Annotated in this window: 63 protein-coding genes, 1 tRNA gene and 2 pseudogenes (1 of these 66 running past the window's edge); 39 read left to right on the top strand and 27 right to left on the bottom strand. The window is 62.2% G+C overall.

The annotated features are described in order from the left end of the window. The 3 genes from OQF71_RS00695 to OQF71_RS00685 all read right to left on the bottom strand — a co-directional run. A protein-coding gene (locus tag OQF71_RS00695) for a MarR family transcriptional regulator (protein ID WP_280585134.1) crosses the window boundary here: on the bottom strand, positions 1-246 show its 5' portion. 558 nt of this gene lie to the left of the window's left edge; only the first 246 of its 804 coding nucleotides appear in the window; it begins with the start codon at positions 244-246; its stop codon lies off the left edge, out of view. Between the two features lie 155 nt (positions 247-401). Further along, positions 402-599: a DUF5800 family protein gene (locus OQF71_RS00690; protein ID WP_144798661.1), complete on the bottom strand. Its 198-nt coding sequence runs from the start codon at positions 597-599 to the stop codon at positions 402-404. Positions 600-707: 108 nt separating this feature from the next. Further along, on the bottom strand, positions 708-890 hold the full coding sequence (locus OQF71_RS00685; RefSeq protein WP_123112021.1) for a DUF5786 family protein: 183 nt from the start codon (positions 888-890) through the stop codon (positions 708-710). A 170-nt stretch (positions 891-1,060) separates the two neighbouring features. Here OQF71_RS00685 and OQF71_RS00680 point away from each other — a divergent pair, with 170 nt between their 5' ends. Continuing rightward, positions 1,061-2,059, top strand: coding sequence for a polymer-forming cytoskeletal protein (locus tag OQF71_RS00680; RefSeq protein ID WP_280585127.1), 999 nt, complete (start codon positions 1,061-1,063; stop codon positions 2,057-2,059). A gap of 30 nt (positions 2,060-2,089) precedes the next feature. On the opposite strand, the gene OQF71_RS00675 is transcribed toward OQF71_RS00680, so the two are convergent. Beyond that, complete coding sequence (locus OQF71_RS00675) at positions 2,090-2,851, bottom strand: ribonuclease H-like domain-containing protein (RefSeq protein WP_280585126.1); 762 nt, start codon at positions 2,849-2,851, stop codon at positions 2,090-2,092. 105 nt (positions 2,852-2,956) lie between these two features. On the opposite strand from OQF71_RS00675, the gene OQF71_RS00670 reads away from it, so the two are divergent. Beyond that, a complete protein-coding gene (locus OQF71_RS00670; protein WP_280585123.1) occupies positions 2,957-3,691 on the top strand; it encodes an SOS response-associated peptidase in 735 nt (244 codons plus the stop codon). A gap of 79 nt (positions 3,692-3,770) precedes the next feature. On the opposite strand, the gene OQF71_RS00665 is transcribed toward OQF71_RS00670, so the two are convergent. From OQF71_RS00665 to OQF71_RS00650, 4 genes are all read right to left on the bottom strand, one after another. Further along, positions 3,771-4,625: a ZIP family metal transporter gene (locus OQF71_RS00665; RefSeq protein WP_280585122.1), complete on the bottom strand. Its 855-nt coding sequence runs from the start codon at positions 4,623-4,625 to the stop codon at positions 3,771-3,773. Positions 4,626-4,807: 182 nt separating this feature from the next. Beyond that, on the bottom strand, positions 4,808-6,268 hold the full coding sequence (locus tag OQF71_RS00660; RefSeq protein ID WP_280585121.1) for a methyltransferase domain-containing protein: 1,461 nt from the start codon (positions 6,266-6,268) through the stop codon (positions 4,808-4,810). Positions 6,269-6,293: 25 nt separating this feature from the next. Continuing rightward, on the bottom strand, positions 6,294-7,067 hold the full coding sequence (locus OQF71_RS00655; protein WP_280585119.1) for a prephenate dehydrogenase: 774 nt from the start codon (positions 7,065-7,067) through the stop codon (positions 6,294-6,296). 52 nt (positions 7,068-7,119) lie between these two features. Then, a complete protein-coding gene (locus tag OQF71_RS00650) occupies positions 7,120-8,370 on the bottom strand; it encodes an MFS transporter (RefSeq protein WP_280585117.1) in 1,251 nt (416 codons plus the stop codon). A 312-nt stretch (positions 8,371-8,682) separates the two neighbouring features. Between OQF71_RS00650 and OQF71_RS00645 the strand changes: the two genes are divergently transcribed. Continuing rightward, positions 8,683-9,912 (top strand): glycosyltransferase family 2 protein, encoded by a 1,230-nt coding sequence (locus tag OQF71_RS00645; protein WP_280585115.1) that lies wholly within the window; start codon positions 8,683-8,685, stop codon positions 9,910-9,912. Between the two features lie 8 nt (positions 9,913-9,920). Here the strand turns inward: OQF71_RS00645 and OQF71_RS00640 are convergent, their stop codons facing one another. Together OQF71_RS00640 and OQF71_RS00635 are read right to left on the bottom strand one after the other, a co-directional pair. After that, on the bottom strand, positions 9,921-10,184 hold the full coding sequence (locus OQF71_RS00640) for a DUF2892 domain-containing protein (RefSeq protein ID WP_280585114.1): 264 nt from the start codon (positions 10,182-10,184) through the stop codon (positions 9,921-9,923). Positions 10,185-10,318: 134 nt separating this feature from the next. After that, the gene (locus OQF71_RS00635; protein ID WP_280585113.1) at positions 10,319-11,017 is read right to left on the bottom strand and encodes a thioredoxin domain-containing protein; all 699 of its coding nucleotides are present in this window, start codon (positions 11,015-11,017) and stop codon (positions 10,319-10,321) included. A gap of 115 nt (positions 11,018-11,132) precedes the next feature. On the opposite strand from OQF71_RS00635, the pseudogene OQF71_RS00630 reads away from it, so the two are divergent. Both OQF71_RS00630 and OQF71_RS00625 read left to right on the top strand, forming a co-directional pair. After that, positions 11,133-11,426, top strand: a pseudogene (locus OQF71_RS00630) (DUF5779 family protein); the annotation flags it as partial. 80 nt (positions 11,427-11,506) lie between these two features. Further along, positions 11,507-12,481 carry an NDP-sugar synthase gene (locus tag OQF71_RS00625; protein WP_280585111.1) on the top strand — a complete coding sequence of 325 codons (975 nt, stop codon included), beginning with the start codon at positions 11,507-11,509 and terminating at the stop codon, positions 12,479-12,481. A gap of 57 nt (positions 12,482-12,538) precedes the next feature. Here the strand turns inward: OQF71_RS00625 and OQF71_RS00620 are convergent, their stop codons facing one another. From OQF71_RS00620 to OQF71_RS00600, 5 genes are all read right to left on the bottom strand, one after another. Beyond that, positions 12,539-12,751: a hypothetical protein gene (locus OQF71_RS00620; protein WP_280585110.1), complete on the bottom strand. Its 213-nt coding sequence runs from the start codon at positions 12,749-12,751 to the stop codon at positions 12,539-12,541. A gap of 110 nt (positions 12,752-12,861) precedes the next feature. Continuing rightward, a complete protein-coding gene (locus OQF71_RS00615; protein WP_280585109.1) occupies positions 12,862-14,325 on the bottom strand; it encodes a DHH family phosphoesterase in 1,464 nt (487 codons plus the stop codon). 101 nt (positions 14,326-14,426) lie between these two features. Continuing rightward, positions 14,427-17,126: a TRAP transporter fused permease subunit gene (locus OQF71_RS00610; RefSeq protein ID WP_280585107.1), complete on the bottom strand. Its 2,700-nt coding sequence runs from the start codon at positions 17,124-17,126 to the stop codon at positions 14,427-14,429. Positions 17,127-17,222: 96 nt separating this feature from the next. Beyond that, entirely contained in the window at positions 17,223-17,723 is a 501-nt protein-coding gene (locus tag OQF71_RS00605; RefSeq protein ID WP_280585105.1) for a DUF1850 domain-containing protein, read from the bottom strand. Positions 17,724-17,730: 7 nt separating this feature from the next. Next, positions 17,731-18,750 carry a TAXI family TRAP transporter solute-binding subunit gene (locus OQF71_RS00600; protein ID WP_280585103.1) on the bottom strand — a complete coding sequence of 340 codons (1,020 nt, stop codon included), beginning with the start codon at positions 18,748-18,750 and terminating at the stop codon, positions 17,731-17,733. A gap of 133 nt (positions 18,751-18,883) precedes the next feature. Here OQF71_RS00600 and OQF71_RS00595 point away from each other — a divergent pair. The 14 genes from OQF71_RS00595 (at position 18,884) to OQF71_RS00530 (ending at position 25,938) form a co-directional block, all read left to right on the top strand. Beyond that, a tRNA-Lys gene (locus OQF71_RS00595) sits at positions 18,884-18,957 on the top strand. A gap of 73 nt (positions 18,958-19,030) precedes the next feature. Further along, positions 19,031-19,372, top strand: coding sequence for a hypothetical protein (locus OQF71_RS00590; protein ID WP_280585101.1), 342 nt, complete (start codon positions 19,031-19,033; stop codon positions 19,370-19,372). Further along, a complete protein-coding gene (locus OQF71_RS00585) occupies positions 19,369-19,833 on the top strand; it encodes a hypothetical protein (protein WP_280585099.1) in 465 nt (154 codons plus the stop codon). The genes OQF71_RS00590 and OQF71_RS00585 overlap by 4 nt, the downstream gene beginning before the upstream one ends. Positions 19,834-20,101: 268 nt before the next feature. Continuing rightward, the gene (locus OQF71_RS00580) at positions 20,102-20,614 is read left to right on the top strand and encodes a hypothetical protein (RefSeq protein WP_280585097.1); all 513 of its coding nucleotides are present in this window, start codon (positions 20,102-20,104) and stop codon (positions 20,612-20,614) included. Next, positions 20,607-20,831 carry a hypothetical protein gene (locus tag OQF71_RS00575; RefSeq protein WP_280585095.1) on the top strand — a complete coding sequence of 75 codons (225 nt, stop codon included), beginning with the start codon at positions 20,607-20,609 and terminating at the stop codon, positions 20,829-20,831. The genes OQF71_RS00580 and OQF71_RS00575 overlap by 8 nt, the downstream gene beginning before the upstream one ends. A gap of 211 nt (positions 20,832-21,042) precedes the next feature. Then, positions 21,043-21,306, top strand: coding sequence for a hypothetical protein (locus OQF71_RS00570; RefSeq protein WP_280585094.1), 264 nt, complete (start codon positions 21,043-21,045; stop codon positions 21,304-21,306). Between the two features lie 35 nt (positions 21,307-21,341). Then, positions 21,342-21,596 (top strand): hypothetical protein, encoded by a 255-nt coding sequence (locus OQF71_RS00565; RefSeq protein WP_280585093.1) that lies wholly within the window; start codon positions 21,342-21,344, stop codon positions 21,594-21,596. Beyond that, entirely contained in the window at positions 21,596-22,441 is an 846-nt protein-coding gene (locus OQF71_RS00560; protein ID WP_280585091.1) for a hypothetical protein, read from the top strand. The genes OQF71_RS00565 and OQF71_RS00560 overlap by 1 nt, the downstream gene beginning before the upstream one ends. Before the next feature lie 7 nt (positions 22,442-22,448). Beyond that, entirely contained in the window at positions 22,449-22,970 is a 522-nt protein-coding gene (locus OQF71_RS00555) for an HNH endonuclease (RefSeq protein WP_280585089.1), read from the top strand. 12 nt (positions 22,971-22,982) lie between these two features. Further along, positions 22,983-23,231: a hypothetical protein gene (locus OQF71_RS00550; RefSeq protein ID WP_280585088.1), complete on the top strand. Its 249-nt coding sequence runs from the start codon at positions 22,983-22,985 to the stop codon at positions 23,229-23,231. Between the two features lie 306 nt (positions 23,232-23,537). Continuing rightward, positions 23,538-24,557, top strand: a complete 1,020-nt coding sequence (locus OQF71_RS00545) for a hypothetical protein (RefSeq protein WP_280585087.1) — start codon at positions 23,538-23,540, stop codon at positions 24,555-24,557. Further along, the gene (locus tag OQF71_RS00540; protein WP_280585085.1) at positions 24,547-24,828 is read left to right on the top strand and encodes a hypothetical protein; all 282 of its coding nucleotides are present in this window, start codon (positions 24,547-24,549) and stop codon (positions 24,826-24,828) included. The genes OQF71_RS00545 and OQF71_RS00540 overlap by 11 nt, the downstream gene beginning before the upstream one ends. 149 nt (positions 24,829-24,977) lie before the next feature. Further along, complete coding sequence (locus OQF71_RS00535; RefSeq protein WP_280585084.1) at positions 24,978-25,199, top strand: hypothetical protein; 222 nt, start codon at positions 24,978-24,980, stop codon at positions 25,197-25,199. Positions 25,200-25,326: 127 nt separating this feature from the next. Beyond that, positions 25,327-25,938 carry a tyrosine-type recombinase/integrase gene (locus OQF71_RS00530; protein ID WP_280585083.1) on the top strand — a complete coding sequence of 204 codons (612 nt, stop codon included), beginning with the start codon at positions 25,327-25,329 and terminating at the stop codon, positions 25,936-25,938. A 215-nt stretch (positions 25,939-26,153) separates the two neighbouring features. Here OQF71_RS00530 and OQF71_RS00525 read toward each other — a convergent pair whose 3' ends face one another. Together OQF71_RS00525 and OQF71_RS00520 are read right to left on the bottom strand one after the other, a co-directional pair. Next, positions 26,154-26,402, bottom strand: a complete 249-nt coding sequence (locus OQF71_RS00525) for a hypothetical protein (protein WP_280585082.1) — start codon at positions 26,400-26,402, stop codon at positions 26,154-26,156. Positions 26,403-26,566: 164 nt separating this feature from the next. Beyond that, on the bottom strand, positions 26,567-27,130 hold the full coding sequence (locus tag OQF71_RS00520) for a hypothetical protein (protein WP_280585081.1): 564 nt from the start codon (positions 27,128-27,130) through the stop codon (positions 26,567-26,569). A 354-nt stretch (positions 27,131-27,484) separates the two neighbouring features. On the opposite strand from OQF71_RS00520, the gene OQF71_RS00515 reads away from it, so the two are divergent. The 11 genes and pseudogenes from OQF71_RS00515 (at position 27,485) to OQF71_RS00465 (ending at position 39,202) form a co-directional block, all read left to right on the top strand. Continuing rightward, a complete protein-coding gene (locus OQF71_RS00515; RefSeq protein ID WP_280585079.1) occupies positions 27,485-28,351 on the top strand; it encodes a GIY-YIG nuclease family protein in 867 nt (288 codons plus the stop codon). A 147-nt stretch (positions 28,352-28,498) separates the two neighbouring features. Beyond that, complete coding sequence (locus OQF71_RS00510) at positions 28,499-30,982, top strand: DUF499 domain-containing protein (protein WP_280585078.1); 2,484 nt, start codon at positions 28,499-28,501, stop codon at positions 30,980-30,982. Next, the gene (locus tag OQF71_RS00505) at positions 30,972-31,862 is read left to right on the top strand and encodes an alkaline phosphatase (RefSeq protein WP_280585077.1); all 891 of its coding nucleotides are present in this window, start codon (positions 30,972-30,974) and stop codon (positions 31,860-31,862) included. Before OQF71_RS00510 ends, OQF71_RS00505 begins: the two co-directional genes overlap by 11 nt. A gap of 47 nt (positions 31,863-31,909) precedes the next feature. Further along, positions 31,910-32,356 carry a hypothetical protein gene (locus OQF71_RS00500; RefSeq protein ID WP_280585076.1) on the top strand — a complete coding sequence of 149 codons (447 nt, stop codon included), beginning with the start codon at positions 31,910-31,912 and terminating at the stop codon, positions 32,354-32,356. A 69-nt stretch (positions 32,357-32,425) separates the two neighbouring features. Next, on the top strand, positions 32,426-35,086 hold the full coding sequence (locus OQF71_RS00495; protein ID WP_280585075.1) for a DNA methyltransferase: 2,661 nt from the start codon (positions 32,426-32,428) through the stop codon (positions 35,084-35,086). A gap of 70 nt (positions 35,087-35,156) precedes the next feature. After that, positions 35,157-35,552 (top strand): hypothetical protein, encoded by a 396-nt coding sequence (locus OQF71_RS00490; protein ID WP_280585074.1) that lies wholly within the window; start codon positions 35,157-35,159, stop codon positions 35,550-35,552. 65 nt (positions 35,553-35,617) lie between these two features. Further along, positions 35,618-35,890 (top strand): annotated as a pseudogene (locus OQF71_RS14595) (restriction endonuclease); the annotation flags it as partial. A 168-nt stretch (positions 35,891-36,058) separates the two neighbouring features. Then, on the top strand, positions 36,059-36,550 hold the full coding sequence (locus OQF71_RS00480; RefSeq protein ID WP_280585072.1) for a hypothetical protein: 492 nt from the start codon (positions 36,059-36,061) through the stop codon (positions 36,548-36,550). Between the two features lie 65 nt (positions 36,551-36,615). Then, positions 36,616-36,786, top strand: a complete 171-nt coding sequence (locus tag OQF71_RS00475; protein ID WP_280585071.1) for a restriction endonuclease — start codon at positions 36,616-36,618, stop codon at positions 36,784-36,786. Positions 36,787-36,870: 84 nt separating this feature from the next. Beyond that, positions 36,871-38,208 (top strand): phospholipase D-like domain-containing protein, encoded by a 1,338-nt coding sequence (locus OQF71_RS00470; RefSeq protein ID WP_280585070.1) that lies wholly within the window; start codon positions 36,871-36,873, stop codon positions 38,206-38,208. 262 nt (positions 38,209-38,470) lie between these two features. Then, positions 38,471-39,202, top strand: coding sequence for a hypothetical protein (locus tag OQF71_RS00465; RefSeq protein ID WP_280585069.1), 732 nt, complete (start codon positions 38,471-38,473; stop codon positions 39,200-39,202). Here the strand turns inward: OQF71_RS00465 and OQF71_RS00460 are convergent. From OQF71_RS00460 to OQF71_RS00450, 3 genes are read right to left on the bottom strand one after another with little or no spacing between them, the layout of a single operon-like run. After that, on the bottom strand, positions 39,189-39,476 hold the full coding sequence (locus tag OQF71_RS00460) for a hypothetical protein (protein ID WP_280585068.1): 288 nt from the start codon (positions 39,474-39,476) through the stop codon (positions 39,189-39,191). The two genes, OQF71_RS00465 and OQF71_RS00460, sit on opposite strands and share 14 nt — an antisense overlap. A 2-nt stretch (positions 39,477-39,478) precedes the next feature. Beyond that, positions 39,479-39,814, bottom strand: a complete 336-nt coding sequence (locus tag OQF71_RS00455; protein ID WP_280585067.1) for a repressor phrH2 — start codon at positions 39,812-39,814, stop codon at positions 39,479-39,481. Beyond that, the gene (locus OQF71_RS00450) at positions 39,815-40,144 is read right to left on the bottom strand and encodes a MarR family transcriptional regulator (RefSeq protein WP_280585066.1); all 330 of its coding nucleotides are present in this window, start codon (positions 40,142-40,144) and stop codon (positions 39,815-39,817) included. Between the two features lie 201 nt (positions 40,145-40,345). Between OQF71_RS00450 and OQF71_RS00445 the strand changes: the two genes are divergently transcribed. From OQF71_RS00445 to OQF71_RS00415, 7 genes are all read left to right on the top strand, one after another. Next, entirely contained in the window at positions 40,346-40,540 is a 195-nt protein-coding gene (locus tag OQF71_RS00445; RefSeq protein WP_280585065.1) for a hypothetical protein, read from the top strand. Beyond that, a complete protein-coding gene (locus tag OQF71_RS00440) occupies positions 40,533-40,856 on the top strand; it encodes a helix-turn-helix transcriptional regulator (protein WP_280585064.1) in 324 nt (107 codons plus the stop codon). Before OQF71_RS00445 ends, OQF71_RS00440 begins: the two co-directional genes overlap by 8 nt. Then, a complete protein-coding gene (locus tag OQF71_RS00435; RefSeq protein ID WP_280585062.1) occupies positions 40,853-41,134 on the top strand; it encodes a hypothetical protein in 282 nt (93 codons plus the stop codon). The genes OQF71_RS00440 and OQF71_RS00435 overlap by 4 nt, the downstream gene beginning before the upstream one ends. Next, a complete protein-coding gene (locus OQF71_RS00430; RefSeq protein ID WP_280585061.1) occupies positions 41,131-41,292 on the top strand; it encodes a hypothetical protein in 162 nt (53 codons plus the stop codon). Before OQF71_RS00435 ends, OQF71_RS00430 begins: the two co-directional genes overlap by 4 nt. Beyond that, positions 41,289-41,411 (top strand): hypothetical protein, encoded by a 123-nt coding sequence (locus tag OQF71_RS00425; protein WP_280585060.1) that lies wholly within the window; start codon positions 41,289-41,291, stop codon positions 41,409-41,411. Before OQF71_RS00430 ends, OQF71_RS00425 begins: the two co-directional genes overlap by 4 nt. Continuing rightward, positions 41,408-42,475, top strand: coding sequence for a site-specific integrase (locus tag OQF71_RS00420; RefSeq protein WP_280585059.1), 1,068 nt, complete (start codon positions 41,408-41,410; stop codon positions 42,473-42,475). The genes OQF71_RS00425 and OQF71_RS00420 overlap by 4 nt, the downstream gene beginning before the upstream one ends. Positions 42,476-44,176: 1,701 nt before the next feature. Then, the gene (locus OQF71_RS00415) at positions 44,177-46,012 is read left to right on the top strand and encodes an NAD(P)/FAD-dependent oxidoreductase (RefSeq protein ID WP_280585058.1); all 1,836 of its coding nucleotides are present in this window, start codon (positions 44,177-44,179) and stop codon (positions 46,010-46,012) included. Positions 46,013-46,708: 696 nt separating this feature from the next. On the opposite strand, the gene OQF71_RS00410 is transcribed toward OQF71_RS00415, so the two are convergent. The 4 genes from OQF71_RS00410 to dctP form a co-directional block, all read right to left on the bottom strand. Continuing rightward, positions 46,709-47,065, bottom strand: coding sequence for a DsrE family protein (locus tag OQF71_RS00410; protein ID WP_280585057.1), 357 nt, complete (start codon positions 47,063-47,065; stop codon positions 46,709-46,711). Positions 47,066-47,133: 68 nt separating this feature from the next. Further along, complete coding sequence (locus tag OQF71_RS00405; RefSeq protein WP_280585056.1) at positions 47,134-48,444, bottom strand: TRAP transporter large permease; 1,311 nt, start codon at positions 48,442-48,444, stop codon at positions 47,134-47,136. Next, a complete protein-coding gene (locus OQF71_RS00400; RefSeq protein ID WP_280585054.1) occupies positions 48,441-49,016 on the bottom strand; it encodes a TRAP transporter small permease subunit in 576 nt (191 codons plus the stop codon). Before OQF71_RS00400 ends, OQF71_RS00405 begins: the two co-directional genes overlap by 4 nt. A 7-nt stretch (positions 49,017-49,023) precedes the next feature. Next, entirely contained in the window at positions 49,024-50,307 is a 1,284-nt protein-coding gene (dctP, locus tag OQF71_RS00395; RefSeq protein ID WP_280585051.1) for a TRAP transporter substrate-binding protein DctP, read from the bottom strand. Between the two features lie 591 nt (positions 50,308-50,898). On the opposite strand from dctP, the gene OQF71_RS00390 reads away from it, so the two are divergent. Continuing rightward, positions 50,899-51,246, top strand: a complete 348-nt coding sequence (locus OQF71_RS00390) for a hypothetical protein (protein WP_280585049.1) — start codon at positions 50,899-50,901, stop codon at positions 51,244-51,246. A gap of 103 nt (positions 51,247-51,349) precedes the next feature. On the opposite strand, the gene OQF71_RS00385 is transcribed toward OQF71_RS00390, so the two are convergent. The 3 genes from OQF71_RS00385 to OQF71_RS00375 form a co-directional block, all read right to left on the bottom strand. Beyond that, positions 51,350-52,000, bottom strand: coding sequence for a hypothetical protein (locus OQF71_RS00385; RefSeq protein ID WP_280585047.1), 651 nt, complete (start codon positions 51,998-52,000; stop codon positions 51,350-51,352). A 130-nt stretch (positions 52,001-52,130) separates the two neighbouring features. Further along, the gene (locus OQF71_RS00380; RefSeq protein ID WP_280585046.1) at positions 52,131-52,631 is read right to left on the bottom strand and encodes a hypothetical protein; all 501 of its coding nucleotides are present in this window, start codon (positions 52,629-52,631) and stop codon (positions 52,131-52,133) included. 306 nt (positions 52,632-52,937) lie between these two features. Continuing rightward, positions 52,938-53,573 (bottom strand): helix-turn-helix domain-containing protein, encoded by a 636-nt coding sequence (locus OQF71_RS00375; RefSeq protein WP_280585045.1) that lies wholly within the window; start codon positions 53,571-53,573, stop codon positions 52,938-52,940. A gap of 76 nt (positions 53,574-53,649) precedes the next feature. Here OQF71_RS00375 and OQF71_RS00370 point away from each other — a divergent pair, with 76 nt between their 5' ends. Then, positions 53,650-54,492 (top strand): hypothetical protein, encoded by an 843-nt coding sequence (locus OQF71_RS00370; protein ID WP_280585044.1) that lies wholly within the window; start codon positions 53,650-53,652, stop codon positions 54,490-54,492. Positions 54,493-54,605 lie beyond the last annotated feature (113 nt).

Genomic DNA, 54,605 nt, shown 5'->3' with positions numbered 1-54,605 from the left:
GAGCCAGTCGACGCCTTCCTTCGTCACTTCGTACCGACCGCGACCCCCCTTCTCGACGTAGCCCGTCTCGACGAGATCCCGGACGTAATCGCTGACCGCCTGCGAGGTGACGCCGATCGTGTCCGCGATCTCGCCCTGGCTCACGGCCGGCTGCCGGGCCGCGATCTCCACGAGCACCTGGTAGCGCGTCGCGCTCCGCTTGTTCTCGAGGACGTCCGGCGAGTCTGCCCCACCTGTCTCGGTCATTATCGGTCGTTCGGCGGCCGTAAATAAAGTGTTGTTGCGTACCGCACGAGGCATTCCCGTCAGCGGCCGTCGCTCCGCGATCCGTATAAATTAGAACGGTTCTAGCGCAATTGGAGTTGAGTTGGAGAGCAGTCAGCTTGTCCGATGGGAGCGGGCTACAGGACGTCGCCGATCCGCACGGGTTCGCCGTCCAGCTCGGGCTCCTCGGCGACGATCTGTAACACCTCGTGGTCGGTGACGTCGCGGAACCCCTTACCGGTCGCCTCCTCGATCAGGTCCTTCTCCAACTCGAACTCGGTCCCCTCGTAAACGACGTCGACGCCGTCGTCGGTGAACGTCAGGTCGGTGCTCATGAAGCGCCGTAGGCGGTGATCAGATAAAAGGGGCGTGACACGGCCGTGGTTCGGCGTCCGGAGGTGTCGCCGGCACCGGTCTCGCGTCGGCGATCCGGGAGCGACCGCCTACTCGTCGTCGCCGTCGTCTTTCATCTCCGAGAGGCGCCCGACCAGGTCGTCGGTCGAAGCGCCGCCCTCGATGGACACCTCGCCGTCGTGGTCGTTCTCGTGGACGTTGACGGCGTCGTCGTCGTCGGTGTCCACGTCTTGGTCCTTCTGCTCGCTCTCGTCGTACGATCCGAATCCCATACCTGACCCTTCGGTGCCGGACTCAAAAGGGCAGTGACATGGGGACGGTACGAGGACGAGACGCACGCGTCCACTCGGAGTCGCTCAGTCGTCCGCTGGCGGTCGCGCTGGCGTCCGCCGTGCGTCTGACTCCCCACACGGTTTATACGCGCGGAGGGAGTTCACTCGGTGTGTCGCTGCGAGGAGACGGTCCGATAGAGGAGCTCGCTGTCCCGTCCGGGACGACCGTCGAGGAGCACGATCTCGTCGTCGACGGCGACGTGCTCGTCGGCGGCCAGTCGACGGTGGAGTTCGGGCTCCGCGGGCGCAACGTCGCGATCGGCGAGCGCGTGCGCGTCGGGAGCGACATCGAGGCCGAGGGGGACTGCCGGCTCGACACGTGGTGTACCGTCGACGGCAACGTCCTCGTCGGCGAGGACGCGTACCTCGGCGAGCGCGTGACCGTCACGGGCCGGCTGATGGTCTCGGGCGACCTCGACATCGGCGACGACGTGTCGATCGAGGAGGGGTTCGAGGCGAACGGCTGGATCGTCATCCGGAACCCCGTCCCCACCATCGTCTTCTACTTCATCGTCCTCTCGCAGCTCCTGCGGGTCGGCGAGACCGACGCGGCCGACGAGCTCGCGGAGGCGCTCGCCGACGGCGACGACGTGCGCGACCCGCTTCTGGTCCCGCGCGGCGCCGAGATCTCCGACGACGCGTGGCGGGTCTCGACGCCCGCGACGGTCGGGGACGACTGCCGACTCCACGGCAACCTCCGGGCCGAGTCCGTCCGCGTCGGCGAGCGCAACGAGGTGTTCGGCTCCCTGCGGGCCCGCGAGGGAATCACGGTCGGCGCCGACACGGTCATCCACGGCGACGTCACCACCCGCGGCGGAACGGTCACCATCGAGGCCGGCGCACGTGTGCTCGGCGACGTCTCCGCCGGCGACCTCGTCGTCCACGACGGCGCCGAAATCGACGGCGCCCTCCGGGCTCGCGGCGAGATGAGGCTGGTGCAGGAGCTGCGTGACGACGCGACCGACGACGGCGCAATCGACGACAACGGGGCTGCCACCGAGAGAGACGAAGCGTCCGCCGAGGACGACGCGGCTTCCGACGAGAGCGAAGACGACTCGCAATCCGAGACGAGGGAGACGCCGGTCGACCCCGATCCGGAAGCGACGTAGCCGGCGCGGTGCGGGCGGTCTCGGTTCCTCTCAGCGCTCGGTCGCGTCGACGAACACCTCCTCGTGGAGCCGTTCGGAGACGACGTCCGCGAGCGTTCGGAGGTTCTCCGTGTCCTCGCGGTTGTACGAGACGAGAGTCTCCAGCGCGCCCTCGTCGCCGCGCTCGTACTCGCGCCAGAGGCGGACGGCGTCTCGCCCCGACAGATCCGGGCGGTCGCGGTCGATCCCGATCCGTTTCTCTATCGGCTTCAGCCCTCCGGAGAGCCCGATCCGCTTGCAGGGGTACATGAGATCGAGGTGGGGCGTTTCGATGTCGATCCCGAACGAACTCTCTAAGAACGGCACGTCGAATCGCGCGCCGTTGAACGTCGCGAGCAGGCCCGCGTCGGCGAACTCCTCGCGGAGGCGGTCGGCGGTGAGGTCCTCGCCGGCGACGAGCGTCGTCGTCTCCCCGTCCCGATGGAAGCTCACGGTCGTCACCCGGTCGCGGTGCTCGTCGAGTCCGGTCGTCTCGATGTCGAAGAAGCAGGTCTCCCCGCGGAAGTTCTCGTAGAGCCGCCACCGCTCCCCGCTCGGGAAGGTCCGGTCGAAGTAGGCCGCGTCGCCGTCGTCGAGGTGCGTCAGCGCCTCGGCGATGAACGACTCGATCCGGTCGGCGGTGGTCGAGCCGACGCCCGCGACGTCGACGGCGGGGTCGAACGCCTCCCACGTGGTGACGCCCTCGCGCCAGAGCCGGCGCTCCGTCGTCTCGCCGACCCCCTCGACCGGGATGAAGCTGTTCTCGATGCGCATACTCCCCCCCCGGCGGCGCGCGGGCAAAAACCCGACGGGAGCCGGCGGGAACGGGACGCCTCCCGACCGCTACTTAAGTATCGGCAGTTCCAACCGTCGGTATCAATGTGCGGTCGCTACACGCTTTTCGCTCCCGCCGAAGACCTCGAAGCTCGATTCGACGCCGACTTCGGCGGCGTCGAGCCGAGTTACAACTGCGCGCCCGGGCAGGAGCTCCCCGTAATCGCGGACGAGGTGCCGGACCGCGCGGCCCGGATGGAGTGGGGACTCACCCCGTCGTGGGCCGACGAGTCGTTCGGCCTCATCAACGCGCGCGGCGAGACGGTCCGCGAGAAGCGGAGCTTCGCCGACGCCTTCGAGCGCCGGCGGTGTCTCGTGCCCGCAGACGGCTTCTACGAGTGGGTCGACGGCGGCGGCCCCGACGGTGGAGGCGGGTCCGGGAAGACCCCCTACCGGGTCGCCTTCGAGGACGACCGTCCGTTCGCGATGGCGGGGCTCTACGAGCGGTGGCAGCCGCCCGAGCCCGAGACGACCCAGACGGGGCTCGGGGCGTTCGGCGGCGGGTCGGCCGAGGGTGCCGATACCGGCGACTCCGGCGGCCCGGTGGAGACGTTCACGATCGTGACGACCGAGCCGAACGACCTCGTTGCCGACCTCCACCACCGGATGGCGGTGATCTTGGACCCGGACGAGGAGGAGACGTGGCTCCGCGGCGACCCCGACGAGGCCGCCGCGCTGCTGGACCCGTACCCGGCCGACGAGCTGACCGCACACCCGGTGTCGCCGCGGGTGAACTCCCCAGCCGTCGACGCGCCCGAGTTGATCGAACGGCTCGGATGAACGTGCGGTAGCCGACGAAGTCGGCGCGGGGGCACGGAGGCTGAGTTCAGCGCGATCGGTCTCGGTTCGAAACGAGCGATCAACCCGCTAACGCGATGTCTAGGTACAGCATAATGATCACGCCCGCCATGAGTCCGAGCGTCGCCACGCGTTCGTGACCGCTCCTGTGCGTCTCGGGGATGATCTCGTCGGAAATGACGAACAACATCGCCCCCGCGGCGAACCCCATCGCGTACGGCAACAGCGGCTCGACCGTGGCGACGGCGACGGCGCCCAGCACCGCTAACGGGATCTCGACGACTCCGGCCCGGATCCCGGCGACGGCGGCGTACAGCCGACGGTCGAGCCCGGCGTTTATCGCGGCCACGGAGACGGCCAGTCCCTCGGGGACGTTCTGGAGGCCGATCGCGACCATCAGCGACAGCGCGCTCCCGAGCTGTGCCGGGTCCCCCGCGGCCGCACCGAACCCGACGCCGACGGCCAACCCCTCGGGCATGTTGTGCAGCGTGATGGCCAAAATGAAGAGGACGACTCCGGTCACCCGCTCGTCGGTGACCGGAAGCGTCTCGTTCGGTTTCGCCGCGTCCGTTCGACGGGAGCCGGTTAAGAGGTAGTGCGCGTGGGGAACCAGCGCGTCCGCCCGATCGAGAAACAGCGCGCCGATCCCCACACCGATGAGCGTCGGGACGGGGTTTCCGCCGGAGTACTCCTCGATTCCGGGGATTATGAGGCTGGTGAACGCCGCCGCGAGCATTACGCCGGCCGCGAATCCAAGCAGACCGTTGAGGGCCCGCTCAGATGGGTCCCGCCAGACCAGAATAAGCGACGCGCCGAAGAGATTCAGCAGGGAGATGACGAGGCCACCAGCGAGTGCCTGTATCACTGGGGACGTCCCGGCGACTCGGACGAACGCCTCGGTGAGTCCAAACGCCATTGCACGCCGTTTATCGATGGGACGCTTATACCTATGCACATCCTTCGGAGGAGATCGGTATCGAAGCCGACGGTGCGGACGGAGCCGGTCTCGGGGGTGACTCCGCGAACGGCGCGTTCGCCGGGAGACCGCGGTGACCTGGCCTGAGAGAGACGCGTTCCGCGATGGGGGCCGCGGCCGGTTCAGGGCGCCACGAGGTCGACGACCGTCTCGTCGTCGACGACGACGTTGTACGCGCCCTCGTCGTCGTTCCAGAGGACGAGCCCGTTCTCGACGAAGACGACCGCGCCGTAGTCGGCCCGCCGGAGGTCCTCGTTGAGCACGGTCTCGCGCGTGCAGACGAGGTAGTGGTCGACCGTCTGCGAGCCGTCGCCGACGCGGTAGAGGGCGTTGTCCCCGTCGCTGAGGTCGTGGCTGAGCTTCACCGCGAGCAGGTTCACGCGGTCGGTGACGTGATCCTCCGAGTCCGCCATCCGCCCGCAGCGGTCGTCGCTCGCCCGGACGTCGACGCGGCGCTTTCCGTCGGGTCGGACGATCGCGTACGCGAACTGAACGTCGACGTTGCGGAACTCGCCCGGCTCGTCGGTCGATCCGCGTTCGGCCGCCTCGTCGAGCCGCCGCTGAAACGGCGGCGTTTCGAGGTCGTCGGCGACGTCGAAGGACCACCCGCCGTCCGCGGGCGTCGCGTCCGGCCAGAGCCGGAGCGTGGGCGAGTACGTCTCCACGTCGCTCGTCGGCGTGACGATCTCCCGTTCGATCTCTCGGAGCCCCATCGCCGTGTTTCGGTCGGCGGGCGCGAAGGCGACGACGCTCCCGTCGTCGGCGAGGCGGTCGAGCGCGGCCTCGACGACCGCGACCGGATCCGAGAGCTCCGAGAGGACGTTCCCGAAGACGACCAGATCGAAGGGTCCAGCCGCCGCGTCCGCGTCGCCGGCGCCTGTCCCGGCCGAGCCGCCGTCGACGCCGAGGTACGACTCCGCCGTCGTCTCGTGGATCGCCGCCCGGAAGTTGCGGCCGGTCTCGCCGAGCAGCCGGCCGAGCACGCCGGCGGCGGCGCTCGGCTCGACGGCGTGGTAATCGACGACGGCGTCGTCGGGGAGGTAGTCGTGGAGGCCGAGCGCGGGCCCGCCGACGCCCGCGCCCACGTCGAGGACGCGAAGGGTCCGGTCGATGAGCCCGTTCTCGACGAGGTCGTCGAGGACGTAGCCGATCGTCGCGTAGTAGGCGGGGAGGTGGTAGATCGCGTAGCCGAGCGCCGCCACCCGGTCGTACTCCACCTCGTTCTCGTAGAGGTAGTCGGTCTTCAGCCGCCTGACCGCCTCGCGGAGCTCCGCGCCCGACTCGCCGCGGTGCCAGTTCGCGCCGAACTCGGCGACGAGGAGGTCCTCTAAGGCGAACGCGTAGGCCTCGGGGAACGCGGTCGGCGCCCATCCCGGGTCGGGTATCGGTCCCTCCGGGACGGGCTCGAAGCTCCCGTCGTCGCGCTCGCGCAGGCGGAGGCCGAACGCCTCCTCGCGGAGCGTCTCGCGGACGACCGCCGGGTGCGGCCTCCCTTCGATGTACTCCGCGATCTCCTCGGGGTCGATCGGTCTGACGTTGCGCAGGTAGTTGGCGTTGTTCCGGACCGCGTCTCTGTCTGTCATGAAATCACTGTCGTCATCGGTCGGCTCACTCGTGTCGCTCCCGTCCCTCGCGCTCGCCGCGGGCCGCCTCGTACAGGTCGGTGAATCCTTCCGCGTCGGCGTCGGCGATCTCGCGGGCCGCGACGGCCACGTCGTCGGCGCCGTCGAAGGCGCGCTGGATCTCGGCGTACACGCCCGGCGCGCCCTCGGTGACGGTGTCGGCGACCTCGTCGAGCGCTGCCGAGACGGGCGTGTGGAACTCCTCGCGCACGTCGTCGCCCGCGAGTCGCCACGCGAGGACGGCGGCGTGCGCGCCGGCCTGTACCGTCTCCATCGCCCGGTCGTGCTCGGCCGGGGTCGTCTCGAACACCTCGTTGCCGCCGGCCTCTATCGCGGCCGAGACGCCCTTGACGACCGGGCCGCCCTCATCGACGACGCAGGCGACGTTGCCCGGGACGCGCGGCGGCGCGAACAGCGGGTGGTAGCTCGCGCGTTCCAGGCCTCGGGCGTGCTCACGCATCGCCGCGACCGCGTCGGTCATCTCGCCGGAGACGTCCAGGATCGCCCGCTCCGCGCGGGGCGCGTACGCCTCGACGGCCGCGGGGACCGCCGACATCGGCACCGCGAGACACACCGCGTCGTGAGTCGTGTCGCCGTCGGTCGGGACCACCCTCGCGTCCCGGGAAGCGGCGGCGTCGCGGGCGACGTCCGAGTCGCGGTCGGCGAACGCCACCGTCGCGTCCACCGGCGACTCGTCGGCCGACACCGCGTCGGCGATCCACCGGCCGATCTCGCCCGCGCCCGCGACGAGTAGATCCATCGGTTGTCCGGACGGAGGGCGCGCGAGGCTTAAAAAGGCTCGACTCGGGGACCTACTTCGATGTCGACCGCTCGGCGCCGCCGCGGAGGCCGAGGAGGCCATCTCCGGGCGCGATCGCCCGCACCGCCGGGAGCAGCGCCAGCGCGATCGCGAGCTCCAGCCCGCCGACCGCGAGGAACGCCGGGGTGTACCCGAACGCCTCGGTGGCGCCCCCGCCGACGAGGAAGCCGGCGAGGAAGCCGAGCGAGCCGAACACGTTGAACAGCCCCATCGCCGCGCCACGGGCCTCGGGCTCGACGAGGTCGGTGACGAGCGCCATCGTCGCCGGCGCCATCAGCGCGCCGCAGACCCCGACGAGGGTCATCAAACCAGCTGCAACGGGGTATATCGGCGCGACGCCGACGCCGACCGTGACGACCCCGTACGCGATCGAGCCGACCACGACGGGGAGGAAGCGCCCAACACGGTCCGAGAGCGACCCGAACGGCGACTGGAGCAGCGCGAACGGGACGAAGAAGAGCGCGAGCGTCGCCCCCGCGCCGGCGGCCGAGAGCCCGAACGTGCCGGGGTCTTGGAAGTAGTAGACGCCCACTAAGGCGAAGAAGCCGGCCGTGAGTCGGTCGACGAACCCGAACGCCAGCGGGACGAGGAGCCCGCGGGTCGTCCGCGCCCGAGCGAGCACGTCGCGGAACCCGGCGTCGTCGCCGTCTTCCCCAGTTACCTTCGCGCGTCCCACCGCCCGGTCGTCGACCCTCGCCGCGAGCAGGCCCGCCCCAGCGAGCACCGCGGCGCCGGCGTACAACGGATAAAAGGGATCGAGGTCGGCGAGCGCGCCGCCGACCACGGCCCCGACCGCCGCGCCCAGCCCGATCGCGGTTCCGGCGGCGCCCATGTTACGGCCGTTGCCGCCGCGGAGGTCCATCAGCGACGTGATCGCGAGCGAGAACGCGCCGATCGTGAGCGCGCCGCCGACGACGCGGACGGCGAGCGCCGCCCGGAAGCCGAGGCCGAGTCCCGGGAGCGCCGCCAGCGCGACGTACGAGGCCGCGCCGCCGAGCGCCCCGGCGACGATCAGCGGGACCCGCTTGCCGAGCGCGTCGCTGGCGGCGCCCCAGACGACCGCGAAGGAGACGAACGCGCCGAACTCCGCGACGAGGAACCACATCCCGGCGTCGATGCCGGCGGGCGCACCGAGCGCGACCACGAGGGCCGGGACGCCGGGATACAGGAGCACCTGCGAGATCAGCACCGCGAGCACGACGGCGCCGAGCAGCCGTCGCTCCCCGCGGTCGTCGTCGCTCATTAGAGCATGAGACGGGTCGAAAGGGCAAAAGAACGACGCTCCGTGGGGAGAGCCACCCCCGCGACGAATCGATCGTTCCGGCGCCGTCGAAACGGTCGGTGGGAACGCCGACGCCCTCCCGCCGTGCCCCGGATATTTTAATCATCGGCGCGTAGTGGTCAGCAGGCCAACCGGCATCCGCCGGCGACCGACGGCCGCGGACGGCGAGATCTACCCACGCCGGACCCGACCGATATCGACGACCGAAGGAGACCAACGAATGAGATCGGAACGGACCGCAAGCGACGTAACGGTCGGAGTTGATCGCTGTCGATGATCGAACCGCTCGCCGCAACAGCCGTCGCCCTCGTGTTCTGGGGTACGCTCCTGTTGTATAGCTTCTCTTCGCTCTGGTGGCTGCTCGAAGTGACGGTCCTCGCGTACGGCTGGCAGGCCGACGACGAGAACGAGATCGACTTGGATAACATCCAAGTGCGTATTCTGACGTACAACTCGCCGTCGACCGTGCAGGTGACCGTGAACTCGGTACCCGACGGAGTAGCCGGGACGAAAGTGATAGCCGAGGCGGAGATGGATATCGACGGCGCCGACGTCCACGTCGTTCCCGACGAGTTCGAGAGTCAGGCCCAGAAGAAGGGCCGAGCCATCGAGTGGGCCCGCCGGTACGTCGGCTGCGATCAGGAGTACATCCTGTACCTCGACGAGGACAGCATCCTGGTCGACTTCGAGGGACTGCCGGCCGCCGACCTCGTCCAGATCACGGAACACCCTCTCCGGACCGGATCCTGGCTGGTGTACCTGTGTGAGGTGTTCCGGGTCGGCTATCAGCGCGAACAGCGCGCGTTCCACCGCATGGCGTATCCCCTCTACGCGTGGGGCGGGGGCGTCGCCGTCCGGGCCGAACTCGAAGACGAAGTCACGTGGGACGTCCCGACCATCACCGAAGACACGACGTTCATCTGGCGGGCGGCTGAGCACGTCGATCGGCAGAGGGGGCGCTTCGAGTACCGCCTGTTGAACAAGCGGTTCAGAAACCAGGCCCCGCCCACTGTTCGGGAGATGTTCAATCAGCGACGGCGGTGGATGTCCGGGACCCTACGGGAGGTGTACCGCCTGCCGCGTCGATACCTCCCCCTGCAGGCCGCGCGGATAATCACTTGGACGCTGTCTCCCGTGATCCCGCTGCTGTCCGTCTTGGCGTTCCTCTATCCCGATCTCGTCCCGCAACACGGGATCTATCAGGTGGTCTCCGTCGCCCTGTTGAGTATGCTGTTCGTGTACATGGTCGCCGGGCTAATCGAATACCGAAAGTACCCCGAGCTGTGGCCCGTCTACATCGCGTTGACACCGCTCGCAGTGACACTGCACGCAGTCGGGGCGTTTTGGGGGCTGCTCCGGCCGGCGAGCGATTTCGAGATCACGGAGAAGACGCCAGGACGGGTGAGCGTGGAGACGCTCAAGCAACTGAATCCGGATCTCGACGAGGAAGTCGCGGCAACTGACGATGACGCAGACGCCACGACGCCGTCAGCGAACGACTGAACGACCGGCTACCCCCACGTACTCCCGCCGGTGTACTCGTCTTCACAGCGACAGGTGTCGACGCCGAGCGCGGCGTAAATCCCACAGGTACCCGTAACGGCACCGATTCCGAGGGCCAACGCGAGGAAGACCAACCCGCCCATGACCGCCAGCGTAAGCGGGTTGCGGGGAACCGAATAATAGAGCCAGAGGGTAGCTGCCACCGTGACCGGCGTCAGCACCGCCCGTGCGATCCGATCGCGGCGGCCGACGTTCTGGTTTCTCCCAGCCATGTCACCGTATATTCGCATTTTGTGGATAAATATCAATCGGATACAACGACGATCGGCAGTCCAAGAGATTCGAACCGTGTTCAACTGACGGCTCGATGACGGAACGACCGCCACGACCATTGGGGCGTCCCCGACTACAACGCCTCGTCGATCGCCGCCGCGATCGTCTCCGCTTCGTAGGTGTCGACCGGCTCGCCGTTCACGAAGATCGCCGGCGTCCCGGAGACGCCCATCGACTCGCCCTCGCTCCGGTCGCTCATCGACGCCTCCTCGTATGCCGCGAACCGGGCGTCGGCGATGGCGGCACAGGGGTCCGCGCCGGCGGCCTCCGCGGCGGCGCCGATCGCCTCGCCGCTGTAACTGCCCTGCGACTCGTAGGCGGCCGAGGCGAACGCGAAGAACGCCTCCGAGCCGTTGCGAGCGCCGACGCCGCGGGCCGCGCTGGCGACGGGGACCGCCCAGGTCTCGTCGACCGGGATCGGGAAGTCCCAGTGCTCGTAGCGCACCTCACCGGGTTCGATGAACTCCTCGCGGATCGTCGGAAAGTGGTCGAGCTTGTAGGTGGCGCAGTGACCGCAGGTGAAGTCCTCGAACGCCTGCACGACGACGTCGGACTCCGGGTCACCGAGGACCGGTCGGAACTCGAGATCCGGGTCCGACGGCTCGGAGAGGTCGCAGTCGTACTCGCCCGTGTCGAGCTCGTTTCCGCCGTCGGTGCCGTCGGTGCCGTCGGTGCCGCCGTTGCCGCCGCCTCCGCCGCCGAGACATCCCGTCGCGCCGACGACGCCGACCGACGCCGCGCCCGCGATCAGGGACCGCCGCGTGCGTTCCATACTCGCCGTTCGGGCCGGATCGCACTTAACCACTCCGCGACGACCGCGGGGTCCCGCACCCGAGCGGAGTGGCTCGCGTCCGAACGTTTTTGCCGGCGCCTCGCGACCCTGTGGTATGAGCGACTGGGACCTCGACCTGCGCGACGCCGAAGAGCAGATGGACGAGGCGTTCGCGGCCGGCGGCGACGTCGTCCTCGGCGTCCTCGACGGCACCACCGATCCCGAGGAGTGGGTCCGCAGCGTCGACTACGGCAACACGTTGGTGTTGTCGATCGACGGCGACCTCAACGAGCTCGCCGCCGGCTTCGCCCGCGAGGTGAAGGACATGGGCGGCGAGCTGATGCACTTCCGCGGGTTCCTCGTGGTCACTCCCCCGGGCGTGAGCATCGACACCGAACGCCTGAGCGACTGAGATCGACGTCCCGATCCGCGTTTTCGGCGGTTGACACGAGCAAAAGAAGTATGTCACCGCGGCGAGACGGGGGTGATATGAAAGCCGTCGTACTCGCGGGGGGTTACGCCACCCGACTCTGGCCGATCACCGAGCACCGACCGAAGATGTTCCTACCGGTCGGCGACAACACCGTTATCGACGAGATATTCGAGGACCTCGAGGCCGACGACCGCGTCGACGAGGTGTTCGTCTCAACGAACGAGCGCTTCGCCGACACGTTCGACGAGTACCTCGCCGAGAGCCCGTTCGAGAAGCCGACGCTCTCGGTCGAAGAGACCGTCGCGGAAGACGAGAAGTTCGGCGTCGTGGGGGCGCTCGAACAGCTCGTCGACCGCGAGGACGTCGACGACGACCTCATCGTCGTCGCCGGCGACAACATGATCAGCTTCGATCTGGGCGACTTCGCCGACTTCTTCGAGTCGAAGGGGACGCCGACGCTGGCCGCCTACGACGTCGAGGACCGCGAGCGCGCGAAGTCGTACGGGCTCGTCGAGCTCGACGGCGACGAGGTCGTGAACTTCCAAGAGAAGCCGGACGACCCGAAGAGCACGCTCGTTTCCATCGCGTGCTACGCGTTCCCGGCGGAGACGCTGCCCGACCTCTCGACGTACCTCTCGGACGGGAACAACCCGGACGAGCCGGGCTGGTTCCTCCAGTGGCTCCAAGAGCGCGGCGCGGTCCACGCGTACACCTTCGACGGCGCGTGGTTCGACATCGGCACCGCCGACAGCTACCTCGACGCGGTCGAGTACGCCTTGGACGGCGGCACGCTCGTGGCCGACGACGCGACCGTCGAGGGCTCCGACCTCGGCGACGTGGTCCACGTCATGTCGGGCGCGACCGTCACCGACTCGACGCTCGACCGCTCCGTCGTCTTCCCGAACGGGACGATCACCGACTCCGACGTCCGCAACTCCGTGATCGACAAGGGCGTCACGCTGGAAGGCGTCGACCTCTCCGGCGCGCTGATCGGCTCGTACACCTCGATCACCCGAGGCGACGACTTCTAGCGGGCGGCGATCCCGAAACGCCTCCCGTCGCTCTCGGTCGTCGTTTCGGCTCTCCGGCTACTCGCCTACCGAGCCGTCGGCCTTCCCGTGCGTGTGGTGATAACAGTCGAGCGCGGGGTCGCCGCCGTCGCTCGCGGGATCGAAGCACACCCGCTGGTACCGCTCGTTGTCGAGTAGGTTGACGACGAACCCGTCGGCGTGGCGCGACACCGACTCGTAGGGGTCGCCGCAGGCGGGACAGGTCGTGGGGGGGTCCTCCGGAACGTGCATGACGGTCGCGCCGCTTCGCGCGTCGCAGATACGGGCCCGACGAGTAAAACGGGTTCGGCGATCGAGGTGAGGTGCGGTCGCGGTCTCCGCACCTGCGATGGATCGTATCGCTACGACCCGTTTCCGCTGTCACCGCCGCCCTCGACGCCGAGCGCGTCGAACAGCTTCCGGCGGACGGCCTCCTCGGTGAGGTGGAGGAGGGTGTCGCGATTGTCGCCGCTCGACTCGATGCCGGTGAAGATGCCCAGGGGGATCTCGAGGGACCCCTGCGTCGAGTGGCCGGCGGCGTCGCCCATCTCTGAGAACGCCTCGTCGAGGACGTTACCGATGTTGAGGCGGATGTCCTTCGAGCGCGCGGCGAGGTAGATGGTGTCGTCGGCGATCCCCAACACGGCGGTGGTCGTGATCCCCTCTAAGTTGAGCAGGTGTTGGGCGGCCTGCGCGAGCGCCTCGCGGTCCCGGATGAAGCCGGCCGTCGAGAACAGGTAGCTCCCCTGTACCTCGCGGTTCTGGATCGCCTCCGCGAGCACGTCCAGCGTCTCGGGGCTCATCGAGGGCGACTCCACCTGTTCGAGCGTGTCGTGGTTCGCGAACGGGTGGAGGTAGGCGGCCGCCGTCAGGTCCGCGGGCGTCGTGTCTCGCTTGAAGTCGAGCGTCTCGGCGCGGATCCCGTACAGGAGCGCGGTCGCGACCGCCTCCGTCGGTGACTGGTCGAACTCTTGGAGGTACTTCGTGAGGATCGTCGACGTCGAGGAGACGTTCGTCCGCACGTCCACGAACCGGGCGTCGAACGGAACGTCCGCCTCCAGGTGATCGATGTACACGTCGAACTCGACGTCGAAGTCGAAGCCGTCGTCGGCCGACTTCGCGAGGTCGACCGCGGCGACCGTCTCGTACTCCGAGAGGTCGTCCGCGTCCGACCGCGCCACGAGGTCGATCCCGAGGAGGTTGACGAACGCCCGGTTCTCCTGGTGGCCCACGTCACCGGAGTAGAGGATGTCGGCCTCGACGCCGAACGCGTCCGCGATCGCCTGGAGAGCGGTCGCCGACGCGATCGAGTCCGGCTCCGGGTTGTCGTGAGTCAGGATCGCCATCCGGCCGCCGCCCTCCTCGATGATCTCCGCGAGCTGGCGCGCCATGTACTCCAGCTCGCCGGTTTCGAGCGACTGGAGGGCGCTGTCGGCGATCACCGTCGAAGGGTTGATCACCACGTCGGCGCCGCGCTCCCGAAGCTCGTCCTCGCTGACCGGGTCGGAGGCGCGGGCGACGAGGTAGTGGTCGCCGCCGACCTCTCGGATCGCCGAGACGGCCGCCTTGTTGGCCTCGACGTCGCTGGCGAGGATCAACACGATGTCGCGGTCGTCGAGCGCGTCGACGACGTCCGGCTCGGCGATGTCCTGCACGCGGGCGTTGAGGTCCTGGTCGCGGAGCGCCTCGACGCGGCTCTCGTCGCGGTCGAGGATGAGTACGTCCTTGCCGCGATCGGTCAGCTCCTCCGCGACGGCGTGTCCGACGCTGCCACAGCCGAGGATCGCGTATCGCGTCCGCGCCGATCCGGATGCGCCACTACTCATTGCACGTGATTTCCCCGGGACGACACTTAACGAGTGCGCTCTCCGTCCGGGACGGCCAGAAACTGTCGACTGAGTCGATCGATCCGGCGGCGACCGCGACGCTACTGCGTCACGGCGTCGCGCGACTCCTCGCCGGCCGGCCCGGTCGCTCCGCCGCTCGCGCGCCGCCGGTTCCGGACGAGGCCGACGGCGAGTATCGCCCCGCCGACGCCGCGGGCGACGAGCTCGTTCGTGACCGAGTAGAGCGCGACGTCGAGGCCCGCGAGCCCGAGCGCGGCGCTGGCCGGGAGCAACACCATGCCGGGGACCGACAGCAGCACCGCGGCGGCGACGAGCGAGACGCGCGACCCGGAGCGCACGTCGGTGTGGTAGTAGCCGATGATCGCGACGCCGAGCGCGTACACGCCGGCGAACACCGCGACGATCGGCGCCGCGACCTCGGGCAGGAAGAAGCCGAGGTCTGCGAAGTCGGCGCCGGTCAGGACTGCTCCCTGCCCGTCGGTCGTGCGGAGCAGGAGGATCCCGGGCGAGAACACGAACGCGAAGGGAACGAGGATCTTGTTCAACGAGAGCAGGAACGCCTGCTTGCCGGTCTCGAAGGGGTCGGATTTCGCGATCCCGGCCGCGGCGTACGCGGCGACCATCACCGGGGGCGTCACGTCGGCCATCAGTCCGAGGTAGAGGACGAACAGGTGGACCGCTAAGATCGCGATCCCGAACTCGGGCAGGACGGGACCGAGCAGCACGACGATAATGATGTACATCACCGTCGTCGGCATCCCCATCCCGACGATCACGGCCGCGAGCCCGGCGAGGATCAACAGGAGGACGAGCGACCCGCCGCTCACGCTGATGATGAGCGCGCGGAGGCTCCCCCCGAGGCCGGTGATGCCGATCACGCCGGGAATGACCCCCGCGGCGGCGACGGCGACGACCACGATGGTCGCCGTCTTCGCGCCGGAGTCCATCGCCTTCAGGACGAACGACCCGAACTGGCCGGCCCGCGAGCCCGCGATTTCCCGACCGACCCGCTCATCGAACCACGCCCCCGCCTCGACCACGTCGTCGTCGAGATTGAGCAGCGGCGCGTCCCCGCGCGGGTCCGCCAGGAGGAACACCAGGCTGATCGTCGCCACCACGGTCGGCAGCGACGCGGCCGCCGACCGCAGCGCGGCGCCGATGCCCACGTCGGCGCCGCCGGCGGTCTCGGCGCCGTACAGCAGTTCTATCGGGGTCCCCCCGGTCGAGAACAGCGAGACGGCGAACAGCGCGTAGCCGGCGAGGATGCCGCCGACGAGGTAGCTTCCGGTCCGCTCGTTGTAGGCGGCGACCATCGCGATGAGCGCCACGGTCGCGACGATCGTGAGCCAGCCGGCGCGCCCGACGGAGAGCCGGGCGATCACGAGGTAGTACAAGAGGAGTCCGAGCGGGACGAGGTAGAACCACCCGCGACGCATGTGCGGCCCGATGTCGAGCAGTTCGGACCGTTTCAGTCCGCCGATTCCGCGCTTAGCGGCCTCGAAGTGGACCATCACCCACATCCCGAAGAAGAAGGCGATGGCGGGCAGCGTCGCGGCGATGACCACGTCTCGGAACGGGGTCCCGGTGTACTCGACGATGAGGAACGCGGCCGCGCCCATCACCGGCGGTAGGATCTGTCCGCCGGAGGAGACCGAAGACTCGACGGCGCCGGAGAACTCCGGCGAGTAGCCGGAGCGCTTCATCAGGGGGATCGTCAGCGCGCCCGTCGTCACGGTGTTCGCGACCGAGGAGCCGGAGAGCATTCCCATGAACCCGGAGGCGACGACGCTCGCCTTCGCCGGGCCGCCCTTGCGCGTGCCCGTCATCGAGTACGCCAGGTCGATGAACCACTTGCCGGCCCCGGACATCTCTAGGAACGCGCCGAACAGGATGAAGATGTAGATGAATCGGACCGAGACGCCGACCGGGACGCCCAAGATGCCCTCCACCGTGTACCAGAGGTTCTGGACGATCTGGTTCCAGCGGAGCTGCGAGGTGGCGAACGTCTGGGCCACCGGCAGGTCGCGAGGCAGGAGGTAGCCGTACTTCGCGTACAGGAGAAAGAGGCTCACGAGCAGCGTGAGCAGCAGGCCGAGCGCCCGGCGCGTCGCCTCCAACACTAACAGGATCGCGAGCACGCCCATCAGGTACGCGAGGCTGTAGTCGGCGAGGAACCCGACCTCCGCGAACGAGAGCCACGGGACGACCTCGCCGAGGGCTCCGGCGCCGCCGAGGCCCCGTACGCGGATGATGTCCGTGATCTCGTCGTACTGCGTGATGTAGTAGATCGTCGGGAACGTCGAGAGAGCGATCAGCACGAGGTCGGACGGCGTGATCCGCGTCGAGTCCTCGTCGACGAACGCCCACCAGACCGCCCCGCGGATCCGCTCCGCGATCCGGGTCACCGGCGAGTCGCCGACGCGGTCTCGAGCCACCGCCGGCAGCGAGCCGATCCGTCGTGTTATCGCCCCGGTCTCCGTCGCTCCGGGGAACAGGAGGAACGCCATCACGAGCGCGAAGTTCACGTGGATCGCCCGGATCTGCAGCGACGCGAGCGACGCGAGTTCGACGACCCCGAAGCCGGGGATCGTGAACTCGAAGACGAATCCGCGGGCGCCCAGCCACAGCTGGAACGCCGAGAAGAGGATCCCGACGATCGCCACGGCGACCAACGGGACCCCCGTCAGCGATCGCCGGTTGTCGATCTCCTCGAAGACGTCTTTCGCCGCCTCGCTCCCCTCTGGGTCCGGTTCGATCGTGTCCGATGTGTTTGTCGTCACAGTTGTAGTGTCCTCCTGTGTGTGTCGCCTCTGCCGCGCGTTCGGATCGGCCGCCGCCTCTGTTGCGCCGCCAGCGTACCGCCCCGTGACCCGGCGTCAGCGCCGCTCGATAGTCAGTTCGACCGCCCCGCTGTCGCTCATTGCCGCGATGTCGTACCGCTCGTCGCCGACGATCAGGTCGTGGTCGGCGACCGCACCCGTCTTGAGGTGGAGCGTCTCGTACGTCGCCGAGGGGGGTTCGTATATGTATCGGCCGTCGCGCTCCGTCACGTCCGCCTGCGACGGGAGCCCCGCGCCGAACGAGCTGAACGCCATCCGCGTCATGACGAGTCCGTCGTCGGACGGGACGTACACGTCCCGAACGAGAGTCTTCTCGACGCTGTGGGTGTACTCGATCACGATCTCCGTCTCGTCGTCGACGGGAGCAGCAAGCAGTTCCGATCCGTCCTCGTCGGTCACGACGAGCGTCTGTCCGCCGGTTACGGCGTCCGCGCCGCCGCCGAGCGCGATGCCGCCGACGACCGCGAGGGTTGCGAGCGCCGCCACGACCGCGGCGAGAAGCGTCTTCCCGCCGATCGACGACGTTCGCACTCCCATGACCACGTTACTCGAAGTAACGGGCCGCCCCCTCGTGCAGTTCGACGGACATGCCGTCCTGCGCCGAGTCGACGCTGATGAAGTCCGTCTTGATCGACAGCTGGTCGAGGTTCTCGAAGATGGCCTCCGTGACCGCCTCGACGGTGTCAGCCGAGAAGTCCGAGCGCGTCGCGATCATCGCTTGGACGGAGACCGTGTTGACGTCCTCGTCGATGCCCTCGTAGGTGCCTGCGGGGATGGTGTCGTCCGCGAACCAGGAGGCGTCGTCGCGGGCGGCCTGCCGCTCCTCGTCGGACATGTTGAGGATCTGCACGTCGGTCGTCGTCGCGAGCTCTTCGACCGCGCCGACGGGCCAGCCGCCGACGACGAACGCGGCGTCCACGTCGCCGTCGCGGAGCTGGTTCGCCGCCTGCGTGAAGTCGGTGTTCTGCTCGTCGAAGTCGTCGGTAGTGAGCCCGCCCGCCGACTCGAGGATCTGTAGCGCGTTCACCTGCGTCCCGCTGCCGAGGTCGCCGGTGTTGACGCGCATCCCTTCCAGGTCGGAGAGCGAACTGACGTCGGCGTCGGGGTTGATCAGGACGTGGATGGTCTCCGGATACAGCGTCGCGACGCCGCGGAGGCTCTCTACCGGCGAGCCGTCGAAGGCGTCGAGCCCCTCGCCGTTGCGGGCGAAGTAGGCGATGTCGTTCTGGATCAGCGCGAAGTCGGCGTCGCCGTTGCCGAGGCTGCCGACGTTCTCGACTGACGCGCCCGTCGAAGAGACCTCGACCGGGTAGTCGGTCTGGTTCTCGATGACTCCCTCGAACTCGCCGGACAGCGGGAAGTACGTCCCGCCGGTACCGCCGGCGTGCCAGCGGATGATGTCAGTGCCGCCGTCGCTGCCGTCGCTGCCGTCACTTCCGTCACTCCCGTCGCTTCCGTCGCCGCCGTTGCCGGAACAGCCGGCGATGCCGACGACGCCCGCCGCGGCCGCGCCGCGAAGGAGTGTCCGCCGGTCGATCCGCTCGTTGTTTGTGTTGTCTGACATACGGTACGTAGTACACAACAGGAGTTAAAAACGGTTTCCCATGCGACTGCGACCGCCACGATCGACGCCGGACGGAGATTCAGCGCCGTCGAATGAAAAGGTCTTTTAGTTCGACAGCGGTAGAATTCGATGAGGGCCGGTAGCTCAGTTAGGGAGAGCGACGGACTCTTAATCCGTCGGTCGCGTGTTCAAATCGCGCCCGGCCCGCTCCGTTAATAAAAGGTAGAGGCCTCACTGATACATTTTTCGGTCGATCAGCGATCCCGCTGGAGGTGGGGCTATGAGCAGCGTCGATCGGCGGATCGACGTTGACCTCGACACCGACGAAAACGTCGCAATCGCGGTCGTCGAGGAGCGCCGGGAAGTCGAAATCGACGAGCTGTTCGACGAGAACGATGAGCTTCGGCTCTGGCAAGACGACGCGGGATGGAGCGGATACATCCGCAAGATCGTCGACGGCGAGACGCGGTACTACTCGGTGAACACGCGGTTCGACGAAGACAGGTGGATCTCCAAGATCCGTTGCGGTGAGAAGGCGGTCCACGACGCGATTCGGAAGCATATCGAGGACAGGCATGCGGGTGGCGTCGGCAACTTCGTCAAGAGGTGTTCGCCGCCATGAGCGCGGAGACCGCCGTTGAGGAGCACCGTGAGCAGATCGCGAACCGTCTCGGCGAGCCAGATCGACTCCAGTTCCCGACCGGATGGGCCATGTCGACGAGCTGGCGACGGGCTCAGGCGGCTCCGTCGCAGGTCGGCGCTGCGAACCCGGCCGAGTTCGACGTGCTGCTCGGCTACGTCGACGACGACGGCCTCGCGAAGCACCGCGTTCTGTTCGCGCTCTACGAGGGCGAGCTCGTCGCTGAGTGCGAGTGTGACGGCTACCGCTTCCGCGGCTGGTGCGCTCACGTCGCGCTTCTCTGGTGGAAATGGAGCCGCGAGGACCTCGCTGTGACCGATCTCGACGCCGGTCGAACGCACCTGTCGCCGCCGTGGTGGCTCTCGATCGACGACGCCGAGCGAGATCGCGTCGACACCGAGCCCGACCAGCCGGTCGCGGCCGACGGAGGTACCGAGCGATGACCTCCGTTTCGACTGTTTCACGTGGAACAACTGGAGGGTACGAGTCGTACGAAACCGCGACCCCGTCGTACGACACCGATTCGGCGGTTATCGGCGCCCGTTTCGCCTCTCACGCCGAATCTGTGAAGTCGTACGAAGGTACGGGGGTGTGGAAGAATCGGTGCCCACGTGACGCACCCGAGCGGGTGCTCGCGAACTTTAAGCGGCGCGCGCGCCGCCGCGCATTATGCGGCCATGGCCGTGCTCGCAGGCGTAGCGGGGTGGCGGCATGAGCGAGTCGCGAGTCGCGAAGGCGACGATCCGTGACGAGGCGCGACTCGACGCGCTCGCGGAAGCCGAAGAGGAGCACGGGTCGCTCGCGGATGCGATCCGGTTCGCGGTTTCAGAAGCCTACGTCGATGGCGACGACGCGAGCGAGACCGACGACGGCGAGATTCCGCTTAAGGCTCGTGAGGGGCACCGGAAGCTCGTCGAGTGGACCGGGATCGGCGGGCGGATCGAACTGGAGACGGCGGAGTCGGTGCTCGCGAATCACCTGAACATCAAGACGGACGCGATCCGGCGGATCGTGGTGAAGCCGCTGAAGGCGGCAGACGTGATTCGGCTCCACCAAGGGGTTCACGACGTGTGGGTCATCGTCGGATCGCTCGACGACGCGACGGCGAGCCCCGACCCCGACCCGGACGTGCCGGCGCAGAAGGCGGCGACGGACGGGGGCGAGGCGCGCGAGCGGCTCGACGAGCTCGCCGCGGCCGACACGGAGGTGACTCGTAATGAGTAGTGAGCGCGCCGTCAGCGCCGCCGAGAATGTCGACAAGCGCGGGTCGTCGGGCGACGAGCCTTACGAGACCGATCTCGACGAGCGCCGCGTCATCTACGCCTACTGCTGTACCTGCAAGGAGACCGAGACGCTCCTGCTCGAAGTTGGGGACGACTCGCCGTGGGCTCATGACGAGCAGAACGCGAGCCACGAGGTCGAGTACTGGAGGGAAGCATGAGTCGGGCACAATCGGCTCGTACAGCCACGGGCGTCGACGTGGACGCTGCCGACGAAGGTCGGCAAGACTCCAGCTGTCAACACCCCTCACGCGACTGCGAGTGTCCGGGGTGCGACGGGACCAACGGCGGGCTCCGGTTCTGTTCGAAGTGTCGCTACAACGGCTGCACGTCTGGCAAAGCGCTCTGCGGGGGTGAGTGACCGTGGTCTCTTTGCAGACGATCCAGCGGAAGAGCGGCAGTGGCGTCGTGACGCTGCCGAAAGACCACCTAGAGCTACTGGGCATTCTCGACGAAAACGGGGACCCGGAGTCGACATCCGTGGTAGTGAGAATGACGAGCCCCGGCGTTTGGCGAATCGAGCTGGCAGAGGGTGCTGACCTCACTGAGCCGGGAGACGAGATCTCGGTGAGTTCTGCCCGGTCACAGGACACGGAGCAGAACCGTCGCCGTCTGGGACGAGGGGGTGGCGACTGATGTTGCCAGAGACTGCAGCGCCGGAGCAGCCGGCGGTGCTCGATATCGAGGTCGTCGGCGATCGGACGCTGGCGAGCGTCGAGAAGGGCGATGTCTCGCTTCTCGTAGAAGCGCCGGCGGGGATCTCGGCCGAGGAGCTGGAACAGACCCTGAGTGGTGTCCCGGAGAGCATCGAGCAGACGACCAAGCGGTTCGCGGACACAACGACTATGAGTGCCAACACCACCGAAATCGACGGGAGTACCGACGCCGAGGACGCGACTGACGACGACCTCGGAGGTGGTGCTTGATGGCGGCCGCTGACGCGGAAGCTGCAGACGGTCAGAGCGGAAAGGAATCGACAACGAAGGCGGTCGAGGGAATGACGGTGATCGTCCGCGCCGAAGTGCTGCAGCAGGTGGTCGACCAGCTGCTGACGGTCGTCGACGAGGCGATCTTTCGAATCGGCTACGACGGGCTCGCGGTCGCGGCGGTGGATCCGGCGAACGTCGGCATGGTCGAGCTGGAAGTCGAACCGGGCGCGTTCGAGTCGGTCGGCGACGGGATGTTTCCGATCGGGCTGAATCTGCAGAAGCTCGACGACTACATCGATGGGGCGAGCGGGGGCGATCCGGTGGAGCTGTCGTACCGGCCTGAGACACGGTCGATCGACATCGAGCATACGAACGTCGAGGTGGAGATGTCGGGGATCGACCCGGATGCGATCCGTGGCGAGCCCGACGTTCCAGATCTCGATCCCAGCGTGGAGTTCACCGCTGACGCGGGGGTGTTCCGTGACGCAGTCGAGAACGCAGAACTCGTCAGCGACCACGTCGAGTTTGAGGCGGTCGTCGACGACCAAGCGCTCGTCGTGAGCGGCCTCGGCGACACGGACAAGATCGAGACGGTGCTCGACTCAGACGATCTCCCCAAAGCGAACTTCGAGTCGGACGCGACCTCGCTGTACTCGCTCCCCTATTTGGTCGGTGGATCTACACAGGGGGGCAAGTACAAGGGACTCCTGAAGCCGCTGAACAGGGACACGGACCTTCGTGTCGAGTTCTCTGAGGAGATGCCCGTGAAGATGCACTACGACTTCGCGGAAGGATTCGGCCACGTGACCGTGATGCTGGCGCCGCGGGTCCAAAGTAGGTGATGACGGTGTGCGAAACTACCACCTCGGTGAGAACCGCGTGCAATCGTTCGCAAGGTTCGAACACGCGAAACCCGGTCACGGAAGTGGCGCGGGCTACGAGCGCTGGCGATCGACAGAGCACCGCCCGCACACGGCGACATCCGGCCGAGAAGATGTTTACGTCGCGCATCATCGGCTGCTCGCGGTCGTCGAGTGCTACTCGCTCGACGAGCCGATCGAGTCGGTGCTCGACGATCTCGCGGAGAAGGACGTGCACCACCAGAACGGCGTCAAGTGGGACAATCGACCGGGGAACATCGAGCCGGTCGAGCACGCTCGGCACGCGTCGATCACCCAGGAGCAGGTTCGAGCGTGGGCGGAAGACGAGAAGCGCGAGCAGCGGCGTCGTGGAGCTGCCGTCTCGGAGGAAGCCGTCTGTGACGGGTGTCACGAGCCCGCGGAACTGCTCGCGACATCGCCCGGCTTCGCCGGCGAGCGGTGCCTGGAGTGTGCGAGACGAGAGTGCGATGGAGAGCCGATCAAAGTCTAACGGAGGTTACCAATGAGCGACGAGAACCTAGAGCGGATCGCGGAGGCGATCGAGCTACAGAACGCACTGCTCCTGCAGCTGGTGCAGGACCAGCGGGGCCGAGGTGACAGAGAGCGTCCGGGGGAGACATCACGGTCGGACCGAGCGACGGCGACCTCGGTTGCAGACTCGTACGGAGACCTGTACGGCGGGTCGATCGGCTCGTGGGAGTTCAAGCCGGTAGCTGAGCAGGTCGAGCAGATGGGTGATCTCGATGGGTGACGCCGAGATTGTTCTCCGGAACATGGACCGTGAAGAGGAGGAGCGGGCGATCGAGGATCTCAGAGAACTCGGGTACAAACGCGAGGTGATCACCATTGAGCGGTGAGCAAGACAGCAGAGCAATTGAACGTGGGAAGTACGGCGATCTCCGTCTTGATCCCGATGCGCTCGGGACCAGCTACGAGCAGGTCGGGGACGACTTGAAGGCGAAGGTCCATCCGAGCAATCGGCTTTACCTCCGCGTTCGCGACTCAGAGGATCGCCGGAAGTGGAACGAATACAGCGTCCCTCTCGGGGGTGAGAGCGATGGCGAGTGACACGACCAAGGGCGAGTGGAACCCCGGCAAAAAGTATCAGGCCATTCTCTCGCAGATTCAGGATGTGCTGTCTTCAGGCGAAGAACGTACCGTGCGCGATGTCTACTACGCGCTCGAATCCCGCGGTCACAAGTGGGAATATCGGTACGTGAAGCGAGCGGTCAAGAAGGGCCGGCGTGCCGGCTACATCGACCCCGCACAGATCGTCGACGCCTCACGGACGGCAGAGAACGTTGCGGCGACGGGGTGGCGTGACCCCGAGCACTTCGTCGACGACCGCGTCGACGAGGTGTGGAACGACTACTGGGAGAGCTTCTGGCGCGAACAGGAGACCTACGTCGAGGTGTGGCTCGAAAAGCAAAGTCTCGCCTCTGTCTTCGCGCCGATCTGCGAGGAGTACAACGTCCGCCTAGAGGCGACTCGAGGAGACTGGTCCGACTCGAAGGTTTACCAAGCGAGTAACCGAATCAGGGAGAAAATCACCGACGGAAAGGATGTCAGAGTTCTCTATTTCGGAGACTACAATCCCTCTGGCTTCCACGCGCCTGTCAGCATCCTCGACGCGATGGGGTACTACGGTATCGACCTTGGTCGGGAGTTCCCTGATTCCAACGATCACCGCTACTACAATGCCGAACACGGGGCTCCGTTCTGGTTCCCAAACTGCGATGGAACCTTCGCACTGGAGAGGAAGGCACTGAACACCGAACACATCGAGCGGTTCGAACTCCCCGAGAATCCGGTACCCTCGTCTTCGGACAAAGACGCGACGATCAAGCGGTCGTTCCGTCGGTACGTCTCCGACGGGCGTGACACCAACGTCGAATTGAACGCGCTGAAAGAGTTCGAACGGGAGTTCCTCGAGGACCTCGTCCGCGACGCGATCGAGGAGCACGTCGACCTAGAGAAGAAGCGTGAGGTCGAAGATCGAATCCGAGATTCTCGAGAGCAGCTCGCCGAGTGTATCGAGATCAACCGGGACGCTCTGGAGGTTCCCGATGACGACTAATGAGGAACTCTCGGACGCGTTCATCGCTATCGTCGACGGCGTGGGCTGCGATGTCGCTCACTTACGGAACGAGTGGCGGCAGCGGACGGCCTACGGCCGGCTTCGGATCACGCCGCTGCTCGTGGTGTATCCGTTCATCGCGACGTTCTACATCGTGTCAGCGGGGTTGATGTACGGGCTCTTCAGGGGAGCACAGATCGCAATGGCCGGCTGGCAGCGACTGTGTGACGCACGAGAGCGCCTAGAGCCGGAGGTCTACGATGGCGAGTGACGGATCCACCGAGAGGGTCGATCGAAGTCGGACTGCGATCGCCCGTGAACACCTACTTGGTGCGACCGTCTGGGCGTACGGCGGAGGCGGAGCCCGAGTACGTCCGTGGACAACCGCCCGAGACGTGCGGACGCCTGCGAGGTTGGACGATGCCTAGCGAACGCTCGGTGGTCTACCGGCAGCTCACCCACCCGGCGACGTGGGTCGGCGTTGTGTTCATCGCGGCGGCGACGCTCGTCCCGCTGGTGCTGTACCCTGAGCATCCAGATGTCGTCTCGACGACGGCGGTGATCGCGTTGCTCTGTGGAATCGCAGCCGCGCGTATGGCAGAGTACACTGAGATCTCGGGAGAAACAGACGATGTCGAGTGAGCAAGAGACCGATCGGGGGTGTGTCAACGCCTAAGACGAGTTTGGGTTTCTTTGTATAGACTCCCAAACTGACCGCCCTTCCTCGCTGTACCGTTTATAAACAACCCACCACAGAACACACCGAACAATGGATTCCCAAACTCAAGAGAAGGCGACCGTCTGGCTGAAGCCGGAGCAGGTCGAGAAGATGCGGAGTGCAACGGTCGAAGCGAGCGCGACGTACCTCGCGACGCGAAACGACGCGCTGATCGCGACGCTGTACGACTCGGGGCTTCGCGTGAGCGAGGCGATCGCGCTCGATGTGGACGACCACCTCGACCTCGACGACGGCGTGATCGCGCTCCCGGCCGACCTCCAGAAGGACTACCCGACCGACCGCTCGCCGAGCTACACCGAGATCGAGCTCGCCGACGAGACAGTTCGAACGCTCCGGATGTACCTCGCCGGACGATGGAAGGAGACCGCGGCGCTGTGGCCCTCGCGACAGTCGAACCGGATGTCGACCGAGTCCGTGCGGAACGTCGTGCGAGACGCGGCTGTCGCCGCCGACGTGCGTCCGATGACCGTCGCCGGTCGTGGCGAGCCGGAAGACGTGACACCGCACACGCTCCGCCACAGCGTCGCCTATCGGATGCTCAACGTCGAGGACGGGAACACGTTCTACGACGTGCGGAACCGGCTCCGGCACGCGAGTATTCAGACGACCGAGCGCGTCTACGACCACATCGACCGAGTCTGACCGGAATTCACACTGAGATCGCCGTATATCTCGATGTGACGCCCTCTGAGATCGACCGGTTCGGAGTTGCTGCTGCCTGCTCAGAATCTGACCCATGCGCGGGCGTATGTATAGGGACGTGAGGGGGAGGGGAAGCGGACCGGATCGATCGTCGCGATAGAGCGTCAGCTCGGCGAGTGAGCTGGCGGGCGAACCGTCGAAGGAAAAGACCGGAGTTACAGGTCGGCTTTTGACGCCGGGATCGACCGGCCGGTCGAGCGCGTGGGCTGTGAGTCGTCATCGGCACTACCCGCGCCGAGCGGTTGGACCGTGAGGACACCGTCAGAAGTGGAGGAGTAGAGGTGTGCGTCGATCACCTCGCCGTCGTCATCGACTAGTCCCCACTCGCGGAGGACCTCTTTCGGGATGACCATACCGCCGCTTCCGTTACCGAGATCGCGCAGCTTGCGGATATCTCCGGACATCGATTACGTATTGTCTCGGTACAACTTGAAAATGTGGGGTTATTGTCTCATTCTGGTGTATTCACGTCTGTAGACACGACAAATATTCTGATTATTCGATCGTTCGATCGGTATATTGCTCCGTGAAATAGCGAGGCTGAAATCTCGCGTCTTCAGATGTACTGCTAACTCGCTCCTGTCGGCTCTTCTTCTGGCTCCTCTAGCGGGAGATCGCGCTTGTGAACGATCGCCAGCTTCGAATCGGTGTTCTGAGCGGTTTCAATTCGTTCGAGGATCTCGCGTGCAGTCTCAAGCTCGGGCGGTATTTCGAATCTGTCTCCCTCTACATCTGCTCGGGCTTCACAACGGGCGATGTAGATCTTGAACCGGTAATCGGTGCCAATCGCTGTCCAGACGGCGTCTTGGGAATCGGTGAGTTGCTCCTGCCATGAGTCGATAATCTCCTCAATCTCGTCGCGGCGCGCCTCGGGAGGCGGAGTTTCGAATCCGGTTACATCCTCGATGATCTCGTCGAAGTCCTCGCTACTGAGCAGTGGGTCGTTCTCCCATCCATCTGGCGCGTCACCTTCTATCTCCAAGAGACGACGAAGGTCATCGATCTCTTGCTGGTGAACGACGATCGGATATCCAGGTCCGTACGTATGACGGGGAAATCGTTCTTCTCGCTCAGGCTGAACATCTTCGAGGGAGGGCCGGCTTGAGGGGAGGAGGTCGTGGATCCAACTCATTACGAAACGTGACGATCACCGGTTATATCAACTTTCTGTGCTACCTACTCGTCGAAAATTGTACCTGTAGTGCTTGCTCGTCGGATCAGTTCGTCGTGAGTTCAGAGAATACGCCAACTGAAACCGATTTCAATCACTCGGCAGAATCGCGGCGAGTCGCGCCGAGCGGGAGATTACGCGCTCGCGCGTACGCCAACCCACCACCTCCCCCCGCGATGGAGACCGGCGGTATACACCGAAATCTCGGTCGGCGACGAGTGACTGAAAGTGGGTGGTCGAATCGGCGTCGACGATCGCGATCACCGAAATCGACAGCCAACACTCAATAGCGATCGCCGAACAAAGTCCCACTACGTGACTCCGATCAACGAGTCTGACTACCACGGCTCCGACTGGATGGGGTTCGACTGGTCACCGTGGCTCAGCCTGAACCCGGCCGACGGCGAGCTCTCGGAGATCTCCACGAACCCGGGTATCTACCGCGTTCGACATCTCGATCGAGACGGCCTCACCTACATCGGCCAGACTGGTCGCAGCCTCCGCGGCCGCCTTCGCGCTCTCTCGGGGTGCTACAAAGACGAGATGCCGTACACGGACCCGCACGTCGCGGCGCCGAGCCTCTGGGCCGTGAGACAGGAGTACGGGCCTGCCTTCCAGGTGTCGGTCATCGAGCCCGACGACATCGACCAGCGACAGCGACGGCTCTCGATCGAGGAGGCGCTGATCGCGGTGTACCGCCGCGAGTCGGGCGAGAACACGACGGCGAACTTCGGGCGCATCATCGAGGGCTACAAGCGGTCGAGCCAGCGCTCGGGGGGATTTACCGGCGGTGCGCTCGACGACGACGAGACCGAGTCGAACTCGGCAACCGGCATCGGACCGCTCCCGTGGACGGACGCCGACGAGCCGACGAGTCGATCGTGGATGGGGCTCGACTGGACCGAACCCGAACCGCTCGCGAACGCGTACGGGCTCCCGACCGATGCTGGTGTGTATCGGATCTGGGACCGCAAGGAGCCGGAGCCGCTGGAGTACATCGGACAGAGCGGGAACCTGAAGAGTCGGCTCTACAAGCACCGCCGGAATCGGGATGAAGCGTTGGTGTTCAGCTACGCGATCGTCGACGACGGCGACGCACAGCACAAGCGCGAGCAGATCGAGACGGACCTGATCGGCGCACACTGGCTGGCGAATACGAAGGCGCCGCGAGACCAGTTCTGATCAGCGTTGGCGATCCCACCAGAAGATTTCACCTCTGAGGGGTGTTCTAACACTCTCATGTGAGAGGGAGAGATTACATCACAGCACTGTTGACACTGTGCTGATGGGAAACACCAAAGAGGCCGTGCCTCACAGTTGAATTAGATAATGACGATCGCGGATTTCCTCACTCCTCGGGACGAAGTTATCGAGGGTCAGTTCCAAGGAGTTTTGCAGGCTCACAAGGTGGGCTCCGATCAGGATCGATTGGAGAACGATGCAGATCGGCTGTTCTCGATGACTTATCCCTCGAACGCCCTCCAGACGGCCTTCGATCACGTGGATAACAAGCTTCGTGGGCGGGACAACCAAGGAGGAATCACTCTCTCTGGGCCCTATGGAGCCGGGAAGTCTCACGGTCTTCTCGTGCTTTACCATATGTTCAACAGCCCAACCGTCGCTCAGAAATGGGTTGACGAATGGGATGTTTCCTTAGATCTCCCCGAGAGCTCGAAGGCAACAATTCACTCCACTAGCGAGACCGACGCAGATCTCATCTGGGAACCGATTTTCGAGGATCTAGGTCGCGAAGATATCCTGGACGACATCAAACGGTACCCGACAACAGAGCATCTCGAACGACTAACCGAGGAGGAACCAGTCGCTATCTTCTTCGACGAGATCGAAACTTGGTGGGAATCGTTCGACGAGAGCGAGAACGAAGAGCTGCTCGAACGAAATGAGTTCTTCCTCCAGCATTTGTTCGAAGTGGCGAACGACCCAGAGGAGGATCTCTTCGCTTTTGCCACCCTCCTCGACAAGAGTCAAGACATCAAGCGCATCGTCAATCGAACCAATCCCTACGCCGTCGATATGAACGACACGGGGGACCGAGAGCAGATCATCCTCCATCGGCTCTTCGAAACTCGTCAGGGTGATGTCGACGAAAAGGCGATTCGTGATGTTGTCAGCGAGTACGTCGATCACTATAACTACCCTATCGAGATTGACGAACCCAAGCGATATGAGAACCGTATGGTCGAGACATACCCGTTCCATCCCGAACTTCTCGACCTACTCGATGATGTCTACGACGCGGGTCGGGAGCGACAGAGCGTCCGTGGTGTGATGAACGTTCTTGCTGATACGGTCCGCCGCAAGTATGATGAGACAGATCTCCTTATTACGTGTGACATCACACCGAGCGCCTTCCGAGGCATCAATCAGACACTTTTCAACCGCTATACCTCCGACAAGGACGCCGTCGACGACATCGACTTCGGCGATGACCTCCTTCGGACGATCTTCCTCTACACTATCGAGGAACGGGGACAGCGAGCGTCAGTAACCGAGTGCCTCCTTGGAACGTTCAAGCCGGAGAAAGCGACGGTCGACAAGCTCCACATGTCGTTGGAAGGGCTCTACGGGGTTGCTCACTATCTCGATCGCGACTCGCAGAAAGAGAACTACTACCTCACCGAAGATCCGAAGCTCACGGCGCTGGTGACTCGTGAACAGGAGCGGGTACTCGAAGACGACCGTGGCAGCATCGAAGAGACCCTTGTCGATGTTGTCCGTAGCGATGTCTGGAGTGATGATGTGTCTGTCTACCCTGACGAGGATGTCCCCGACAGAAAGGAACTGACCACCGTGGTGATGCTTGATTACCTCTCTAACGGGGCACTGCGTGCGAAGCTTGACGACTTCTTTGGGGGACGGACTTACCAGAACACGATTCTGTTTGTCACACCAAAGAAGGAAATCCGCGACGATGAGGAGATAATCAGCAAGGCAGCTCGTGTTTTAGGAGCTGAAAATCTCCGTGGGAACGTCGACGACGGCGGAGAACTTACGTCGATCATCCGTGACGAGCGGCGAGAGCTTCGGAACGAACTAGAAGACCGGTTCGGGAAGTGGGTGAAGTGGAGCGAAGACCCAAGTGGTGATGGAATTCGGATGCGTCGGATCGATGTCGCGGCAGATGTCGACGACGTGAAGGACAAGGTTGGCCGAGACAAAACCTACGTCGGCGAGAAGATCCGAGAGGAAGTTGCGGATGCTGAGAACGGTATCGCAATCGCGTCGATGCTCAACGACTTCAAGCAATTCCGTCGGATGCCCATACTCCTCTCCGACGAAGTCTTCTACTCGGCGGTTAGCCAGCTATATCGCGATGAGAAAATAGTACTCGAAGGGGATCGAGCAAACTTCTACGTACCACAGAAGGGCGATGCGCTGCCTGACCTCTCTGACGACCTAACAATCCATCATCCAGATAACCTCGACGAATCAATCTTCGAGGAAGAGCCTGAGCCAGTACCAAATAGTGAAGACGAGGGCGAGGGAGAGATCGACGATACGACGACCCTCAAACAACAACCCGAAACGAAGTCAGTGCCTCCCAAGTCCAACAATACGAGTCCTGTCACAGTCTCCACGGAGGCTATCAAACTCGAAGGAAACAGTGCTCGTGTACTGCGGAGCATGGCAGACTCGCGGATAAACGGGGAGAAAGACGCAGCAACACATATCGATCTGTCCTACGATGTCGACAACCTCTCGAAGGACGAATTGGTCGAATTCCTTGAGCAGCTCCCGAGTGGGGAACACATCGATGCAACAGTGACCGTGGAGCGTGAAGATGAGAACTGAGTCTCTCACCCGGCTGATTGAGAGTGACGACCCTGTCCCAGCAGTATGGGATACCCTCTGGGACATCTGGTATCCCGCCGGCGACGATGTCACCGAGCATTACGGACGCGAGACCGACGCTGTGAGCTACGAGCGTCTTCTACTGGATGTCTATCAGGAATTCTTCACTGATGTCTTGCCCGACAAGTGCGTCAATGAAGCCTCCCTCGATATCCCCGAAGACGGGACGTTCGTGGTAATGGATGCGATGAGCGTCCGCGAGGCGTCAATGTTCGTCGATATGCTCGAAGACGAAGGACACGAACCTGAGACGGGATTCTCCTTTTCCTCAGTTCCCTCGGAGACAAAGTTCTACCGCGATCGAGTCGACTATTCCCAGATCAAGAAAGACCACAAGACGGCGGATGTCAAGAGCCAAGAGCCCAGTCTCGACGGCGACGAGGAGATCATCTGGTGTCGGTACCCCGACGCCCTCCTCGAAAACATACAGGAGGGGAAGACAAAACTCTCGTCGATTGAAGAGATGTACGAGAAGACTGAGACGGCGTTACAAGCGATCCTTGATCAACTGGATACTGATCGCGTGGTGATCGGTTCGGACCACGGGTATGCCCGCCTCGATTCCGGGCACACCTTCCAGATAAGCGATAGCGAGAAGTCGGCCCTCCAAGAGACATTCAGCGGACGATTCGAGAGTGTTGGGGACGTTGACGCGAGACATCTCGTCAACGCGGGACTCGTCGTCGAAGCAGACGGATACTACATGCCTATCGGCAGATACACCTGGCCTGCCCGAGGCAAGTACAGTACCTTCCAACATGGCGGACTAAGCCTTGCTGAGTGCTTAACTCCACGAATTAAATTAGACATTGAGAAGTAATATCGTGGTGGAAAGGTTTTTATTCGAGAGAAGAAAGTAAATATAGAATGAACGTCTCTGATGCTGACGTATTCTGGATAGAAACGGGCTCCATGCAAGGCGAAGATAGATACATATTGGAGATCGCAGAACACTTAGCAGACTTTTTTGAAGAGAAAAGTGGTAAAGAAACAACAATCGCTATTAGACATCAGGGTGCCGTATGGGACAGCAGAGATTTCAAACATCATAGCTCTGACCACTATACACCTCAGTGGAGGATCTTTTTTCCAACTGCGTTCAGTGCATTCTCTCAAACATATTATCCAAATAAGATAGCTCGGTTTGAGAAGGATACAGCAGATAACACCTGGTATAGTGGACGCTGTTACAATTTAGATATTAGAAATCCCTCCCATAGTGACGTAGATAACTGGAGAACACACGCTGAGTCAAATGGCGTTTTGGGTTCCACGGGGCAAGGAGCTCAGGGAAGAGAATATGGGTACTACTGATATCATTCTGTAGTTTGTCTGATAATCAATCGAAACCCTAACACAGTTATAGAAACCGAATACAAAACAATGAGCGACAAGCGACCTATCGAAATCTCATTTCCAATTGACCAAGTGAATGAGATAGCCGAAAAAGAAGCCCATGCCAAACGCTACTATCGCCCCGTCTACACCATGCACAAATGGTGGGCACGGCGACTGGGTTCGGTCTTCCGAACGATGCTGCTCTACTCGCTCGCCGACGAGGAAATGTCGGTCGACACCGGTGGACAATCAACCATCGATGGACTTCCGGAAGTAGACTGGGAGAATCCTGATGCTCTCTGGGATTACTACCTCGAAGACATCGATTTCGGAGACAAGACCGTCCTTGATCCCTTCATGGGTGGGGGGACGAGTATTGTTGAATCTCTCCGTATGGGGTGTAACGCTATTGGGAGTGAACTCAATCCCGTCGCGTGGTTCGTCGTGAAGAAGGAAGTCGAGCCCGTCGATCTGGATGAGCTTGACGCTGCGTTTGAGGAATTGGAAGAGAGTGTCGGCAAAGAAATTAAAGACTACTATCGAACTGAGTGCCCGCATTGCGACGATCACGCCGACGCTATGTACTCTTTCTGGGTGAATGAACTCCCCTGTCGGAACTGTGGCGAAGATGTCGCTCTGTTCAAAGACTACCGTCTCTCTAATGCCCGTTCCTCGAAGGACGATCACTATAACGTTATCTGCCCCGATTGCTGGAACGTCTTCGAGACGGACGACTACCGTACAGACACCACGTGTCCCGAGTGTTCACACGAATATGTTCCGAAGGACGCAGGGAACGTCTCCCGCGGGAGCTACACCTGCCCCCACTGTGACGAACATCCCGAGATGTCGATTATCGAGAGCGTCGAACGCTTCGGGAAGGCTGAGCGATCCCTCTACGCTGTCGAATACTACTGTCCTGAAACGGGCGAGAAAGGGTACAAATCGGCAACGAAGTTTGATCGTGATTTGTTCTCCGAGGCTGAGTCAGAGCTCGAAGAAAAGCGTGACGAGCTCCCCATCCCGACAACAAAACGGTACCGAGGAAGCTCAGACCGTGCCCGAAAGCATGGATACGAACGTTACGACCAGATGTTCAATCCGCGACAATTGCTTTCCTTATCTAAGCTGCTGAAAGAAATAGAAAAAATAGAGGATCAGAACGTGAAGGAATTCCTCCTGTTGGCATTCTCAGACACTACGACATTCAATAATATGTTCTGCGAATATCACACTTCTGCGAACAAAATACAGGGGATGTATAAGCGGCACACTATCACGGCACGGCATACTCCTGTTGAAAATAATGTTTGGGGGACTGAAGAAGGAGCCGCAACCTTCTCTACAGAGTTCGACAAGATGCGGGCGGGTAAGGAATTCTGTCTAAATCCCTACGAGAAGTACGTCGAAGATGGAGAGACGAAACAACGCGACGGGGTCGGAAAGATCGAGGGCTACGTCACCGACGATCCTGCTGAGATCGGTGAGCCCGTCGAGGGGAAAGAAGACGCGACGTATAATGTCCATCTCCGCTGTGGGACTTCGGAGTATCTTCCGATAGACGACAACAGTGTTGATGCTGTCATCACGGACCCACCGTACTTTGACAACGTGATGTACTCGGAGACTGCTGACTTCTACTATGTGTGGCTGAAGCAAGTGCTCGAAGACGAGTACGATCACTTTGGTGCCGAACTCACGCCAAAGGCAAGTGAAGTAGTGAGCGACCCAGCTGGCGAGGATAGCGTCGACACCTACCGCGATGAAGATCACTTCGTCACGGGTCTGACGAACGTCTTCGACCAAGCCAACCAGAAGCTCAAGGACGACGGAATCATGGCCTTCACCTTCCACCACAAAGAGACTGAAGGGTGGAGTACGGTCTTGAGGTCCGTTCTCGAAGCGGGGTTCTACGTTACTTCCCTGTACCCCATCCGTGGAGAGATGCGAGGCTCCACGCATATCCACGATAAGGCCAACATCGAGTACGACATGATCGTCGTCTGTCGGAGCCGTGAGGAAGACCCCGAGACCGTCAGTTGGCGGTCCCTCGAAGACGAGATCTACTTCCGAGCCCAAGAGGAGATCGACCGTCTCGAAGAGAGTGGCTCCCGACTCACGCAAGGGGACATCTTCGCAGTCACGATGGGCAAGTGTCTCGAAGTGTACTCGCGTCACTTCCCGAACGTCACCCACGAAGGGGAACAGATGTCCGTCAACGACGCTGTCGGGACGATCCGTGACATTGTCGACGAGCAGCTAATGGAGGAGCGGGTCCAGACGATGGGTGACGAGATGGACACTCTGAGTGCCATCTACCTCACCTACGTACTCGGACGGGGTGGAACGGTCTCCTACAACGCACTGAACAAGGATCTGCGTCAGCGCGGCGTCGATGTCGCGGAACTCGTCAACGAGCGTCTGTTGGAGCAGGAGGGTGACGACCTGAACGTTCGTGGTCCACTAGACCGTGCCGACGATGTCGAACGCAAGCAGAACCCCCTCGCTGTCGACAAAGCTCACTACCTCCGCTACCTCTACGAGACCGATCAGTTGGCTCAGAAGTTCGGAAAATGGACAGATGAAGGGGCCATTGCTGCTCTTCGACGACTCGCCGAGATCGAGAACGACGACGAGTACATCGACATCGCCGAGTACGTCGAGGATCGGACTGACACCCAGCTCGATCTGGAGGATTTCTCGTAACAATGCGAATTCTGACCCCTATCTGTGCTGACGTTTATAGGGGAAGGCGTCACCAGTATGACGTAAGAGAATGAGCATGGACATCGGCTTCCACGTGCACTCGGAGGACGCCGTCGAGCGACATGGGACGTTCGACGATGAGATGAGCGTCGTCGAGTTCCTCCGCCGCGTCAAGCGGATGGACAGTCTCCCGTATGACGTTACTGTCTACGGCCTCGGAGACTTCATCCGTAGTGCGAATAACCCGCATGATGCGTGCGACTACGTCCACAATCTGCTCCGAGACCACGTCAATTTCCTGCTCGCAGAGAACCCCCGAGTCCAATTTGTGGTCGATGATCTCGAATACTGGGACGAACCCGTATTCCGCGATGGAGACGACGAGGTTCCGCTACGGACTATTTTCCACGGGATTGAGCAGGAAGGGTCGGGTTGGTACTACAGCAACATCAACGTTCAGTCGTAGGGTTCGACCGGCCTGATCGGCGCACACTGCGTAGCGACTATCGCGGGACTACGGGACTATTTTCGGTCGCCGTCGACGAGGCGGGCGGCTTCGCGAACTTCCGGGAGACGGCGACGAAGACGAACTCGCTCGTCGATCGGCTGAAGGCGATCGAGTTGCCGGACGTCGACGGTGTGGCCGACGACCTGGAGAACTATCTGGAGACGAAGGAGCGCGCCGAGGAGCTCGACGCCAAGATCGAGCAGACGGACCGGCTTATCGACGAGATCGTCTACGAGCTGTACGGGTTGACCGAAGAAGAGACCGAAATCGTTGAGGAGGCGGTCGGCGACGACTGATCGGAAGATCTACGACCGATAGCCAATGAGAGAGGCGGGAGCGATCGAGGAGGGCTACTCGGACTTATTAAAAGATGAGCGTGTGGACATTCTATGGTCTATATGTGATATTTGAAACTACTGTCTAAAACGCGATATAATTAAACCGTTCTGATCGTATTATAAGACATGCCAATTGATACTAACTCCGATATTTGGAAGGAGTCAGGATCAGACGACCCGCTCCGAGTACACATAACCGAGCTATTATCCAATAACAGTGAGGAGGCATTTTCGATAAAAGAGATAGATGAGTACTTGATAGAGAACTATCAGCATCTGTATCCCACAGACCTAACAGGCGAGGATTCTATTACAGGTGCTACAGCGGCAAGACAGTCCATAGTTTCTAATATACTTCTAAACAGGTATTGGCATGCTGAGGTGAGGTTCAATTATATCTCTGGAGAGGGACAAATTGACTCCGGCCTCTACTTTACTTGGGAGGGTGGAGGAATATACCCTATTGCGGAGATCGACGATGTGACCGATGTGGGTTCCGACTCACCGCACATGACTCTTGAAAGCCGTTTCCGGCAGGTTGAAGCAGATCTTAATGAGGAGGTATCTGAACTGGAGGACCGGCTTGATTACTTAGAGTATCAAGTCCACCGTGAGTAAGGAGTCTCTGAACTCTGGTAGAGGAGGATAGGTAGCTCGAACCGCAAGACAAGGTCGTCGACGACGTGGCCGACGACTTGGAGAACTACCTGGAGACGAAGGAGCGTGCCGAGGAGCTCGACGCCAAGATCGAGCAGACGGACCGGCTTATCGACGAGATCGTCTACGAGCTGTACGGGGTGACTGAGGACGAGATCGAGATCGTCGAAGAAGCAATCGGAAATAGGGTGGACTGACTACAGTAATCTTCTCGCGGCATTTGCATACTCTGAGTATCTATCACGCCATATACTTACATTTAGAATACTTCTAACCGATAAATGAACAAACAGTACCTCAACACATCCTCAGAAAGGACTCGAACAAGAGTCGAGAAATTGGCTACTTTTGTTGAATCTGAAGAGACTACAAGTAACAAACTCACGCATTCTCCAATCTATAGAGTGTTAGCTTATTACGAACACCCAGCTGTAGGCAACTTTTTGAATGACTGGAATACGGGTTCCTATGATGAACACACTATCGCATTTGAGTTTCCATTATGTTTAATACATCTATTAGAAACCTATCGTATACACGACGAAATCCCCAATAAAAAAGAATTACGCCCTTTCACAGAGATTATGGAGAATAACCAGACGGTTAATGGGAACTTCCATTTGTCTGATGTAGACCTGTCACCCCTATGGATTCTATCTATACTCAAACCAGAATCAGCAGTCGTGCAAAATGCAGTCTCTCATTTTGTATCTAATGATCGGGATGAAAAATTTAATTTTGGTTCTACATTCACAAATGTTGCTGTGGGAATATTAGGACTTTGTGAGTTCGATATCTATACATACAACGAGGAAATCGACAGGATGGCCGAAGAAATGCTAAACGCTCTACAGACAAATACCGATGCAGCTAGAGATGCGATCTCGTTTGATAACTATTCTGCCACATGGCCAATATTTGAGGCTCTATCAAAAGCTCCGCAAAACTTTGATTCCGAAATTGAGAAATTATTACCAGATCTTGGAGTTGTAAGTGGTGATCCTGATTTTGGTGAAATGCGTCCAAAGAAGATTGCTGACCAAGTTTTATCTCTTATTGCAATTGGAGAGGGTCCAAAAGAATCTGTTTTTAAGTCCAACTGGAAAAGTGAAAAACAGGCACAGCGTCATGAGAATATCAGACCAAAATTTATCCAAACAGTGCCGATCTCTCCTTCTGCAGAGTATGCTGCAGAAATTCAAGATTCAGCAGAAAGCCTGATAACAAGCGCGAACAGCATTCTACGGGTTGATTCATTGTATATCGACATGTTATTTGATCAAATAATCGATCGAATCGTTACTAATCCAGACTTAGAAGTTCGAGTTCTGACTAGAGGAAGGAACGTGAAGGGAAACCGTCAGGGGATAAAAAAAGACGTGCTAAACGATTTGATTGAAGCAACAGAAGGAAACGTCAAAGAACACCACCGTCTACATTCTAGATTAGTCATTGCAGATGACCACAAACTAATAGTCTCTTCAGCAGACTTAACGCGGGATCAGCTCCGCGATGAGTTTAATGCTGGAATTCTAACTCAAGACCCAGAAACAATAAATGATGCAATTGAATTCTTTGATCGAATCTGGGAAGATGCAGATCGCGTTGAACACACCTAACACGGAACAGCGCTCAGTCACGCGACCTGTACATAGCGCTCCCGCTACATCGACACCGAACTCTCACGCTGCTGCGTCTGCGTCTTCGGCAAGCCGCTCAGACGTGTTCGTCGATCTGTGCCGTCTAGGAGACATACGGGCGTATTCAGTCGCCTCCATTCGACGCTTCGAAGATGTAGTCGACTACCTAGAAATGAAGAAGCGCACGGTAGTCAGTGTGACCACGTGATTTTAACATGTAGCGAACGAAGGTACAGCCACGATGAGTTACCAGAGCCAGCGCTCTCCGAAACAGCAGCTCTCGCATTTTGCGAGCTACTTCCCACGAGCTGCCTTCGGAAACCTGATGGCTCTGCTGGTCTCTGCGTTATTCTTCGGACCTTATCTAGCAGATGCTGGTGTATTCGCGGAAATCACGGAAACGATCGGTGCTACAACCTACGTTCCTTACTTCGTGGCATCTTGGATGGGATTGACTATTTACAACACCTCGTTAAACGCTACTGAGAGTGAAGAGGAGGTGGATGAGGAATCCGACCTGAGTAATGAAGCCGAGGCAGAGAAGGAAGGTCTGGTTCAGAAATTCGACGAAATAATGTCTGACCTCTTTAGCACATATGCGACTCTCACCTACCTTGGAATAACCATGACTGTTGCGGCGCTCAGCGCTGCGTACGTGACAATTCACATCGCACCTGCGTTCGGGATTCTTGTCGCAATCGGTCTGCCATCCATAGAAGGCAAACTAACCGGAAGCCCACTCTGGTTCCTGAGTCCGTCGACACTCCTCGCATTCCCGGCGTTCATAGTGCTGATGCCCATCACTCTGATGACAACAGCCGTGTTGTTGATCCTGGATCTGATCACAACACTTTCGCAAACACTGAGACGTGTGCTTGAGAAGGTTCTGAAGGGACTACTCAGCCTATTCAGCCTTCCGAAGATGGACATCCCAGTTTTCGATCCTTTCCGTCGGACATTCAATCGTCGTTAGGATCGCTAAGAGTGGCACACCACCACTGGTTGAAGAACAGAGCATAGCCGCCACCGATAGTTCCCAGACCAGTACTGACAATTTGTAGTGTCGACATCTCGTAGTACCAGAGAATCGGACAAACAACGGTAGCGGCAACGATTCCGGGGATTGCGATGTGGAGTTCGTGAACTACCTTGACGAGTTGTACCAGTGGAGATCCAGTATCCTGTTCATAGTCCCAATTCTCTCGAATCCACTCCTTGGAGTATTTTTGAATATCGTCATCGGACATTGTCAGAACCCTGCCCACCAATCGGGCCTCGTCGCGTGCGGCGGCCGCGGATTCGGAACCGGAACGTCGAGGCTCGGATCGGCGTCTTCACTGAGAAACAGCTCGCCCCATGTCGTAACCGACCAGTAGGTCTCGAAGCGGCCGTCGACGATCTCATGTTCGTATTGATCGACGAGCTCGGCGTCAGCTAACACTTTACACCGTTCAGTCACCCGATCTTGGCTTATACGACCGCGTATATCGAACGCGATCTCCCAAGCGTCGGCATCGCCATCGTCAACGAGCCGTTCTAGGATCCGCTCATCGAGACCACCCATCCACGGAACGGAGTCGCGCATTCAGGTGGTGCCTCCGTTTGAGGTCTCACCGTTGGTGGGATCTTGAGACTCAACAGCGTCGCTGTCGTCATCGATGTAGGTCCAATTCTCGGTATCGAGCCGACCGTCGAGATAGGCTTCACCGTCGTCGGTGATCATGTAGATTCCATTTCCGAGATCTTTGACGAGTCCCTTTTCAGCTAGCTTCTTGCATCGTCGGTGGACCTGAACACGCGAATATCGAATCGGCCCCTCCTTCTTCATTTTCGTTGGAGAACCAGATTCGTGTTCAGAGAGATACTCTAGAATACGATCGTCAGCAGCAGACATCCACTCTCCCGCATATCTCATATAATACACTGTCGCACCCGTATTTAATATAAGACCGAATAGTATCTCTAAACACTACCAGTACATTCAAGTAACGAGAGTATTCATATGTATCCACGGAGCCCGAGTGACGAACCCTCGGCTAGTGAGAAAATGTAGGATCCCGGTCGCGGCGTCTGTAGCGCCCGACCGGGTCGGGTTCTGTGCTGAAACCACAGAACCATGCCAACGAAGGCAACTGCGGGGCTTAAGCCCTGCGCGACGACCGAGGAACCGATCGAAAACACCGGCGGTTGCGGGCTGTGCGAGGCGTCGGCGGACGGCTACGACGCCGCGTACGGCGGGGCGCTCTGCGCGGAGTGCGCGGACGCGTTCGGCGCGCTCCAGAGCGACGTGCGGGAGGTGCGTGATGAGTAGCGCGGCGGACGGCGAGACGCCCGCGGTCAACGGGACGGGCGCTGTCGCCGATCTCACCGCGTTCCAGCGGGACATTCTACGGCTCCTCGAACGCGAGGACCACCAGAAGGGGACCTCGATCAGAGCCGGACTCGAAGAGTACTACGGGATCGACGTGAACCACGGCCGGCTCTACCCCAACCTCGACCAGCTCGTCGACCGCGGGCTCGTCGAGAAGGAGACGCGCGACCGCCGGACGAACGATTACGCGCTCACGGACGCCGCTCGCGACGCGCTCGACCGCCGCGATCGGTGGGTCGCCGGAGGTGACGAATGAGGTTCACCCGTATCGCGGACGGCGAGTCGACCGCCTACACGGTCGGCGTCGAGCGACTCGATCCCGACGCCGACTCGGAGCTGGAGCCCGCGGGCTACCACTCGCCGCAACTGCTCTACGCGGTGATGACGCCCGGCGCGGTCGTCGCCGACTACGACCGCCACCGGCTCGCTCGGAACCTCCCGGGTGACGCCGGCTGGGCCGTCGACGCGCTCCGCGATCTCGACTACGACGAGTTGGCGGGCTCCGAAACCGACGCCCCGGAGGCTGAAGCGTGAGCCGGCGCGTCGAGGTCGAACTCCGCGTGGAGAGTCACGTCTTCCGCGAGGAGGTCGACGTGAGCGTCGTCGCGACCGACGACGCCGCGGTCGACATCGCCCGCCGACAGGCGGGAATCGCCCCCGAAGCCTTCGAGACGGGCGAGGTGGTCCCGTGAGCGGGACGCTCTGGCGCTGCGGTCGCTGTGACCGCCTCGTCGACGGCTTCGTCAACGGCTGCACGTGCCCGTCCTGCGGACGGCGCTACGGGGGCGCCCCCGGCGACGTGGGCTCATGAGCCGGGACGCTCGCGACCCGTCCGAACTCTCGGTCAGGGACGGGATCGACCGGTACCTCCGCCGCCGGCGCGCCGACTCCACAGAGTCGAGCGTCGAGGCGTGGAAGTACCGGCTCAAGCTGTTCCGCGAGTGGGCCGAAGAGGCCCGGATCGAGTCGGTCAGCGAGCTTCGCGGCTACGACTTCGACGACTACTACGAGTTCCGTGCGAGTCAGGTGGCGCCGGTGACGCTGGAGGGCGAGATGTGGACCCTCCGGATGTTCGTCGAGTACTTAGAGCAGCTCGACGCCGTCGAGAGCGGGCTCCACGAGTCGGTGCGCATTCCCGATCTCGATCCTGACGAGCGGTCGAGCGACACAGCGCTCGACAGGGAGCCGGCGCTCGCCTTGCTCGAGTACTACCGCAACTCGGACGCCGAGCGCGCCCGACGACGCCACGCGTTCCTCGAACTCGCGTGGTACACCGGCGCCCGGCAGGGAGCGCTCCGCGGGCTCGACGTCCGCGACCTCTACCTCCGTCTCGACGACGACGAACAGAGCTGGGTGGAGTTCCGTCATCGCCCCGAGACCGGCACGCCGCTGAAAAACAAGATCCGCGGCGAGCGACCGGTCGGCATTCCCGACAGAGTCGCCCGCATTCTCAGCGAGTACGTCGGACAGTATCGCTACGACAGCCGCGATGGCAGCGGCAGACAGCCGTTGCTCGCGAGTGCGAGGGGTCGAGCCGGGGAAGCGACGATCAGAGCGTGGAGCTACCGCGCGACGATTCCCTGCCTCCACGGCACCTGTCCGCACGGCAAGGACCCGGACGCCTGCGAGTGGGTCGACTACCACAAGGCGAGCAAGTGCCCGTCGTCGCGGAGCCCGCACCAGATCCGGACGGGCTCGATCACGTGGCAGTTGAACATCGGGATCCCGCCGGAGGTGGTCGCCGAGCGCGTCAACGCTTCGGTGAAGACGATCGCGGACCACTACGACTGGGCTTCGGAGAAGCAGCGGTGGAAGCGCTACCGCGATCGGATGGAGAATCGCAGTGAGTACGTCGAGAGGCTAGATGCAGCATGATCAACACAACTATGACAACGCAACCCATGTACGTTCGACGGCACAGTGAAACGGCTAGCGACCCGCTTTGGTGGAATCGCGCCCGGCCCGCTTCTTCACCGAACTATTCCGAGTCGTATAGATCGCATGATGGCGAGTCTACCGGCTCTAAATCGGCGCTAATCGCCGAGCGAGTTCGTTCGGTAACTGAACGTGCCCCGAAGCCGTCTGGCATCTGGGCCATATTTGAAACCGTGCGCGTATGAGTGTTATCCCCACAGTGGAGCTGTATCAGTCTCGACGTGAGGATTGATTGCGACAAAATCGATACGTGTGAATATACCACACGAATGCTGGACGAAAATCTGGGCTAAATTGGCTTGTCTTCGTCTGATCCAAATTCTATATCGTCTGCATCCATCCCGAGAGCTTCAATAAATTCGTATCTATAGCTCTGTTGAAATCCTCAGCAACTGATAGAAACTGGTTGCTGAATATAGAGGCAGTAGTACGCACTAGACCCGCTATCGAATCGTCAAAATACGGTGGAGAGATGGACTACAATCTCCATGCGAAACGAGGCAAATTGTTCTCAATAGCAGTCAGGATCGCTCTATCTAACCCAACGATGTCTAGTGATTACAGAGCCTGTTTTACTTATCAAACGACCACTCCACTTTCGACAACCCCTTGATTTCACATGCAACGGCGGATCTCACTGGCCGGTCAAATACATCCTCCGTATGTAGTCTGTTTCTCGTGAGCTACCGAAGTACTGTCAGAACTAGTGTGCTGAATACAGAGGGTCGGCCTTGTTTAGACGCTCTCAAATGGACGGGTCAAGGGTCGTTGCGCTTGATCAGAATCCCTTCGTGAGTACCTCGCGGTGTGGGTTCGTCTGCTGAGTACATGGCGCAAGAGCCGATTCTTGCTGCGTCTAAACAAGGCTCAGAGGTCTATACAGTATCGAATACGACACCGGTAATCTGGACTAGTGCACTACCATCGGGGCATTCGGTCACATCGAATATTCTAGCCGTGTACACCGACAACAGCGAGCTGAAGTCCCTAAGACTGACGAATTGATAGATGAGCGTGGACGCTACTTTCCGGATGCCGAACGGGGCTGAACCGAGAGCGATCAATCAATAAGGGTTGTAACCACAAGTACCCACTAAACCATGTGGTAGGACGAAGGAATGAGTTCTCCACGAGTCCGTCCAGATAGTCGTTGATGCCCTCCGCGATGAGTTGCCGTCGCTTGGCGAGGAACTCCTCGTAGTTCCCAATTCTTCAGAGCCATTCGTCTGGCGGAATAAACGCGGGTTCCAGCGCACCTGGATAATTCTCGCGGACGGTTGGGAGATACTCAGTCGGTCGTGAATCGAATATGTCGAGGTTTCCCGATTGGGTGAGTGGGACACGGTTCGCGATTTCATTCACACGCTTCCTGTCGTGGTGGTTGTTCCTCGAATCGTATCCTGGCCGTTCTAACTGGGCTCGCGGGAAGATATGATGGCTTTGAATTGCGTACCGATCTCCACCGTCACAATCCAAACCTTACAACTGAGTCGGTATGGATAATAAATCTTTACTAATAATCATTAAGTAAAAGAAGACACCTTATAGATCAATGTTCTTTAATGAACAAACCGACCAACCTGAACTGCAATCGGTACCGACACCCGCTGTGGCGACCACCGCAGCGGAGGAGGTGGGCCGATGAGCTCGCCAGACCAGACGTCCGAACAGCTCGCCGATGCCGACATCGACCATGCGACCGAGACGGCACAGGCGTACCTAGAGGAGTTCGAGGATGCGATGCGCCGGGAGGATGCCGCCGCTGCGGCGGAGATGTTCTGTGCGACGAGCTACTGGCGCGACCTGGTCGCGTTCACCTGGAACATCAAGACGGTGGAGAATCCCAGTGGCGTCGAGGACATGCTCGAGGAGACACTCGAGCACATCGGTCCGTCGGGCTTCGAGCTTACCGAGCCGGCGGAAGAGGAGGATGGGATCATCACCGCCTGGTTCACCTTCGAGACCGAGGTGGGTCGTGGTGAGGGTGTCGTCCGGCTGAAAGATGGCGGTGCGTGGACCCTCCTGACCGCACTGACGGAGCTGAAGGGGCATGAGGAGCCCAAGGGCAGAGACCGACCGAGGGGCGCAGAGCAGGTTGCGGACCCAGACCGCAAGACGTGGACAGAGCTCCGTGAGGAGGAGCTGGAGAACCTGGGGTACACCGAGCAGCCACACACCGTGATCATCGGTGGGGGACAGGGCGGCATCGCGCTCGGTGCACGGCTCCGCCAGCTCGGCGTGCCCACGATCATCGTCGAGAAGAACGACCGGCCGGGGGACTCCTGGCGCAACCGGTACAAGGGGCTCGCGCTGCACGACCCCGTCTGGTACGACCACCTCCCGTACATCAAGTTCCCCGACAACTGGCCGGTGTTCTCACCGAAGGACAAGCTCGGCGATTGGCTGGAGATGTACACGCGGGTGATGGAGCTGAACTACTGGTCGAAGACCGAGGCCACCAGTGCACGGTACGACGAGGAGACGGGCACCTGGGAGGTCGAGGTCAACCGCGACGGTGAGGAGCTCGTGCTGCGCCCACAGGAGCTCGTGATGGCGACGGGCATGAGCGGCAAGCCCAACGTGCCCGACCTCTCCGGCGAGGAGCGCTTCAGCGGCGAGGTGCACCACTCATCTGAGCACCCCGGCCCCGAGGGGTATGAGGGCAAGTCCGTGGTAGTGGTGGGCTCGAACAACTCAGCCCACGACATCTGTGAGGGGCTCTGGGGGGTCGGCGCGGACGTGACGATGGTGCAGCGGTCATCGACGCACGTCGTCAAGACGGACTCACTGCTGGAGCACGGACTCGGTGATCTGTACTCCGAGCGGGCCGTCGAGAACGGCATCGACACCCACCGGGCGGACATGATCTTCGCATCCCTCCCGTACCGCATCCTGCATGAGTTCCAGAAGCCCATCTATGACACGATCAGGGAGATCGACGCCGACTTTTACGAGGCGCTCGAGGACGCCGGCTTCATGATCGACTTTGGTCCCGACGACTCGGGGCTGTTCATGAAGTACCTCCGCCGTGGCTCGGGCTACTACATCGACACCGGCGCCAGTCAGCTCATTATCGACGGTGAGGTCGAGGTGGCCCGTGGGCAGGTGACCGAGTTCACCGAGGATGCGATCCTGCTGGAGGATGGCACCGAGCTCCCCGCCGACCTTGTCGTGTACGCCACGGGGTTCGGCTCGATGAACGGATGGGTGGCCGGCCTGGTGGATGAGGAGACGGCGCGGCAGGTGGGGAAGGTCTGGGGGCTCGGCTCAGACACGCCCAAAGACCCCGGACCGTGGGAGGGCGAGCAGCGCAACATGTGGAAGCCGACGCAGGTGGAGCATCTGTGGTTCCACGGTGGCAACCTGCACCAGTCACGCCACTACTCGCTGTATCTGGGGCTGCAGCTGAAGGCACGCTATGAGGAGATCACCACGCCGGTGTACGGCAGGCAGGAGGTCCACCACGAGGGGATCTAGCGGCCGCTCTCCCAGGGACGGTCGCCTGACAGGCGATGCCCCTTCGGAGATCGGATGGCTGGTCGGCATCACCTCAGGTAGTGCTCGCCGTCCGCACTCACCGGCCGAACTGCGCCGCAGGCGGTGTGTCCATCGCAAGCACGTGCGCCCCGACCAGATCCATCTCCACCTCGAGGCGGGCCGCCAGTGAGATCAGCTCCTCACGGGCGGCCCAGCTCACACACGCATCGGCACCGATCCGTTCGTTCGAGCGCTCGCCTTAGCCGCGCTCGTCAAGTTCGGCCGCGACCCCGAACTCCAACGTGTTCGTCGCGAACTCGACCGCGCCGAGAAACTTCCGCATATTGGCTCGTGCGTAGTGCCACATTCGCGCTCTGTATTCAGTAGAACGCTGAGAACATCTCACCGGTTGAGGATTTCAACAGAGCAACTCTACGTAACCTGAAACAAGTTCGCCTAGGTTCGCCGCAACCGAGCGGCCGAGGTCGAGGCCGATGTCTCCCGCGCCGAGTGTGGCCCCGGCGCGGAGTAGTCGTCGTCGAGTCGGTGCGGGTGCTGTCATAGCGAGCAGGGGCGTGTCGCTCAGACCGATACCGGTGCCGGAAGGGGAATAGATATTTCTCGATCTCCAGATATAATTCCGCGAAAATCGATCTGGAAGGCGTCTAGATTGTGGGGGTGGTAGCCGCGGCCGGGTTAGAAGGATAACGTGGTGTCGTGAGCGGCCGCGAGTCGGGGTACCGCGCGTTCGTCGTCCATCGTCGCCCAGTCGACCAGGTCAGCCTCGTCGATGTCGCGGGCGGCACAGCAGTCGCGCAGGGCGACGGCGTCCGCGAGAGCGTCGGCGTCGCGGAGTCGCTCGACAGTCTGCCCGACGGTGGGTAGCCCCGATGCGTCGATGGCGTGGCGGTCGGTGTCGGTCGTCAGGAGGTGGACGGCATCGGCCATAGCCACGATAGACACGTCGTCGCCGTCGGCCAGTGCTCCCTTGGCGGCGACGAAGGGGAGAGCCGCGTCGGCGTCGTCCGGGCCCGCGGTCAACAACAGAAACATGGCTCACCGTTGGCCGGTCGGCTACATATATGCCGCGTCATGCGACGAAGGCCGGTCCCCGCGGATGGTCAGTCCGCGGCGAGCACGTTCGCCTCGGGGAAGACGAAAAACAGCACAAGCACCGAGGTCAACACGATGAAGTAGGGGAAGGCGGCGCGGGCGATTTTGATGTAGTCGATGTCGGTGATACTGCTCATGATGTAGAGGTTGAGACCGTACGGCGGTGTGATGAAGCCGATGGCGTCGCTGATCATGAAGATCACGCCCCACATGAGCGGCGAGATACCGAGGGAGAAAGCGGCAGGCGCCAAGAGCGGCGCGGTGAGGATCATGTTCGGAATCGATGCCAGGATCGACCCGCTCAGGAGCATGACGACGAGCAACGCGACGCCGACGAGAACGGGCGAATCGAGCGCCAGAATGGCGTTCGAGACCAGATCCTGCAGGCTGAGAAAGGAGAGGCTCTGCTGGATCATGATCGACGTGATCAACACCGGAATGATGATGCCGACGAGGTAGACGGTGAGTTGGACGGACTCCGTCACAAACTCAAAATCGTCGATGTTCCCGGAGAGAAACTCAGCTGTGACGACAAAGAGGATGGCGATGGAGGCCGATTCCGAGGGGGTGAACAGGCCGGTGAAGATGCCACCTAGCAGGACGACGATAGTGAGCAGGGAGTTCCGCGCCCGGAACATCGACCGGAAGACGGACGTGAGGCTGAACGAGTAGTCGGACACTCCGTAGTCTCGCTTCCGGGAGATGAGTGTCGCCGTCACGATGAGTCCGCCGAGCATCAGAATACCGGGCAGGATGCCGGCGACGAACAGTTCCGAGACGGAGAGGTTGAACGTGACGCCGTAGAGGATAAAGAGGACGCTCGGCGGGATGATGATGCCCAGAGTGCCGCCAGCAGCGATCGTGGCGGCGCTGAACACGGGGTCGTACCCCTCCTCGTTGAGTTCGTCGGTGAAGGCCTCGCCCACGGACGCCGTCGTCGCGGCGTTCGATCCCGTGATGGCGGAAAAGACGCCAGCAGTGACAAGCGCCGTGTTCGCCGAGCTACCGGGAAGCCACCCCGCGAGCGAGCGGGACATGTTGATGATGTCGCGAGCGATCTGTAACTGGTTGACGAGGGCGCCGACGAGGATGAACAGCGGGACAGCCGTCAGCGGGAACGTCCAGAGCTGATAGTACGAGACGAGTGCCACGTTCCGCAGACTGAAGACGGGGAAGACGAGGGTGAAGCCGATGGCCCACGTCGAGAACACCAGTAGGATCGGTACCCCGACGACGAACAGGACGACGGCGACGAGGGTCAGAACCGAGAGCGCGACGCCCGGAGGGAGGCCGGCAACACCAGCCTGTAGGGGGATCACTCGCCCACCACCTCGCCGTCCGCGTAGGTGATGTCGTCGCCGCGGCGAAAGGCGTACGTCACCCAGAGCATCTGCTCGGCGACACGAAAGAGCACGAGTGCGACGCCGACCGTCACCGCCAGATACGTGATTGCGTCGGGGACCGGCGTGCCCGTGATCGTCCCGCCACGGCTGAGGAAGTCGCCGAAGACAGGGAGGGAGTAGACGAACACGATGCCCGCGAAAGCGAGCCAGCAGAGCCACTCGACACAGTAGACGACGTACCGGCCAGTGTTCGACAGATCGGCGAGTACCATCGTGAACCGCAAGTGGTCCTCGTTGCGAATCACGTACGCCACGGAGAGCCAGGCGACCCAGACGAACATCCCGATGGCACTCTCCTGTGCCCACAGCGCCTGCTCGCCGGTCAGGGTGCGCTGGATGACTGAGAACCCGATCACCAGCCCGTAGGCGACGAGAAGCGTCCCGCCGAGGAAGAGTTCGAGGTTGCGCTCGACGGGACCGAGACGCGTCTCCTGCAGCCGTTCCGGGTCGAGGAGAATCCTGAGATACCGGAAGAGTGTGGTCGACATCGGCGACTTAGATTCGATCCAGATAGTCGTCCCACCAGGCGTCGAGGGTGAAGTTCTTCGACTGGTCGGGCACGCCGCTCTCGCGGGCGATGTCGTGGAGTTGGTCGAAGAACCCGTCCGTGAACTCGTCGTGAACCCGACCGATCGCGTCGTTGTAGAGGTCGCGGTTGTCGGCCGGATTGACGGGTGCCCGCCACGCGTCGAGATCCTCTTCGCTCAGCCAGTTGACCTGCACCGGTTCGTCGTCGGGGCCCTGTGTGTGGAAGTTCGAGCCCTCGACCGGTGCGTCGGGGCTGAGCCCCTGGAAGCGCTCGTACATCCGATCGGTGCGCTGGATGCTCTGCTCGGCGAGGTCGGCCGTGACCTCCGCGAACGCCGTCCGTTCGGCCTCCGAGAGGCCCTTGAGGAAGTCGACGCGACACCAGATGGGGTCGAGACCGGGTGCCCACTGGGTCAGCGTCACCTGCGCGGTAATCGACGTGATCTGGGCCGCGACGGCGTAGGGCGTGATGATCTCTAGGCCGTCGACGACGCCCGACTTCATCCCTTGGAGCGTGTCGGAGAAGGAAATGGTGGTCGGGTTCATTCCGAGTTCGTCGAATGCCGTTGAGATGACCTCGCTCTGGGTGGTGCGGATCTTTCGATTCTCGAAATCGGCGGGCGAGGTGACCGGGGTGCCGGGGTCGCTGCCCGTACCGATGAGGTGCGCGCGGTAGCCCGGCGGATCGAAGCCGATCGGGACGACGTTGTACTTCTTCGCGAAGGGCACCCAGTAGTCCTCCCATGTGGTCGGGTGGACGAAACTGTAGCCGATGGAGGCCCGCTGGTGGACAGGGAACGTGTACGGGATGCTCCAGATTTCGTTCTCCGGCCATATTTTCGCGGAGTTGGCGACCGAACTGCTACCCAACTGAATCACCTTCGAGTCGAGCTTCGACATGCAGGACTGCTCGCTGCAGAGTTCCTTGCTGTCGACGAGGGCCATGTCCGGGGCATCTTCTCGCGCGTCGAGTCGCCGCTTGAGCTCGAAGACGGGATAGACGAGTCCACAGCCCTCCGACCCTTCGGACTGGTTCTCGTCGAAGTCCCAGCACGTCGTATCGGGGTTCTGAGTGCCGGCCCAGCGGGCTGTGGCACCGGCGCCACTACTGGTCGTGTCGGTGCCGCTAGCCGCGCCGCCCAGACAGCCGGAGAACCCGGCAGCGAGGGCGCCGATCGAAGCCGTCCTGAGGAGGTCGCGTCTGGAGTGGCCGGTCAATGCGTCGCGTCCGTCAGTGTGTTCGTCTCTCATGGCGTGTGGGTCGGACGTGATGTTCGCCCGTCGGTCCGGTCGCATCGGCGGCGTATCTGGACCGTGCGTCGAGCATCAATCGTCAGTCGACTACACGTACATGGCTGGGGGTCATTCCTCTGTCTCACCCGACACCATCTTCCGAGACGCGTGACGTGCGGAACAGGAGGTAAATCGGCCAGCATCCGAATATCTTTGCCCATAATATCGAATATGATCGCATATATCGCCGTTTCGACCGACAAACACGGCATACATTCAGCTATCTGCGGCGAAATCGCCGTGCGTTCGCCCTGCGAACGGATGCAATACTTGTCAGTTGTGGAGCGATCGAGCCCACGAGTCAGCGGACGGCCGTATCTTCGCGCTCGAAGCGAGGACTCCACGACAGCCGATATCGCGGCCGATCGGCGAGCGGGCGCGGCGATCGACGACGCAGATACGCGCGCGTGTCGGAGTAGCGCACAGGGGTCCCCCGGGATGCGCGACGCCACGCGCCGGCGTGCGGGGAGGCGCGTCGACGTGTGTACACTTCCACTTTCAGTCCGGGTTCTGAGTACACTTTTGAAGAATATCTGTGTCGATCGGTGCATGACGAAGGTGCAGGAACTCGTCCGCAACGCCGACGGCTCAATTCCCGATCCGGTCGGCTTTGACCCGTTCGATACTGTCGGGATCAAGACGCGTTACGTCGACGACGTGGTGAAGGCGCACACGTTTCCGCTCAATCACATCCACTGTCTCCGCGAACCGAAGTTCTCCAGCCCGCTCAGTCCCGATCTCGACGTGGACGAGTTGGTTGTAACGAGCCGTGAGCCGAGGGAGGAGCGGCAATTTCGCGTTACGATTCCCAACACGGTGACTGATGAGTTCTACGACCAGATGGAGATGTATGAGAACGTGAGCCCGGAGCAGTTTGGGGTCGAGCGGCTCTGTTGAAATCCTCAGCCGATGATCTGTTCTCAGCGCTCTGCTGAATACAGAGCGCGTATCTCGCAACGGACGTCACACCGCAGTTCGCACAGGGACTGATGAGAAATAGTTACGACGGTGAGAATAGCCGGAACGGACGAAAAAGCCGGGCCAGAGCGCGCCGAGTGTTGTCCCTGACGAACGCCCATATCCCGATTTTCGACTCGTCAAGAAGCCACTGACCGCCGTCCCTGTAGACGGTGTCCGCCTGCTTGTGGTAGTCCAGTGCCTCGCGGACACGTGACTCGGTCATGTCACAGGCATCAGCGAGTTCCGGGACCGTCTTCGGGCCGTCCTTCAGTTCCTCGGCAATGAGGTGGCCGACCTGCATCGACAGAAACAGTTCACTGGAGTCGGCGTCGGCCATCCCGTCGTCGCCCGACCGGATGCCTTCCCGGATTGTATAGAGTGCGTCCATCATAAGCCACCCACCGCCGCCGACTCCGACCGCGGTGACAGTCGTGTCCCCCTGCGCCCAATAGGCGACCCCACCGGCAGCTACCGCAACGAGGCCGAGCGCGAGTCGGAAATGGCGTTCATCCAGTCCGGGCAACGGACGCGCGAGTTCGGCAGATTCACCCACGAGCACGACACCCGTGACGATGATAGCCTGCGACCAAGTGAAACCGAACGCGATACCGAACAGTGCGATCAGCCCCACTGCGTAGGCGGCACGACGGACGGGGCTGGTGCCTAGCCGGGAGTTAGTCAGGGACATCATGTGTCAGGAGACGGTCTAATTATTAAAAGAGTCGGGCCACGGTGTCATGATCGGAAACACAATGCGGATGTGTCGTTGCTGACTGTATCCTCTGTATCTCGCACGCCGATCCTATCAGTTCTTAAGGATTTCAACAGAGCCGGGAGAGCGGGAGTAACTGGTCCCGGTACGTCGGGTTCGTCCGACCCATTACTGTACCCTCGGCGTCCTCGAAGCGCGGTCCGAAGGCCGTCTCTTGGCACTGGAGGTGCGTCTTCGCGGACCGGCGGAGCGGCCGCGAGAAGTCGTCCTCGCGGCATCGCGTCACGATGACCGGCACGTCGTGGACGCGAGCGACGCGAGCGACCGACGCGATCGCCCGGACGAACAGCTGCTCTGCGAGTTCGCCGTCGACGTCGGCGGCACGGTACATCCCGTCGAGTCCGGTCGCGACGACGACCGAGGGCGACGCTCGGGCGGCCAGCCGGCCGGCCAGCCGATCGAGGAGCGAGGTGTGCTGGTGGGCCGTGAACCCGCGAGCCACTTCGATGCGGTCGAGCACGCGATCGGCCGGGGCGAGCTCACGGAGGCGAGTCGTGTTCGCGCTGTTCGCGCCGTCGACCCAGAACGCCGGCCCGTCGCTACCGAGCACGCGGTCGAGAAGGAGCGCCTGGACGGGTGTGACACCGAGGTCGTCGTCGACGTCGACGTGCGTGACGCCCGGAGCGAGCTCCGTGAAATCGGGCTAGAAAAGCACAGGATCCAAGAGTTCAGTCAGAAAGACTTGGGACCCAGCCAGTCCTCATTTGAAGAATGGGAGTGGCACTTCAGTCAATTAGACGAATGAACGGTCTACGATCGCATCAATCGAATCTGATTGGAGGCCGTTTCACAGTCTCATGGCTTTGAGATTCAAATCTCGATCAGCGCAAAGACTCGTGGCGAACCCACCCGCCCGTCACTCGACCTTCACGTCGGTCAGGTACCACGCGATAAGCCGCGCCTGCGCCCGGCGGACGATCCCGCTCGCGGTCGACTTGTCCACGCCGACCGCGTCGGCGAGATCCGCCAGCGTACACCCTCGCGGGACCTCGAAGTAACCCTCTCTGAGGCCGGCGGCGAGGAGCTCCTCTTGTCGGCGTGTGAGGAGTCGGTCCGACCGCTTCTTGTTCACTTTCGAGAGGAGTTGGTACTCGATTCCGCTCGCTTCCAGCGTCTTCCGGAGCTGATCGAACTCCCTGCGAGTGCCGGTCAGGTCGAACTCGTAGAACCCGTTCCGCACTTCTATCGGAAACTCGGGCGGGAACCCTCCGGCTTCGACGAAGGCGTAGAGGTCGATGTCGGTCGTCTCGTACGTCGCGAGGAGCCGGTCGTCGGTGCGTTCCAACACCTCGTACGCGTCAATCGCATCGTGTTCGCGAAACGCCGCCGCGACCGACCCGGGAGTCCGAGTCAGCACCTCACCGAGTTCCTTCGCGGTGGCGCCGCTGCGGACGCCGGACAGCAGGCGAAAGGTCGCGTCGGGGAACGCCTCCGACAGGTCGGCGATGTACAGGTCCGGCGGGAGACGAATGCGGAACCGGGCGTCGATCATGCTGGTCACTGCCGCTTCGGGCAGATACCAACATGTTGGGGTTACGCACACATGAATCGCCCGGCAACAGTGTAGTATGAACTCCGAGTCGGCCGCTGCGGCCACGAGCGGACGGACGACGCTGCGGGTAATGGCGCGGACGATCGCCGGGCCGATCGGAGAGCTGCGGCGCCGCGATCCGATTTTGTCCGCCGTGGCCGCGATCAACGCCGTCCTGTTCGGTGCCTTCGCCGTCGGCATCGTCTTGGACCCAATGGTCGTCAACGGGGAACCGGCGTGGCTCAAACCGGCGAAGTTCGCCGGCTCGATCGCGCTCGTGTGCGCGACGCTCGGCTGGCTCGGTGTCCACCTCCCGGTCAACACAGAGTTTCGCCGCCGCGTCTCCCGGGTCGTCGGCGTCGGTCTCCTCCTTGAAATCGTCCTTATCGGCGGACAGGCCGCCCGCGGCGTCGGGTCCCACTTCAATCGGGCGACCGTCCTTGACGTGGCGATCGGGGGAGTCATGGGCGTCACAATCGTCGTCGTCACCGTCGCGATCGCCGCGCTGGCGGTCCGGGCGCGCGGCAACGAGTTCGACGTCCACCCGGCGTTCGCCGCGGGGATCCTTCTCGGAATCGCGTGGTTCGTCGTCGGCGCGTTCGAAGGAGCGGCGATGCTCGCGATCCAGTCTCGGGTCGTCGAGACGGCGGAGCCGACGGTCCCGGTCGTCGGCTGGCAGCTCGTCGGCGACTTCCGCCTGGCGCACTTCGTCGGCCTCCACGCCCTCCAGCTGTTGCCGCTGACTGGCTACCTCGCGGCAGTTGGACACCGTCGGGGCCTCGTCGACCATCCACGACGCGTGGTATTCCTCGTCGCTACCGGATACGTCGCGGTCCTTCTCGGGACCGCTGCCCTCGGCGTCGCCCCGGCCCTCGTTTGACGAGCGATCCCACGAGACGGACCAGTGGGGCTACACGGAGACAGAGTATTTTCCGGCGTTCCGGACCACGGACCTCACGGAGCGGGAAGCGGACCTGATTGAGTACTTTGTGC

The organism is Halorubrum sp. Boch-26 (assembly GCF_029889805.1).
Classification (GTDB): domain Archaea; phylum Halobacteriota; class Halobacteria; order Halobacteriales; family Haloferacaceae; genus Halorubrum.
The sequence above is the reverse complement of the archived record's forward strand: the minus strand, read 5'-3'. Positions and strand labels throughout refer to the sequence as shown.

Excerpts from the sequence above, each read along its gene's own strand:
- OQF71_RS00690 (WP_144798661.1), bottom strand. The coding sequence starts at position 599 with ATGAGCACCGACCTGACGTTCACCGACGACGGCGTCGACGTCGTTTAC.
- OQF71_RS00685 (WP_123112021.1), bottom strand. The coding sequence starts at position 890 with ATGGGATTCGGATCGTACGACGAGAGCGAGCAGAAGGACCAAGACGTG.
- OQF71_RS00675 (WP_280585126.1), bottom strand. The coding sequence starts at position 2,851 with ATGCGCATCGAGAACAGCTTCATCCCGGTCGAGGGGGTCGGCGAGACG.
- OQF71_RS00670 (WP_280585123.1), top strand. The coding sequence starts at position 2,957 with ATGTGCGGTCGCTACACGCTTTTCGCTCCCGCCGAAGACCTCGAAGCT.
- OQF71_RS00665 (WP_280585122.1), bottom strand. The coding sequence starts at position 4,625 with ATGGCGTTTGGACTCACCGAGGCGTTCGTCCGAGTCGCCGGGACGTCC.
- OQF71_RS00660 (WP_280585121.1), bottom strand. The coding sequence starts at position 6,268 with ATGACAGACAGAGACGCGGTCCGGAACAACGCCAACTACCTGCGCAAC.
- OQF71_RS00655 (WP_280585119.1), bottom strand. The coding sequence starts at position 7,067 with ATGGATCTACTCGTCGCGGGCGCGGGCGAGATCGGCCGGTGGATCGCC.
- OQF71_RS00650 (WP_280585117.1), bottom strand. The coding sequence starts at position 8,370 with ATGAGCGACGACGACCGCGGGGAGCGACGGCTGCTCGGCGCCGTCGTG.
- OQF71_RS00645 (WP_280585115.1), top strand. The coding sequence starts at position 8,683 with ATGATCGAACCGCTCGCCGCAACAGCCGTCGCCCTCGTGTTCTGGGGT.
- OQF71_RS00640 (WP_280585114.1), bottom strand. The coding sequence starts at position 10,184 with ATGGCTGGGAGAAACCAGAACGTCGGCCGCCGCGATCGGATCGCACGG.
- OQF71_RS00635 (WP_280585113.1), bottom strand. The coding sequence starts at position 11,017 with ATGGAACGCACGCGGCGGTCCCTGATCGCGGGCGCGGCGTCGGTCGGC.
- OQF71_RS00625 (WP_280585111.1), top strand. The coding sequence starts at position 11,507 with ATGAAAGCCGTCGTACTCGCGGGGGGTTACGCCACCCGACTCTGGCCG.
- OQF71_RS00620 (WP_280585110.1), bottom strand. The coding sequence starts at position 12,751 with ATGCACGTTCCGGAGGACCCCCCCACGACCTGTCCCGCCTGCGGCGAC.
- OQF71_RS00615 (WP_280585109.1), bottom strand. The coding sequence starts at position 14,325 with ATGAGTAGTGGCGCATCCGGATCGGCGCGGACGCGATACGCGATCCTC.
- OQF71_RS00605 (WP_280585105.1), bottom strand. The coding sequence starts at position 17,723 with ATGGGAGTGCGAACGTCGTCGATCGGCGGGAAGACGCTTCTCGCCGCG.
- OQF71_RS00600 (WP_280585103.1), bottom strand. The coding sequence starts at position 18,750 with ATGTCAGACAACACAAACAACGAGCGGATCGACCGGCGGACACTCCTT.
- OQF71_RS00590 (WP_280585101.1), top strand. The coding sequence starts at position 19,031 with ATGAGCAGCGTCGATCGGCGGATCGACGTTGACCTCGACACCGACGAA.
- OQF71_RS00585 (WP_280585099.1), top strand. The coding sequence starts at position 19,369 with ATGAGCGCGGAGACCGCCGTTGAGGAGCACCGTGAGCAGATCGCGAAC.
- OQF71_RS00580 (WP_280585097.1), top strand. The coding sequence starts at position 20,102 with ATGAGCGAGTCGCGAGTCGCGAAGGCGACGATCCGTGACGAGGCGCGA.
- OQF71_RS00575 (WP_280585095.1), top strand. The coding sequence starts at position 20,607 with ATGAGTAGTGAGCGCGCCGTCAGCGCCGCCGAGAATGTCGACAAGCGC.
- OQF71_RS00560 (WP_280585091.1), top strand. The coding sequence starts at position 21,596 with ATGGCGGCCGCTGACGCGGAAGCTGCAGACGGTCAGAGCGGAAAGGAA.
- OQF71_RS00550 (WP_280585088.1), top strand. The coding sequence starts at position 22,983 with ATGAGCGACGAGAACCTAGAGCGGATCGCGGAGGCGATCGAGCTACAG.
- OQF71_RS00545 (WP_280585087.1), top strand. The coding sequence starts at position 23,538 with ATGGCGAGTGACACGACCAAGGGCGAGTGGAACCCCGGCAAAAAGTAT.
- OQF71_RS00540 (WP_280585085.1), top strand. The coding sequence starts at position 24,547 with ATGACGACTAATGAGGAACTCTCGGACGCGTTCATCGCTATCGTCGAC.
- OQF71_RS00535 (WP_280585084.1), top strand. The coding sequence starts at position 24,978 with ATGCCTAGCGAACGCTCGGTGGTCTACCGGCAGCTCACCCACCCGGCG.
- OQF71_RS00530 (WP_280585083.1), top strand. The coding sequence starts at position 25,327 with ATGGATTCCCAAACTCAAGAGAAGGCGACCGTCTGGCTGAAGCCGGAG.
- OQF71_RS00525 (WP_280585082.1), bottom strand. The coding sequence starts at position 26,402 with ATGTCCGGAGATATCCGCAAGCTGCGCGATCTCGGTAACGGAAGCGGC.
- OQF71_RS00520 (WP_280585081.1), bottom strand. The coding sequence starts at position 27,130 with ATGAGTTGGATCCACGACCTCCTCCCCTCAAGCCGGCCCTCCCTCGAA.
- OQF71_RS00510 (WP_280585078.1), top strand. The coding sequence starts at position 28,499 with ATGACGATCGCGGATTTCCTCACTCCTCGGGACGAAGTTATCGAGGGT.
- OQF71_RS00505 (WP_280585077.1), top strand. The coding sequence starts at position 30,972 with ATGAGAACTGAGTCTCTCACCCGGCTGATTGAGAGTGACGACCCTGTC.
- OQF71_RS00500 (WP_280585076.1), top strand. The coding sequence starts at position 31,910 with ATGAACGTCTCTGATGCTGACGTATTCTGGATAGAAACGGGCTCCATG.
- OQF71_RS00495 (WP_280585075.1), top strand. The coding sequence starts at position 32,426 with ATGAGCGACAAGCGACCTATCGAAATCTCATTTCCAATTGACCAAGTG.
- OQF71_RS00490 (WP_280585074.1), top strand. The coding sequence starts at position 35,157 with ATGAGCATGGACATCGGCTTCCACGTGCACTCGGAGGACGCCGTCGAG.
- OQF71_RS00480 (WP_280585072.1), top strand. The coding sequence starts at position 36,059 with ATGCCAATTGATACTAACTCCGATATTTGGAAGGAGTCAGGATCAGAC.
- OQF71_RS00470 (WP_280585070.1), top strand. The coding sequence starts at position 36,871 with ATGAACAAACAGTACCTCAACACATCCTCAGAAAGGACTCGAACAAGA.
- OQF71_RS00465 (WP_280585069.1), top strand. The coding sequence starts at position 38,471 with ATGAGTTACCAGAGCCAGCGCTCTCCGAAACAGCAGCTCTCGCATTTT.
- OQF71_RS00460 (WP_280585068.1), bottom strand. The coding sequence starts at position 39,476 with ATGTCCGATGACGATATTCAAAAATACTCCAAGGAGTGGATTCGAGAG.
- OQF71_RS00455 (WP_280585067.1), bottom strand. The coding sequence starts at position 39,814 with ATGCGCGACTCCGTTCCGTGGATGGGTGGTCTCGATGAGCGGATCCTA.
- OQF71_RS00450 (WP_280585066.1), bottom strand. The coding sequence starts at position 40,144 with ATGAGATATGCGGGAGAGTGGATGTCTGCTGCTGACGATCGTATTCTA.
- OQF71_RS00445 (WP_280585065.1), top strand. The coding sequence starts at position 40,346 with ATGCCAACGAAGGCAACTGCGGGGCTTAAGCCCTGCGCGACGACCGAG.
- OQF71_RS00440 (WP_280585064.1), top strand. The coding sequence starts at position 40,533 with ATGAGTAGCGCGGCGGACGGCGAGACGCCCGCGGTCAACGGGACGGGC.
- OQF71_RS00435 (WP_280585062.1), top strand. The coding sequence starts at position 40,853 with ATGAGGTTCACCCGTATCGCGGACGGCGAGTCGACCGCCTACACGGTC.
- OQF71_RS00420 (WP_280585059.1), top strand. The coding sequence starts at position 41,408 with ATGAGCCGGGACGCTCGCGACCCGTCCGAACTCTCGGTCAGGGACGGG.
- OQF71_RS00415 (WP_280585058.1), top strand. The coding sequence starts at position 44,177 with ATGAGCTCGCCAGACCAGACGTCCGAACAGCTCGCCGATGCCGACATC.
- OQF71_RS00410 (WP_280585057.1), bottom strand. The coding sequence starts at position 47,065 with ATGTTTCTGTTGTTGACCGCGGGCCCGGACGACGCCGACGCGGCTCTC.
- OQF71_RS00400 (WP_280585054.1), bottom strand. The coding sequence starts at position 49,016 with ATGTCGACCACACTCTTCCGGTATCTCAGGATTCTCCTCGACCCGGAA.
- dctP (WP_280585051.1), bottom strand. The coding sequence starts at position 50,307 with ATGAGAGACGAACACACTGACGGACGCGACGCATTGACCGGCCACTCC.
- OQF71_RS00390 (WP_280585049.1), top strand. The coding sequence starts at position 50,899 with ATGACGAAGGTGCAGGAACTCGTCCGCAACGCCGACGGCTCAATTCCC.
- OQF71_RS00385 (WP_280585047.1), bottom strand. The coding sequence starts at position 52,000 with ATGATGTCCCTGACTAACTCCCGGCTAGGCACCAGCCCCGTCCGTCGT.
- OQF71_RS00375 (WP_280585045.1), bottom strand. The coding sequence starts at position 53,573 with ATGATCGACGCCCGGTTCCGCATTCGTCTCCCGCCGGACCTGTACATC.
- OQF71_RS00370 (WP_280585044.1), top strand. The coding sequence starts at position 53,650 with ATGAACTCCGAGTCGGCCGCTGCGGCCACGAGCGGACGGACGACGCTG.